Here is a 55,327-nt window from a genome sequence, read left to right on the forward strand (position 1 = left end):
CGGCCTCCGCCCCCACCCCACCGGTCACCGCATCGTTCACTGCGTTGACGCGCCCCAGCTGAGTAAGAATCACCGGCGCCGAAAGTCCCACCACAACCGCGGCGTACGCACCGCTGATCTGCCCGGTCGTACCGAGCAGCACCGCCGCCCCGGCTCCCAGCAGGCTGTGCACACCTGCCGCGACGCAATCCACCGCTGGATCGAAGTACGTCTGGAACCTGGGTGGCTCGCCCTCCAGTCCCGGCGGCAGGCGCCGATGAACCCGGCGTTCCGACTGCCATTCCTGGAACCGGACGTAAGCGTCGAGGACCCCGCGCAGCGCGCCGCCCACCGCTCCCAGCAGGATCAGCGTCGGCACGTCCACGTTTCCCCCGGTGGTACGGACGGCTGGGCCCCTCGTTCCGGAACCCACGCCACGAGCGTAGGGCTCGGTACAGGCTCCGAGGAAGACGCCAAAACCAATCCCGCGATGCCCTGGCCGCCTCTAGACCGGCCTCCGCCTCCGAAGCCAAGGCCACGTGGCGACCCCGATGGCCAGCGCCATCACATGCCCCCAGTTGGTCATCGGATCGGTGTACGCGACGAGGTCCTCCACCAGCATCCCGCCGAACACCACCAGCACCGGCCACCCCAGCCAGGGCCTCAACACCCCCGCCAACGCCCCCACACTCGCCGCGACCCCGAAGCTGATCCCGTAGTCGAGCCGATGCAACGAACTCTCGGGCAGCCACCCCGCCAGCACCGCGAGCCCCACCGGCACCTCGGTCGCGAGAGTGGCCAGCACATGCCCTAGCGCGAACACTCCGGCGGTACGCAGCCCCCCGATCCGCCGCTCCAGCGCGGTGAGGACGAGCAGGAACACGATGGCGTACGGCGATGTCACGCCTCCCACGACCCACAGCGCGCTGGTCACCAGCACTAGCACGGGCGTCCGTACGAGATGGGCGACGTCCGTGCTGGAGCCCTGGTGGAGGGTGTGCACGAGGGTCGGATCGGCGTGCGCGGCGATGGATGCGGTGACGAGGAGGACGGTGGCGTACGTGAAGGTGAACGGGGTTCCGGTGGGGGTGGGGAGGAGGCGCCAAGGGCGGAGGACCCGCCTGCTCGGGGCCGCGCCCCCAGGAGCCCCTGGTCGCACGGACACGGCCTCCACCGGCCCCCGCTGCCTCGGCATCCCGTCCAGCAGCCGCACGCCCTCCGCGACGGGCGCAGCCGGGCGCGCCGACACGTCCGTCACGTCACCCTTCGTATCGGCCCGTTCCACAGTGAGGCGCTCCTTCCGCTTCGCCCCACCCTTCGCCCTCCTGCCCGCCCCTGTCTGTGACCCGCGCCACCCGCCAGCCGATTCACAGCAAGCCGATAGGTCCCGCAAGGACTTGGTCAGCGGAGCGCGAGCACCATGGCGCACAGCTCGGGCGCACCTTCGAAGGGCACCGCCTCGCCGACCGTCTCGTAACCCCAGCTCGTGTACAGGGCACGTACCTTGTGGTGCTCCTTGTGGACGAGGAGCGTCGCCCGGTGTTCGGGCCTGGCCCTCACAAGGGCGTCGTGGATACGGGCGGAGGCGCCCGTGCCTCGCCATGGCCCACGGACCATCAGCTCGGACAGGGCGAACGTACGGCCCTCGGTCTCCACAGTGAAAGCCTCGGGAAGAGCCGGAGTCACCTTCGCCCACCACGTGGCCCCACCCGGTGTGAGAGGCGCTCCGTAGGCATAACCGACCGGCTGCTCCTGGTCGTAGGCGATGACGCACGCGAAGGACTCCTTCGCGGACCAGCCGTCGACGAACCTGGCGAACTCGTCCCGTGGGGCGAGGGGGTCATCGACGCCCTCGTACACCTCGTCGTGGACATCGAGGAGGAGTTCACGGATCGCGGGAGCCTCGGCATGGCCGTAGTGCCGCAGATCGAGTTCGGTGTGCGTGGTCATGGGTGTCCTCCCTGAGACTGTCCGGCCGCGATCACCTGGTCGAGACGGACGACGATGCGGCTGCTCGCGATACCGGCGCTCTGGACACCTGCAGCGGTGTCTGCGGCCCGCTGGGTGTCGCCCTGGGCAAGCTGAAGCTCGGCGAGAAGCGTCGTGTAGTAGGCGCGGTTCCGGGAGAAGCGGTCCGGGAGAAGACCGAGCGTCTGGCCGACCTGCTGCTCGGCACGGCGCAACTGCCCAGCGCTCTGGTGGGCGATGGCCCCGAGTCCGGACAGTTCTGCCGGGTTGAGGAAGGCGAGCCAACTCGGCGCTCCGGCAGGACTGGCGCGGTCGTACTCGCGTTCAGCCGCGGCGAGTTGGCGGCCCATGCCCTGCGGATCACCGGTCTGGGCCAGGCAGTCGGCGAGACGGGCGTGCAGTAACGCTGCGATGAGCGGCTGGCCGCGCAGGTGCCGTTCGGACAACGCGGCACGGTTGATGCGCGCGGCCTCTCCAGGGCGCCCGGCGTGTTCTGCCTGGGCGGCGAGATCGGACCAGGCCCGGGTGACAGCGACGGGGTCACGGGCCAGTAGCGCGGCCTGCAAGGCCTGGTTGCGTAACTGGGCGGCCCTCTCGTACTGGCCGCAGTCGTGAGCGGACCAGCCCGCACACGCAGCGACATCAGCCACCGCTCGGTGCATGGCCCGTTCGATGCGCTCGCCGTACGAGCAGTGGTCCAGGGCGTGATGCAGGCGCCGCAGGTAGTCGGTGGCGACGTCGACGAGCGCGCCGCCGCCGAGGCCGTTGAAGTGGGCGTCGAGCCGGGTGATCGTTGTCCGGACTCTGTCGATGTCGCTGGAACCGAGGCGGCCGTGTTGCGGTGTCTGGTGAGTTCCGAGCGCCGCCACAAGCGCCCCGGCGATGAAGGTACGCCGCTGCACGGGAGTCGACTCCTTGACGGGAGCCGATCGCACCGAAAGCGGTACAGGCCGCGAGGACTTGCGCGGCGTGAACCCCATGGTCTCCGGACTGCGCCCGAAGATCTCCTGGAGCGGCAGAAGGTAGCGCGACCACGGCCATTGCACCTCGCCCGCGATCCACCGGCGCACGTGTCGGTCGGTGCACTGAGTGGGCTCACCCAGCACCTCCGCAGCGACCCGGTTCACCTCGTCGGCGAGTTGCTGATGCGAGTAGCCGTACTCGGCGAGCAAGGCCTCAAGTCTGCCGTTCCGTTGCTTGCCCACGGTGTCCCCCTCGTACGCGCGCCCCTTCGACGGTAGCCCTACCGCCACCGCCTCTCCCGTAAAACTGTCCGGTCGGCTGCCGGTAACTGCCCCGGTTCCGTCCTGATGCCCGACAGGCGACTTCCGGTTCCCTCGGGTCATGAGCGAAAACCGCGCACTCAGGCCTGTCGAGACCGACCCGGAAGTGTTCGTACACACCCGCGCCGACCGGCAGTTGGCAACCGAACACTGGCTGCTCTCCGCGCACCCGACCCCCACCCGGGCGCGCCGGGAGTGGACCGATCACAAAATGGCCCTGCTGCCCCTGGGCATCCTCTTCTCCGCCGTCCGCATCCCCCAGTCCCTCGTCCTCGCCGTCGCCGTCGCCGGCCGGGCACCGCACGCGGAGGTGGACACGTTTCTCGCCGAGGCCCTGAACGACGGCCCGGTCATCTGCGATCCCCGAGGACACCGGTACTACGCACTCGTCCCCGGCAGCATGCCCGCGAAGTGGAGTGCGGCGGCGGAAGAGTGGTTGGGCCTGGGCGTCGGCTGTCTGGGCCGCGGGACATACCTGGGCGTTCCCCGGCTGGACGTGGAGGAGCTGGATCCCGAGGCCTGGATGTCCTACTGGTCGGTCCCCATTCCCTCGGCCGGCGATCTCTGCGCTCCGCTCACCGTCGCCCGCCTGCTGGCCGCCGGCAAGCACTGCCTGGCCGACCGGCCAGACCTCTAGGGGCGGCCGACGATCCGAATCACCCGATCACGACCAACGAGCCAAGGTCACATCGGCACCGGCGGCTGCGTTGTGTGCCCGGCGAGACAGAGCCTCAGGGCGCACCGGTCCTCGGCCTCGACGAACACCTGCTGACCCCAGTGGGCGCTGAGGCGGTGGGCGACGTCGACCAGGCGGCGGCGCTCCTCCGGCGAGTACGCGGGGAACCGGACCCAGCCCCGGTCTGCGATCTCGTTGCCGAGTTCACTGAACAGCACTGCCCGCGCACGCTGCTCCTCCTCGTCGGTCAGCGGCGTGGAACCGCCTTCCGCGGGCCGCCACCGGACGTTGTACAGGTCTCGGATCACTGATCGCTCGCAGGTCGCTCGGGTCTGTTCCCGGAGAGAGTACCGACACATGTCACCTGCGCTGCTTCGACGGCAACTCCTGCCCAGACCTCTCGCCAAACCTCTCCCCAGAGCCTCAACCAGCCGTTATTCACCTGGAGTTCATCCCACCGCCCTGCCAAAATGTCCCCATGCCCCACATGACCACCCTCTACAGCACCCCCGGAACCCCCGACGCCCCCGAAGTCCTGGACCGCCAACAGGGCCCGTACGGCGAAGTGGTCCTGCGGCGCCACGGGGAGTTACTCCAGATCATCGCCAACGGGTGCTTCCTGATGGACACTTCCGACGGTCGTTCCGAGCGTCTGCTCATCGACGTCGCGCTCGACGCCCTCGGCGCCGACACCCACGCCCCCCAAGCCCCCCACGTCCTCATCGGCGGTCTCGGCGTCGGCTTCTCCCTCGCGCATGCTGTCGCCGACGCCCGTTGGGGACGCGTCACCGTCGTCGAGCGGGAACCCGCGGTCATCGGATGGCACCGGGACGGGCCGCTCGCCCCATTTTCCTCCCACGCCCTCGCCGATCCCCGTACCGAGATCGTCGCAGCGGACCTCGTGAGGTACGTCAATGAGACCTGCGCCACATTTGACGCACTGTGTCTCGACATCGACAACGGGCCCGGCTGGACCGTCACGGAGGACAACGGGAGCCTGTACTCGCAGGCCGGACTGGCAAGCTGCGCAAGGGTGTTGAGGCCGGGCGGGGTGCTCGCCGTGTGGTCCGCGCAGCCCTCGCCGGAATTCGAGGGAACTCTACGGAATGCCGGGTTCCAGGGGGTGCGTACCGAAGAGGTACCCGTTGCCCGGGGAGTCCCCGACGTCGTCCACCTCGCCGTCAGACCTGGATAGCCCTCACGCGGTGACTGCCCGTACTCTGCTCCCCTGACGCCGATCACTGATCCGATCAGTGGGCGTCAATCGCAGTCATGCGCGGACAAGCGCAGCCAAGGAATCACCCCACTGATTCCGGAAAGCACACCTCAGGGGCGGGCGATGGAGCAGACACACACCTCCCAGAACGGCGCGACGGCGACTCCTGGCGCCCAGCGCCGGGTTCTCGTGGTCGAGGACGACCCGACGATCGTCGACGCCATCGCGGCCCGCCTGCGCGCCGAGGGATTCCTCGTGCAGACCGCGGGCGACGGGCCGGCCGCCGTCGACACCGCCGAGGCCTGGCAGCCTGACCTGCTGATCCTCGACATCATGCTGCCCGGCTTCGACGGGCTGGAAGTATGCAGGCGGGTGCAGGCCCAGCGGGCCGTTCCCGTACTGATGCTCACCGCGCGCGACGACGAGACCGACATGCTGGTCGGGCTCGGTGTCGGCGCCGACGACTACATGACGAAGCCCTTCTCCATGCGTGAGCTGGCCGCGCGGGTGCATGTGCTGCTGCGACGGGTCGAGCGGGCCGCCATCGCCGCGTCGACGCCGCGCTCCGGCATCCTGCGCCTCGGCGAGCTGGAGATCGACCACGCACAGCGACGGGTTCGGGTGCGCACCGAGGACGTACATCTCACGCCCACCGAGTTCGACCTCCTGGTCTGCCTGGCCAACACCCCGCGGGCCGTCCTCTCGCGCGAGCAGCTGCTCGCCGAGGTGTGGGACTGGGCGGACGCCTCCGGTACCCGGACCGTCGACAGCCACATCAAGGCGCTGCGCCGGAAGATCGGCGCCGAGCGGATCCGTACGGTGCACGGGGTCGGGTACGCGCTGGAGACACCGACGCCATGAACCGGGGGCGGCCGGCCGCACGGAGGAGCCCCGGGGAGTCCTGGGGCGGCGTACGCCCGTTCTCGATCAAGACGAAGCTGGGTGCGCTGGTCGTCGTCTCGGTGCTGATCACCACCGGTCTTTCCATGATCGCGGTGCACACCAAGACCGAGCTCCGCTTCATCACGGTCTTCTCGATGATCGCCACACTGTTGATAACGCAGTTCGTGGCCCATTCGCTCACCGCGCCGCTGGACGACATGAACGCGGTGGCCCGTTCCATATCGCACGGCGACTACACGCGCCGGGTCCGCGAGAACCGCTGGGACGAGCTCGGGGACCTGGCCCAGACGATCAACGTCATGGCCGACGAGCTGGAGGCCCAGGACCGCCAGCGCAAGGAGCTGGTGGCGAACGTCTCGCACGAGCTGCGCACCCCCATCGCGGGCCTGCGCGCCGTGCTGGAGAACGTCGTCGACGGCGTCTCGGCCGCCGACCCGGAGACCATGCGTACGGCGCTCAAGCAGACCGAGCGGCTCGGGCGGCTGGTGGAGACCCTGCTGGATCTCTCCCGGCTCGACAACGGGGTCGTACCGCTGCGCACGCGCCGGTTCGAGGTCTGGCCGTATCTCTCCGGCGTCCTCAAGGAGGCCAACATGCTCGCCGCCACCCGCGCGGGCATCGCGTCGGGCTCCGGCGGTCACACCCGTAACGACGTCCATCTGCACCTCGACGTCAATCCGCCCGAGCTGATCGCGCACGCCGACCCGGAGCGCCTCCATCAGGTCGTCGCCAACCTGATCGACAACGCGGTCAAGCACAGCCCCGCGCACGGCCGGGTCACGGTCAAGGCGCGGCGCGGGCAGCTGGCGGAGTCGCTGGAGCTGGAGATCCTGGACGAGGGTCCCGGCATTCCGCGCTCGGAGTGGCACCGGGTCTTCGAGCGGTTCAACCGCGGCGGCGTCAGCTCGCCGCACGGCCCGGGCAGCGACGGCGGTACGGGACTGGGGCTGGCGATCGCCCGCTGGGCGGTGGATCTGCACGGCGGCCGAATCGGTGTGGCCGAATCCGAGCGGGGTTGCCGGATTTTGGTCACCCTTCCGGGAGAGTCATCCGTCCCAAGTTGACGTAAAGTTCGAAGCGGAGCCACAAGATCCACCTGACGTCCGCGCTGACGGACGCGCGTGGACACGTGTGATTGGTCACAGGCCCGCGCAATTGGTGCGCCCGGTCGACAATCAGCCCATCCCCCGCGTGTCCCTTTCGGACCGGAACCTCGCTTGTTTCCCGCCATTTCACCCCCCGAAACCCGCTTCTTGATGTGACTTACGCGACGATGAACGGACCCGGACTGACCTTTCGGCCACGGGGGCGTAGCCTTAATTCCCGCTGTCCATCACCTTGTGAAGCGGAAGAGGGCGGTTGCCGCCGTGTCGTCACAGTCCCCCAGTAACTCATCGAGCATCTCGACCGACGAAGGCGCAGGGAAGAACCCTGCGGCCGCGTTCGGACCCAATGAGTGGCTCGTCGACGAGATCTATCAGCAGTACCTCCAGGACCCGAACTCCGTAGACCGTGCCTGGTGGGACTTCTTCGCCGACTACAAGCCCGGGGCGCCCGCCGCTCCTACGGCTGCGGCGGGTACTACGGCCGCGGGGGCCGCAGCTACCACCATCACGACGGCTCAGGCGGCGCCCGCCGCCCCGGCTCCGGCTCCGGCCGCTCCCGTGGCTCCGGCGGTTCCCGCGCCGGCCCCGGCGGCGCCCAGGCCCGCCGCGGCGGCCCCGGCTGCCGCTCCGGCTGCGAAGCCCGCACCGGCGCCCGCCGCCGCCAAGCCGCAGCAGGCCGCTCCCGCGCCCCAGGCCGCAGGTGGCCCGGAGTTCGTGACGCTGCGCGGTCCGTCCGCGGCCGTGGTGAAGAACATGAACGCCTCGATCGAGGTGCCCACGGCCACGTCTGTGCGCGCGGTCCCGGTGAAGCTGCTCTTCGACAACCGCATCGTCATCAACAACCACCTGAAGCGTGCCCGGGGCGGGAAGATCTCCTTCACCCACCTCATCGGCTACGCGATGGTGCAGGCCATCAAGGCCATGCCGTCGATGAACTACTCCTACGCGGAGAAGGACGGCAAGCCGACCCTCGTCAAGCCGGCGCACGTCAACTTCGGTCTGGCCATCGACCTGGTGAAGCCCAACGGCGACCGCCAGCTCGTCGTGGCCGGCATCAAGAAGGCCGAGACGCTGAACTTCTTCGAGTTCTGGCAGGCCTACGAGGACATCGTCCGCCGCGCCCGCGACGGCAAGCTGACGATGGACGACTTCACCGGTGTCACGGTCTCCCTGACCAACCCCGGCGGCCTCGGCACCGTCCACTCGGTCCCGCGTCTGATGCCCGGTCAGTCGGTCATCATGGGCGTCGGTTCCATGGACTACCCGGCGGAGTTCCAGGGCACGTCCCAGGACACCCTGAACAAGCTCGGCATCGCCAAGGTCATGACGCTCACGTCGACCTACGACCACCGGGTCATCCAGGGCGCCGCCTCCGGCGAGTTCCTGCGGGTCGTCGCGAACTACCTCCTCGGCGAGAACGGCTTCTACGACGAGATCTTCGAGGCGCTGCGCATCCCCTACGAGCCGGTCCGCTGGCTCAAGGACATCGACGCCTCGCACGACGACGACGTCACGAAGGCCGCCCGCGTCTTCGAGCTGATCCACTCCTACCGGGTCCGCGGCCACGTCATGGCCGACACCGACCCGCTGGAGTACCGCCAGCGCAAGCACCCCGACCTGGACATCACCGAGCACGGGCTCACCCTCTGGGACCTGGAGCGCGAGTTCGCGGTCGGCGGTTTCGCGGGCAAGTCCCTGATGAAGCTGCGCGACATCCTCGGCGTGCTGCGCGACTCGTACTGCCGCACCACCGGCGTCGAGTTCATGCACATCCAGGACCCGAAGCAGCGCAAGTGGATCCAGGACCGCATCGAGCGCGCGCACTCCAAGCCGGAGCGCGAGGAGCAGCTGCGCATCCTGCGCCGGCTGAACGCGGCGGAGGCCTTCGAGACCTTCCTGCAGACGAAGTACGTCGGCCAGAAGCGCTTCTCGCTGGAAGGCGGCGAGTCCGTCATCCCGCTGCTGGACGCGGTCATCGACTCGGCGGCCGAGTCGCGCCTCGACGAGGTCGTCATCGGCATGGCCCACCGTGGCCGGCTGAACGTGCTCGCGAACATCGTCGGCAAGTCGTACGCCCAGATCTTCCGGGAGTTCGAGGGCAACCTCGACCCGAAGTCGATGCACGGCTCCGGCGACGTGAAGTACCACCTGGGCGCCCAGGGCGTGTTCACGGGCCTGGACGGCGAGCAGATCAACGTCTCGCTGGCCGCCAACCCGTCCCACCTGGAGACGGTCGACCCGATCATCGAGGGCATCAGCCGCGCCAAGCAGGACATCATCAACAAGGGCGGCACGGACTTCACGGTCCTGCCGGTCGCCCTGCACGGTGACGCGGCCTTCGCGGGCCAGGGCGTCGTGGCCGAGACGCTCAACATGTCGCAGCTGCGCGGCTACCGCACCGGCGGCACGGTCCACATCGTCATCAACAACCAGGTCGGCTTCACCGCCGCCCCGGAGTCGTCGCGCTCGTCGATGTACGCGACGGACGTGGCGAGGATGATCGAGGCACCGATCTTCCACGTGAACGGCGACGACCCCGAGGCCGTCGTCCGCGTCGCTCGCCTGGCCTTCGAGTTCCGCCAGGCGTTCAACAAGGACGTCGTCATCGACCTCATCTGCTACCGCCGCCGCGGTCACAACGAGTCCGACAACCCGGCGTTCACGCAGCCCCTGATGTACGACCTGATCGACAAGAAGCGCTCGGTGCGCAAGCTCTACACCGAGTCCCTCATCGGTCGCGGCGACATCACTCTTGAGGAGGCCGAGCAGGCGCTCCAGGACTTCCAGGGCCAGCTGGAGAAGGTCTTCACGGAGGTCCGCGAGGCCGTCGCGCAGGCGCCCGAGGCTCATGTCCCGGACGTCCAGGCCGAGTTCCCGGTGGCCGTGCAGACCGCGATCTCCCAGGAGGTCGTCAAGCGCATCGCCGAGTCCCAGGTCAACATCCCCGACCACGTCACCGTCCACCCGCGGCTGCTTCCGCAGCTGCAGCGCCGGGCGGCGATGATCGAGGACGGCACGATCGACTGGGGTATGGGCGAGACCCTCGCCATCGGCTCGCTGCTCCTGGAGGGCACCCCGGTGCGCCTCTCGGGTCAGGACTCGCGACGCGGCACGTTCGGCCAGCGCCACGCGGTGCTGATCGACCGGGTCACGGGCGAGGACTACACCCCGCTCCAGTACCTCTCGGACGACCAGGCGCGCTACAACGTCTACGACTCGCTGCTCTCCGAGTACGCGGTCATGGGCTTCGAGTACGGCTACTCGCTGGCCCGTCCCGAGTCCCTGGTGATGTGGGAGGCGCAGTTCGGCGACTTCGTCAACGGCGCGCAGACGGTCGTGGACGAGTACATCTCGGCGGCGGAACAGAAGTGGGGCCAGACGTCCGGCGTCACCCTGCTCCTCCCTCACGGCTACGAGGGCCAGGGCCCGGACCACTCGTCCGCGCGCATCGAGCGGTTCCTCCAGCTGTGCGCCCAGAACAACATGACGGTCGCGCAGCCGACGCTCCCGTCGAACTACTTCCACCTCCTGCGGTGGCAGGTGCACAACCCGCACCACAAGCCGCTGGTGGTCTTCACCCCGAAGTCGATGCTGCGCCTCAAGGCGGCGGCCTCGAAGGCGGAGGAGTTCACGACGGGTGCCTTCCGCCCGGTCATCGGCGACGAGTCCGTGCAGGCGGCCGACGTCCGCAGGGTCGTCTTCTGCGCCGGCAAGCTGTACTACGACCTTGAGGCCGAGCGGAAGAAGCGCGGCAACACGGACACGGCGATCATCCGCATCGAGCGCCTGTACCCGCTCCCGGGTGCGGAACTCCAGGCGGAGATCGCCAAGTACCCGAACGCCGAGAAGTACCTGTGGGCGCAGGAGGAGCCGGCGAACCAGGGCGCGTGGCCCTTCATCGCCCTCAACCTGATCGACCACCTGGACCTCGCGGTCGGCGCGGACATCCCGCACGGCGAGCGCCTGCGGCGCATCTCCCGTCCGGCGGGCTCCTCCCCGGCGGTCGGTTCGGCGAAGCGTCACCAGGCGGAGCAGGAGCAGCTGGTGCGTGAGGTGTTCGACGCGTAAGCCTCTGGCAGTACGGCAAGGGCCCGGCACCGGAGAGATCCGGCGCCGGGCCCTTCGTCATACCCGGCCGGGTGGGTCGTAGTAGACGCCCAGGTGCCTGACCCAGTCGGTGTTCTTCTCCCGCATCCCGTTGCGGACCCACAACCCCCGTACCCGGGCCAGCAGTTCGCGCACGCTCTCCGACCCGCGCAGCAACTCCCGCTCCACCCGGTTGTAGAACGTGGCGCAGTTCGCGTGATCGGCCTGACGGCTCCACAGGACCAGCGGGTAGCCGAGGGCCCGCGCCTCGTCGAGTACGGCCGTCCCGTCGTCGTCAGCGGCTTCGTGGCGGCACCAGAGGGGTACGGCGTTCAGCGGGGCGTCGTCGAGGGAGGCCGGGAGCCGGAGACCGAGCAGGGGACCGCTCTGTACGGCGTTCCAGCGCTCCACCCGCTCCAGCTCCAGGGCCACCCGGTCGGTGCTCAGGCCGCTGACGAACACATTGGCCTCCGTACGAAGGGCCGCGCCCGGCAGCCAGTTCATCACGTCGAGCTGCCACAGGAGTTCGTCGGGCAACCGGTACTCGACCATCGCCTTCAGCTTGCCGGTGTCGGCCTGCTCCAGGGCGCGCCTCAGTTCGTCGCGCAGGTGCGGAACCGGTCCGTCCAGGCTGACGGGCTTCGACGCCTCGGCCTCGTGCAGCAGACGGTTTCCCTGCGTGGCCCGTAGCCACCAGGTGTGGGCACCGGCGCGCTCGGGTCCGACCTCGACGGTGATGCGGCATCCCCAGGAACCGGGCCAGTCGTCCGCCGTCTCCAGGACCCGCTGGACCTCCTGCCGCTGCTCCTCACCGGCCGCCCGCTGCACCCAGGTGCGCAGCGCGGCGGGCTGCCGGATGCGGCGGTCCGCGAGGTCGGCGAGGATCCGCGCCACGTAGACGACTACGGCGCCGGCGTCTCCGCGCGCGTACAGGTGTGCGGCGCCGTCGCGCCAACTCCGGGGCTCTGTGGTCGGCGAAGACCCGGCGCCCGGCGGGAGCAGGCCCAGCACTGCGCCCGGATTCTGCGGCGGCTCCAACTCGGCGAGCAGTCCGTAGAGTTCGGCCCGGCCGTCGGACGGACCACCCGTGTCCTCCGGCCGCCGCCGCGCATGGTGCAGGTCATGCGTGCGTACGAGGCGGTGCCACAGCTCGGTGCCCTTCTCGCCCTGCGTGCACAGGTCCCGCAGGGCCGCGATCCGGACCGCCCGGCCCCTCCCGCCGTCCTTCGCCGGGGGCTCAAGTACGACGCCGATGACGGAACCGTCCCGGCGGCTGATCACCGGCCCGCCGACGGTCTGTGGACCCGACGGGGCGCTGATGAGCGCCAGTTCGTGGGTGTCCTTCTGTCCTCTGACCCGGGTTGGGGAGGAGTGGACCTCGATTCCCGTGGCGTACTGCGCCGTCACCTTCTGGGGCAGCACGTCCGGCGCGTCCGTGAGCCGCAGGCAGGCGTGGTGACAGGCTGCGCCGGGCGCCTCCAACACGGCCAACTCCCCCACCGCGCGGGCAAACCAGGCGCGATGGCCGCTCCCGTTCGATGCGCGAAAAGTGATCCGGGCACGGTCGTCGTGCGACAGCCCCTCCACCGCACCCACGGAGGTGACGAGCAACTCCGGCGTGAGAAAGAAGCCGCTGCCGAGCGCCTTGCCTCCGGCGTGAAGGCTGACCACGGCACTACCGGGGGCGGCCGTGCCGGTGTCCGGGGACAGCGACACGATGTCCCCGGAGTCGGGCCAGGTGGTGTCCCGGGAGGTGACCAGCACATGTCCGCCTGCCGGAAGGGTGAACTCGGCCTCCGCACCTTCCCAGTCGTCCATGACGATCAGCCACTCGAGGGCTGTCTCTTCCAGCACCCGATACAGATCCCTGAGCCGCTGGTCGACGTCCCCAACCGCCGGCAACCCGAACTCGACCCCCAACTCCGCCAGCCGCTCCCGACGTTGCTGCTCTGTCTTCCGCCTCCCTACCCACCAGATGACGTCGTAGGTAGGGCCGTAGCGGTTCACGTACTCGACGGCGAGATCGGTCTTACCGACCGCATGCGGTCCCACAACAGCGCACACCCTGGGCCAACGACCCTGTTCCAGGCGTCCCCGCACACGCGTCATCACGCTGTCCGGCACGGAGGACGCGCGGGTCGGATCCGGCACCCCGCTCCGGATTCGCAGCGAAGGCCCTGGATAGCGCGGGCCCTGTCCGAAGCCAGGGGCTCCTGTCTGTTCGACACCGAGCCGGGTAAGCAGCCGCCTCGCGGCCACTGCCCCGGTGGTGTCCCACAGGGCGACGTCCGGACCAAGCTCCCGTAGCCACGAGAAGGGCTCCGGCCTGGTCACCGTGACCGGGACCAACCGGTCGCCTTCCAGGTCGAAGACCTCTGCCAATGGACTGGCGAAACTGATTCCGGCGTGCCAGCGGCCGACGAGGAGAAGCACACGCCTGCCACGCTCAGGGTGTCCCGGCGGCCGGTCCCGTGCAAGGTATGACAACTCCGTTGGACTGCCGTGCAGTTGCATCGGTACAGCCGCCTGCCCATGGGACTCCAGCAGGCGGGAAACCCAGTCCGCCCACTCCTCGTCCTCCTCCGCGTACAAGACGTCGAAGGTCTCACGCAGCCGCGATGCTCCCACCCCGAACCGCCGCGCCACCACCCCCGCGACCTCGGCGAACGCCCCCGGAACGAGATCCGCTTCCCCCTCCGCCGAACCGACGGAGTCCCCCCGCATCCGCGCCAGCGCAAGGGCCGGGAAATTACGCGCCCGGCGCCCGAAGTGCCGGTCGACGTACTCGCCGCAGTGCTTCAGCACCAGCATCGCGTCGCCGCGCGGCAGCAACCGCAGCAGCGCCTCCCGCACCCCGGGCCGGAACTCGTACCACCCGTCCTCCGCGCCCCGCTCCAGCAGCCCGCTCAGCAGCACCTCCGCCAGTACGGACGGCCCCGAGCGAGGATGCATCGCCCGTTGGACGAGCTGCATGACCGGCAGGGTGAGCGGTACGGCCGAGACGGACACGGCCAGCCCCACGGCCTGGCGGGACGCCGTACGGCGGAAGGCGCGGACCAGTGACTCCGGGTCCGCGACCGGCCGTTCGGGCCGTGGCGGCGACGCAGGATGGTCGGCGCGCACCCAGGCGGCCGGGGCGGACACGGCCGACCCGGTGTGGCCGGCGAGGAGCCGCGCCCACGCCCCGAGCGCCGTGCGGGTCGGCGACAGGACCGGTACAGGCAGGGCTCCTGTCGGTCGTACGGCACCGTCCGCCGGTGTGAACTCCAGGTGGGCGCCCAGCCCTTCGCGTCGCCGCAGCGTGCCGGGGAGGGCGGGCAGATGCGTGCGCTGCCACATGCGCTGGGGCAGCGGCTGTACGACGGCCACGGGCGCCGCCCGCCCCCAGTGATGGAGGAGCCGCTGCATCGCGCCCGAACGCCACAACGGGCCCGCGCAGTCGCTGAGTACGAGGGTCAGCTGGCGGCCGGTCGGATCGCGCAGCTGCTCCGCCGCCCGCGCCGCCCGGTCGAAGGCACGCGAGGGCGCGGCCACCAGATGCCCGTCCTCGCCCTCGCGGACGTAGTGCGCCGCCACCTCACGGAAGGCGCCGAGCCCGGCACACAGCTGTCGCAACTCCTCAAATGCCGTGTCCCACACACCGGTTGACGTCGAAACGTCCATGAGCAGCCGCAGCCGGGCCTCGCGGCGCGTGGTCGCGCGCAGGACGGGGAGGACGAGGCGGGTCTCCGCCGCCTGTTCCGCCGTGGCCTGTTCGTCGAGGTCCAGGGCGGGGCTGCGGACGGGCGGGCGGTAGTGCTGGAGCGGGCGCAGGGCGCGCTGGAGCGCGAGGGGGTGCGGCAGCGCGGTGGCGGAGGGGACCCGGACCCGTACGAAGTCGCCGTCCGCGTCGCCCTGTTCGCCGTCCGGCGTCCCCTCGGCGCCCGGCCGGTCGGCGTGCAGGCGGGTGCTTTCGGGCTCGGCGGGGCGCGGCCTGAAACCCGGGCGGCGGCCCGGGTGTTCGGTGACGGGCGGCGTACGGCCGGTCGTCGCCGGGGCCGCGGCGGACCCGGGCACCTCGTCCGCCGTCGACAGCCCGCCCGTCGGCTCCTCCTCCGGACGCGGCTCCGCGTGTCCCACGAACCGCGCCAGCCACAGCGCCTCGGCGAGTTCGCGTGCGGACGGCTCGACTCCGCCGAGGGCCCGGAGCCGTTCGGCGAGATCGGCGAGCTGCCCGTCCGAGGGGGACGTGTCCGGCGAGGCCATCAGCGCGGTCCGCCGCCGGGGCCGTGCTCGCCGTGGTCGAGGGGGCGCATCAGCAGCTCGGCGAGCCGCTGCCGGTCCGGCTCACGGTCGCGTACGGCCTCCTGGGTGAGGTAGATGGCGTTGAGCAGCTGGTCGGCGGCGCGCAGGGAACCGGGCGCCGAGTCGAGGAAGGTGCGGATCAACTCACCGTTGCGGACCGCGACTTCAGCACCGTTCTCGCCGAAGTGGGCGGCGACCATCGCGTCGAGCCGGTCCCTGCCCCAGGCGTCGTTGCGGGGCGAGGGGAGGTCGAGGTGCAGACAGCGACGCAACAGCGGGGCGGGGAAGTCGCGTTCGCCGTTGCTCGTCATCACGACGATCGGGAAGGCCTTGCAGCGGACGCGCCCGCCCTTCACCACGGCCCGCTCGTCGTCGTCCGTGAGCACCTCGACGTCCGTCTGCCGCCCCGCGATGCGCTGGAGTTCGGCGATCCTGAACTCGCCCTCCTCCAGGGCGTTCAGCAGGTCGTTGGGGAGGTCGATGTCGCTCTTGTCGAGCTCGTCGACGAGGAGGACGCGCGGACGTTCGTACGGCAGAAGTGCCGTCCCGAGCGGGCCGAGCCGCAGATAGTCGCCGATGTCCTCGGTGGGCGGCGGGAGTTGGACCGGTGGGTGCGCCCCCGTTCGCGCCACGCCGCGCACCTTCGCCATCTGGGTGTCCTGGAGACGGGCGATGGCGTCGTACGTATAGAGGCCGTCGCGCAGGGTCGTACGGCTCACGATGGGCCACTGGAGGACCCGGCCGAGGCCCAGTTCGTGGGCGAGGGCGTGGGCGAGGGTGGATTTCCCGGAGCCGGGGTCGCCGGTCACGAGGAGCGGGCGGCGCAGGTACAACGCCGCGTTGATCAGCTCCAGTTGCTCCGGCCGCCAGGCGATGCCCCGCCCGCTCCGGCCGCCGAGCCGCCGCGTCGACTCGGTGCCGAGCGGCGGGACGACGGTGTCGCCGGGCTCGCCGTCGAAGTCGCGCCAGGGCGGCGGGGCGGGCAACCGGCCGATCCCGTCGTGCGGTTGCCCGGCACCCCGGTAGATGTACCAGTCCGGTTCGGGAGTGTCGGTCGCGGTCGTCAAGGGGACTCCAGCAGGTCGTCGCAGTGCGGGATCGGGCGCCGCGGGTCGTCGTAGAGAAGGGCCAGGTGTTCGGCCCAGTCGGCGTCGGGGTCGGCCTCGCTGACCCGTTCACGCAGGGCGCGCAGCCGTTCCGGCAGGGCGGTGGCGCGGCCCGCCGAGCTGAGCAACTCCGCCGTACGGTCATGCAGTTCGCCGCAGTCGGCGTCGCAGCCGTGCGTGTGCTCGGCCTGGAGGTTCCAGAGGATCACGCCGTATCCGGCGGCGACCGCCTGCGACAGCGGCCCGGTGCTCTCGGCGGGCGGCCGGCACAGCACGGGGACCGCGCCCGGGGGCGCCTCGCCGAGGGCCTGGCCCGCGTAGGCGTCGGAGATCACGGGCAGCGCCTTGGGCTCGCCCTCGGCGACCGCGCGCCACCGCTCACGCCAGACGGACGTGGGCTCTCCGCGCCGCTTCAGACAGCGCACCACGACCTGCCGGTGCACCCCGAAGGGCCGCTCGGCGGGGTGCGGCCGGAGACTGCGGACGACCGGCCCCGGCCGCCACAGATGGGCGTCGACCCCGAAGTGCTCGACGGGCACGGCGAGTTCGAGCCGGGCCCGGCGCCCGCTGTCGAGCCGGCCGAAGGTACGGGCCAGCGGCTCGTTCAGCAGGTACGGCAGGTCGGCGAGCGAGGCGCCCTCGCCGTCGGAGCCCTCGTCCTCGGCCCGCACGGTCTCCGGGCCGCCGGTCCAGGTCCAGATCCGCCAGTGGAAGCGGTCGTGCGGCCTGAACAGGTCGGGCTCCAGCTCGACGGCGACGACGGGCCCGTCCGTGTCGTCCACCGCGTCGATGCCGTCCGCCTGGTCGGTGCAGCGGTTTCTGGGCCAGTCGTCGATCCGCGGGTCGGTCAGCAGGTCGTCCCCCGCTCCGAGGTCCGTGCCGCTGTCCGTGCCGGCGCTGCTCCACGGCGCGGGCGCACCGGCCACCACGCCCATGAGGAGGGCCCGCAGATGGCCGGGCAGTCCCTCGGCGCGCTGCTCGACCCAATGCTCCAGCTCGGCGGCGGCATCCGGCGCCCGTGTCCCGCACACCTGGGCGACGACCCGCAGATAGTGCAGCGCCACGACGTCGGCGCCCTCCGGATGGTCGTACAGCCAGCCGTGTCCGTCCCGCCAGTCGCGCGGGGCGACCTCTTCCTCCCACAGCGGTTCGTCGCCGAGAACGCGCTCGATCAGGGCCTGTAACTCGCCCGGCGAGCGCGGCTCGGGCAGCCCGGCGAGCAGCGCGGAGGCGTCGGCGCTGTCCCGCGGCCCCCAGCTGCGCTCGCCGCCGGTGCCTGCCCCGGCCTGCGCCTTCACCCAGGACGCGGCCCCGGCGGCCTTGCGGTGCCAGGTGTCGTGGGCTCGGATCAGCGCCGCGTAGGGGTCGGTCCCGAGTCCGTTCTCCTCCCCCACGGGCACCGCCCGCCGGAAGCCGCGCAGCGCGGTGGCGGCGACGGCCAGCCCGCCGTCCCGCTGCGCGCGGCGCGCCTTGACGACCCCGGCGACCAGGCCGCGTTCACGGTCGAGCAGCGGCCCGCCGGAGGCGCCGTGCGGGATCTCGACCAGGGGCGCGAGCGTCAGTCCGTAGCCGCCGTCCTTGCCGTTGCACTCGGTCTGTCCGCTCCAGCGCTGGGGAGCGCCGCCCGCGGGGGTGCGCCAGCCGTACGCGGCGACGGAGAGGGGAGGGTCGTAGCGGTCGGTGAGCCGCACGCACGCGTGGACGGCGTTTTCCGTCAACCGGATGAGCAGGAGATCCTGTTCGGGGTCCGTGCCGCCGCCGAGCCAGTAGGCCGGCCGGGCCCGTACGTCGAGCCCGTCGTAGCCCTGGACCCGTAAGGAGCCCACGCCCTCCGGGCCGTCCTTCGGGGGCAGGATGTGCCGGCAGGTCAGTACCCATCCGGGTGCGACGAAGAAGCCGCTGCCCCACAGGGTGCCCGGTTCGTCGTCGGGCCCGATCCGTACGGTGGCTCGCACCACCAGGGCGTCGAGCTTGGCCGCGGTCATGTGGGGTCGCTGTCCCCCCGCCAGGTGAGGGTGATGGACAGCGCCGCCTTGGCCTCCCCGTCGGCGAGCAGGGCGACGGCCTTGCCCGGCTTGACGGCCAGTTCGACCCCGAAGGTGGCGCTGACCTCGTCGGGCCGCACCGCCCGCGCCGCTTCGAGGACGGCACTGCCGACGCCCCGCACCAGCTCGTTCAGCTGGTCGATACGCGCCGCCATGTGGTCGAGGGCGCCGACGTCGTCGTACGAGAACTCGTCCGCGGCGCCCGGCAGTTGCCCCGGCCATTCCCCCGGGTCGAGCACGCTGACCCGCGCGAGCACGGTCGCGCCCCCGGGCAGTTCGATCTCCTGGATTCTGCGATGTTCCACGGCGCCCCCGAACCTGGTGACTACAGGTGATGCCATTGTGCCTGGGCGAGCACGCGCGCGTGGGGAGGATCAGTGAGGTTCCGGCAGGCAGGGCCCCGGATACGTGCGCATAACCTGGAGGGACAACGACAACCGTCCCCCAGGAGAACACCCGTGTACTTCACCGACCGAGGCATCGAAGAGCTGGAGAAGCGGCGCGGCGAGGAGGAGGTCACCTTCGAGTGGCTCGCCGAGCAGCTGCGGACCTTCGTCGACCTCAATCCCGACTTCGAGGTACCGGTGGAGCGCCTGGCGACCTGGCTGGCACGGCTGGACGACGAGGACGACGAGTAGTCGGCAGGGCGAGCAGCCCGGACCGGTTCGTCCACTTCGAGCGGTTGATGATCCCCGGAACGGGTGTCTTGACTTTCCGTGACCGCGATATATCGTGATTAACGGAGACGCGATATGGCGCGTCGCGTCCTGTCCTGTGCCTTCCTGTCCCGCTCCCGTTCCGCTCCTGTTTCGTTCGCCAAGGGGGTCCGCACCATGTCCAGCACGTCGTCCACCGCGTCCGAGTGGTTCGTCAAAGAACCCGGCAAGCTCACCTTCGACGAGCCCGTCACGCGTCTGCACGTACGCATCGTCGACGGCACGGTGAACGTGGTGGGGACCGACGACGGTTCCGCCCGCCTGGAGGTCTCCGAGATCGAGGGCCCACCCCTGGTGGTGACCCAGGAGGACGGCGTCCTGACGGTGGCGTACGAGGACCTTCCCTGGAAGGGCTTCCTCAAGTGGCTGGACCGCAAGGGCTGGCGCCGCAACGTGGTGGTGTCCCTGGCCGTCCCGGCCGACACGCGCGTCGAGGTGGGCGTGGTCGGCGCGGGCGCCGTGGTCTCGGGGGTCGACGGGCCGACGGTGGTCAAGGGCGTCACCGGCGACACGACACTCGTCGGGCTCGCCGGCCCGGTCCGCGCCGACACGGTCTCGGGCAGCCTGGAGGCCCAGGCGGTCACGGGCGACCTGCGCTTCAACTCCGTCTCCGGCGATCTCACCGTCGTCGAGGGCTCCGGCCCCTCCGTGCGCGCGGAGTCGGTGAGCGGCTCCATGATCGTCGACCTCGACCCGGAGGGCCCGACGGACGTGCGGCTGACGAACGTCTCGGGGGAGATCGCCATCCGGCTCCCTCATCCGGCGGACGCCGAGGTGGAGGCGAACACCGCGAGCGGCACGATCTCGAACGCCTTCGACGGCCTCCGCGTCCACGGCCAGTGGGGCGCCCACCGCGTCACGGGCCGCCTGGGCGCGGGCACGGGCAAGCTGCGGGCGACGACGGTTTCCGGCTCGATCGCCCTGCTCCGCCGCCCCCAGCGGGAGGACGAGCCGGCCGACTCCACCGCCTCCACCGGCTCCGGCCCGACGAACAAGAAGGTGCTCTGACATGGCTCCCGTCTTCGCCCACGGCCGCCTTCGCCTCTACCTGCTGAGGCTGCTGGACGAGGCCCCCCGCCACGGCTACGAGGTGATCCGCCTCCTGGAGGAACGCTTCCAGGGGCTGTACGCGCCGTCGGCGGGCACCGTGTACCCCCGCCTCGCCAAACTCGAGACCGAGGGCCTGGTCACCCACACCACCGAGGGCGGCCGCAAGGTGTACGCCATCACGGACGCGGGCCGCGCCGAACTGGCCGACCGCAGCGGTGAACTGGCCGACCTGGAACTGGAGATCCGCGAGTCGGTCGCCGAACTCGCCGCCGAGATCCGGGCCGACGTCCGGGGCGCGGCGGGCGACCTGCGCCGGGAGGTGCGCGCGGCGGCGAGCGAGGCCCGCAGAGGCCCCGGAGCCCCGCAGAACGGCGCTTCCGGGGACCCCGGGGACTTCACGGACATCGGCAACTCGGAAGCATGGCGCGCCGCGAAGGAGGAGATGCGGCGCGTCAAGCAGGAGTGGAAGGAGCAGGCGCGGCGCGCGAAGGACGAGAGCCGCCGGGCCCGCGAGGAGGCCCAGCGGGCCAGGCGCCAGGCCAAGGACGCCCAGGACCACGCCCGCGCCCAGGCCCAGGAGGAGGTGCAGCGCATCGCCAAGCGCGTCCAGGAACAGGTCCAGGACCACTTCACGAGGGGCGACTGGCCGACGGGGGTCCGGGAGGGTCTGACCGAACTGGCCAAGGAGTTCGGCGAGTTCGGAAAGGACTTCGGCAAGGACATCGGCAGGGGCCTGGGCAAGGACTTCGGCTTCACCCGCCCCGGCACCACCACGCCCCCCACCACACCCACACCCACGTCGACGGAACCGGAGTACCCGGAGTACGCGGACACTCCCCCGGACTTCCCGGCCGGCTACGAACCGACCTGGGCCCACGAGGACTCCACCGGCAACCCGGCCCGCGACCTGGACCGCCTCCTCGACCGCTTCCGCGACGACATCCGCGACACGGCCCGCGACCACGGCGTCACGGAGCCCCAACTCCACGAAATCCGCCGCCACTTGTCAGCGGTGGCGGCACAGGTGGGGGCGGCGCTGCGGACACCCGGCAAGTGAACCGGCCGCTACTGCCCCGGGGCGAGGGTCAGCCGGCCTTCGCCTCACCCCCGCCGTACAGGACGCGGCTCAGGCCCTCGTACGTGACTCCCTGATCGGCGAGGACCTCGGACGGTACGCCGGGGCGGGCGGCGAGGGCGAGGAGGATGTGCTCGTCGCCGATACGGCGGTCACCGTGGGCCATCGCGATGCGCAGGCAGCCCTCCAGCACCTTCTTGGGCTCCCGACCAAAGATGGGACGCCCCGACCGCCACCCCCTGTGCCTGCGGTCGCCGGACATCGCGCCGACACCGTGCACCTCCTCGACCCGGGAGACGAGGTCGGACACGTCGATACCGAGCCCGGCGAGGGCGTCGGCCTCGGCCTGGGACAGCCCGGCGCGGCGCCGGGCGTCGCCCAGGGCGGCCCGCACCGACTCCTTGCGGTCGGCGAGGCCGAGCGAGGCCAGCGCGAAGGAGGCCCGGCTCGCCTCCCGGTCGAGCAGCGCGAGCAGCAGGTGCTCGGCGTCGACGGACCGGCTGCCGGCGTGCTCGGCGTGCTCGGCGGCGCCCTTGACCACGGCGCGCGCATCGCTCGTGAACCGTTCGAACATCACTGCCTCCCGTATTTCTTGTGCACGGCCTGCCTGGTGACACCGAGTTCCGCGGCGATCTCCTGCCACGACCAGCCCTGATTGCGCGCACCGCGCACCTGCACGGCCTCCAACTGCTCGACCAGCTTCCGCAGTGCGGAGACGGCCCGCAGTCCGATCCGCGGGTCGCGGTCGCCCGCGCGCTCGGCGAGATCTGTTGCTTCGGTCATGATGTCAACGTAGGTTGACATCACTTCTCTTGTCAACCCCAGTTGACGCCGGAGGGTGCCCCGAACGCGCGAACGGCGGGCCCGGAAACCGGACCCGCCGCAGACACGAACATGTACGCCACAGGCGTCAGGACATGGTGAGGACGATCTTGCCGAACTGGTCGCCGGATTCCAGGCGTTCGAAGCCCTCACGGGCCCGGTCCAGCGGGAGCACCTCGTCGATCACGGGGCGTACGCCGGTGGCGGCGCAGAACGACAGCAGGTCCTCCAGCTCGTCCTTCGTGCCCATCGTCGAGCCGACGACTTTGAGTTCGAGGAAGAAGATGCGGGTCAGTTCGGCGTGCGAGGGGCGGTCTCCGCTGGTGGCGCCCGAGATGACGAGCGTGCCGCCGGGCCGCAGTGACTTGACCGAGTGCGACCATGTGGCCGCCCCGACGGTCTCGATGACGGCGTCCACGCGCTGCGGCAGCCGCGCCCCCGACTCCACCGCCTCCACGGCGCCCAGCTCCAGCGCCCGCTTCCGCTTGGCCTCGTCCCGGCTGGTGGCGAACACCCGCAGGCCCGCCGCCTTGCCGAGCACGATCGCGGCGGTCGCGACACCACCGCCGGCGCCCTGCACGAGCACCGAGTCGCCGGGGCGTACGCCCGCGTTGGTGAAGAGCATGCGGTACGCCGTCAGCCAGGCCGTGGGCAGACAGGCGGCCTCCGCGAAGGAGAGCTCCTTGGGCTTGGGCAGGATGTTCCACACCGGTACGGCGACCTGCTCGGCGAAGGTGCCCTGATAGCGCTCGGTGAGGATGGAACGGGGTTCCTTGGGGCCGACGCCGTGCCCCGTCTGGCCGATGACGGAGTGCAGGACGACCTCGTTACCGTCCGCGTCGACACCGGCGGCGTCACAGCCGAGGATCATCGGCAGCCGGTCCTCGGGGAGCCCGACCCCGCGCAAGGACCACAGGTCGTGGTGGTTGAGGGAAGCGGCCCTGACATCGACCGTCGCCCAGCCCGGGCGGGCCTCGGGGCCGGGGCGATCACCCAACTCCAGCCCGTCGAGCGGATGGTCGGGATCGATACGAGCGGCGTAGGCAGCGAACATGCCCTCGACGATAGGGTCCCCGCCGGTACCGGGGGAACGGTACGACGCTGTGACACGCGCCCTTCTCAAACGCCGGAGGGGCTGATTTTCAGCCCCTCCGGCGTTTGAGGACAAGGCCCGTTCAGGGCCGTAGCGGGGGTCTGGGGGCGCAGCCCCCAGGGATGGGACGGGTAGGGGCGGCGGGGGCGAGGAAACAACAAACCCTCAGCGCCGCGCGACACCCTCCGCACGGGCCGCCGCCGCGACCGCCGCGGTCACCGCCGGAGCGACCCGCGCGTCGAACGGCGACGGAATCACGTAGTCGGCGGCCAGATCCTCACCGACGACAGCCGCGAGCGCGTCCGCCGCCGCGATCTTCATGCCCTCCGTGATCCGGGACGCCCGCACCTGGAGCGCCCCCGCGAAGATCCCCGGGAACGCCAGCACGTTGTTGATCTGGTTCGGGAAGTCCGAGCGCCCCGTCGCCACGACCGCCGCGTACTTGTGCGCCACGTCGGGGTGCACCTCGGGGTCCGGGTTGGCCATGGCGAACACGAACGCGCCCTTGGCCATCGAAGCCACCGCCGCCTCCGGGACCGTACCGCCGGAGACCCCGATGAAGACGTCGGCGCCGGACAGCGCCGCCTCCAGCGACCCCGTCAGCCCCGCCTTGTTCGTCAGCTCGGCCAGCTCGCGCTTGACCGGCGTGAGGTCGTCCCGGTCCGCCGAGACGATGCCCTTGCGGTCGGCGACGGCGACATCGCCGAGCCCCGCCTCCAACAAGAACTTGGCGATGGCGACACCCGCCGCACCCGCTCCCGAGATCACACCGCGCAGATCCCCGAGCTCGCGCCCGGTCAGCCGCGCGGCGTTGCGCAGGGCCGCCAGCGTCACGACCGCCGTGCCGTGCTGGTCGTCGTGGAAGACGGGGATGTCCAGCCGCTCCTGGAGCTGTCGCTCGATCTCGAAGCACCGCGGCGCCGAGATGTCCTCCAGGTTGATCCCACCGAAGGACGGCGCCAGCCGGACGACCGTCTCGACGATCTCGTCCACACCCGTGCAGGCCAGCGCGATCGGCACCGCGTCCACGCCGCCGAACTGCTTGAACAGGATCGCCTTGCCCTCCATCACCGGAAGGGAGGCCTCGGGGCCGATGTCCCCGAGTCCGAGCACCGCCGTACCGTCCGTCACGACCGCCACGACGGACGACTTCCACGTGTAGTCGTTGACGAGTTCGGGCTGCTCGGCGATGGCGGTGCACACCCGGGCCACTCCGGGTGTGTACGCGAGGGACAGGTCGTCCTTGTCGCGGATGGGCACGGTGGCCTGCACGGCCATCTTGCCGCCCCGGTGCAGGGCGAACGCCGGATCGAAGGAGTCGAGGGAGTCGAGAGAACCGAGGGACTCCACCCCTTCACCCTGTCCGGCATCGCCGTCGGTGTCGCTGCGAGGATTGACGATCTCCGCTGCCACTTTGTTGTACCCCTTAAGTCTTCAAGGTTGGAGGGTGACCACTCCTGGTGAGGGGTGGGCGGGCACCGCGCAAGGCCCCGGTGAGTGATGCGCACGGGCACGAGCGCGACGGGCGCGCCGCACACGCGCCCTGAGCCCCGGATGAGGGGTGTAAAGAACCTTCTTACCGGACGGAGGACACCGACGACGACCCCATGGCGCGAAGGTCACACGGCGCTGACACGACTCATCGGCAGACATACCCGCATAGCCGGACATGATCCAACGAGCCGGAGGACGGACTCCTCGTACGGCCGTACGTGGTCGTCATCCATCCGCAATCCGTCCCCACGTGCGGATGCAACAGCCTCTCACCTGGCGAGATACGCCGGAGATCTTCCTGCTTGAACGAATGATTCCCGCAGAAAGTCCGGGAAGTCCGGCTCTGATGCACCGGCCTGACGCTGTCCGGGGGTCACCCGTTATCCGATTTTGACATAGCCGGTCGCATGAATGCCCAAGTCCGAATGGCAAGATGCCCTAATCACACAAGGTCTCGACACTCAAAGACGTGTGCACCCGTAGACCCGCCGGCACTGTCCGCCCCACCTGGGTGGGCGCCGGCCCCCAATGGCACACCATCCATTCGCCGGAGGATTTCATCATGACCGCAAGCTCCACCCTTCGTACGACCGCCGCGCAGAACCGGCTAGCCGCGGTCGGTGCGATCGCGGTCGCGGGCGCACTGCTGCTCACCGGATGCGGTGACCAGACCAAGGACAAGGACAACGGCTCGGCCAGCGCCTCGACGAGCACGGCCCCGCTGGCCGACAAGCTCCCCAAGGAGATCCGGGACAAGGGCGTCATCACGGTCGGCTCGGACATCACGTACGCGCCGATCGAGTTCAAGGACGACTCCGGCAAGACGGTCGGCGTCGACCCGGACCTGGCGGACGCCATGGGCAAGCAGCTCGGGGTGAAGTTCGACTTCCAGAACGGCACCTTCGACACCCTGGTCACGGGTCTGCGCGCCAAGCGGTACGACATCGCCATGTCCGCGATGACCGACACCAAGGACCGCCAGGAGGGCACCGAGAACGGCAAGAAGGTCGGCGAGGGCGTCGACTTCGTCGACTACTTCACCGCCGGTGTCTCGATCTACACCAAGAAGGGCAACGACCAGGGCATCAAGAGCTGGTCCGACCTCTGCGGCAAGAAGATCGCGGTGCAGCGCGCCACGGTCTCCGAGGACCTCGCCAAGGCCGAGTCGGCGAAGTGCACGGGCGGCAAGAAGATCGCCATCGAGCCGTACGACAACGACCAGCAGGCCCAGACCCGGGTGCGCGCGGGCGGCGCGGACGCCGGCTCCTCCGACTTCCCGGTCACGGCGTACGCGGTGAAGACCTCGGGCGGCGGCAACGACTTCGAGGTCGTCGGGGAGCAGGTCGAGGCGGCTCCGTACGGCATCGCGGTCGCCAAGGCGAACACGCAGCTGCGGGACGCCCTGGTGGCCGCGCTCGACGCGATCATCAAGAACGGCGAGTACGGCAAGATCGTCGCCAAGTGGGGCGTCGAGGCCGGCGCCGTGACCTCGGCGACCGTCAACGGCGGAAAGTGACCCAAGGCTCACGGAAGCTACGGGCACTGAAAGGCAACACCCGTGACTGTTGACATCGACAAGACGACAGGACCGGCGGACACTCCCCCGGCCGGACCGGAGGCCATCAAGGCCATCCCGGTCCGGCACTACGGGCGGTACGTCTCGGCCGTCGTCGCGATCGCGCTCTTCGTCGCGATCGTCTCCGCGTTCGCCCAGGGCAACATCAACTGGGGCGCCGTACCGGACTACTTCTTCGACGACCGGATCATGACGGGCGTCGGCAAGACCCTGCTCCTGACGGTCCTCTCGATGCTGATCGGCATCTTCGGCGGCATCCTGCTCGCCGTCATGCGGCTGTCGAAGAACCCGGTGGTCTCGACCATCGCCTGGTTCTACATCTGGTTCTTCCGCGGCACCCCGGTCCTGGTCCAGCTCGTGGTCTGGTTCAACCTGGGCCTGGTCTTCACGTACATCAACCTCGGTCCGATCTACAAGGACTACTGGTCCAGCTTCATGACGCCGCTGCTGACGGCGCTGCTGGGCCTGGGCCTGAACGAGGCCGCCTACATGGCGGAGATCTGCCGCGCCGGCCTCCTGTCGGTCGACGAGGGCCAGACCGAGGCCTCGCACGCCCTGGGCATGAGCCACACCAAGACCCTGCGCCGGATCGTCATCCCGCAGGCGATGCGCGTGATCGTGCCCCCCACGGGCAACGAGGTCATCAACATGCTGAAGACGACCTCACTGGTGTCGGTGGTCCAGTTCGCCGAACTGTTCCGCTACGCCCAGGACATCGGGCAGACGTCCGGCGCCCCGGTGGAGATGTACTTCCTCGCCGCGGCCTGGTATCTGATCCTCACCTCGGTCCTCAGCGTCGGCCAGTACTACGTCGAGCGGTACTACGCGCGCGGTTCCAGCCGTTCGCTCCCGGCCACGCCGTTCCAGAAGATCAAGGCGAACATGCTGTCACTGTCCAACCGCTCGGGGGGAGGGGCCAACGCATGACCCCCAATGTGACCAAGGCGGACTCCGGTACGCCGATGGTGAAGGCCGAGGGCGTCCACAAGTCCTTCGGCCACGTCGAGGTCCTCAAGGGCATCGACCTCGAAGTGAAGCCCCGCGAGGTCTTCTGCCTCATCGGCCCCTCCGGCTCGGGCAAGTCGACGTTCCTCAGGTGCATCAACCACCTGGAGAAGGTCAACGCGGGACGTCTCTACGTCGACGGGGAGCTGGTCGGCTACCGCCAGAAGGGCGACAAGCTGTACGAGCTGAAGGACAGCGAGGTCGCGCTCAAGCGCCGGGACATCGGCATGGTCTTCCAGCGCTTCAACCTGTTCCCGCACATGACGGCGCTGGACAACATCATGGAGGCCCCGGTCCAGGTCAAGGGCGCCGGCAAGGCGCAGGCCCGGGAGCGTGCGGGCCAGCTCCTGGAGCGCGTGGGCCTGGCCGACAAGGCCGGCAGCTACCCCTCGCAGCTCTCCGGCGGCCAGCAGCAGCGCGTCGCGATCGCCCGGGCCCTGGCCATGGATCCGAAGCTGATGCTGTTCGACGAGCCGACCTCGGCCCTGGACCCGGAGCTGGTCGGTGACGTCCTCGACGTCATGCGCGACCTGGCCGAGTCCGGCATGACGATGATCGTCGTCACCCACGAGATGGGCTTCGCCCGCGAGGTGGGCGACAGCCTCGTCTTCATGGACGGCGGCGTGGTCGTCGAGTCCGGCAACCCACGCGACGTCCTGACGAACCCGCAGCACGAACGGACCCAGTCGTTCCTGTCCAAGGTGCTCTGACGACGGCTGGCACACGGAAACGGAAGGGGCGGTACGGGATCCCCGTACCGCCCCTTCCGCGTTGTCCTAACTGCTCCTCGTCTTCAACAGCTCGGGCGTGAGCGCCAGTTCACGCAGTTGGCTCTTGGTCAGCGGCGTCGTTTTGAGCAGTGGCCCCAGTGAGTACCTGCCCGTGAAGCCGGTGGTGTCGTGGACCTCGAGCGTGCCGCCGGCCTTCAGGTAGAGCGTGGCGACGAGATACTCGCCCCAGGTGCGCTTCTTGTCCAGGAAGACGCTGCTGTGATCCCAGCCCTTCCGGAATTCGAGGACGTTGCCGTTCGGCAGCCTCTCGAAGGTGCATTCCTGTCCGTCCTCCTTGCCCGGAATCGAACAGGGATTCCTCCAGCCCGCGGTCGGACCGCTGCTGTAACTATTGATGACCCGGAGGTACCCGACACCGCCGTCCTTGGTGACCGTGTAGGAGCCGTAGTACTTGCCGAAAGGTCCGGCCTCCGCATGCTCCCCCTGCCGGAACAGGACGTAGTCCATGTCCACTTCACGGATCGCACCGACACCGGCGGGCAACAGCTTCGCGAACTCGGACGCCAGGGCGGTGGCCTCGCCGGGAGGCTTGATCGTCGCCGGGCTCGCGGCGCTGCCACCGCCCTCGTCGTACATCAGCCACCCGGGCCCGGCGATCACACCCGCCGTGACCGCGGCCGCCGCGAGGATCGTCATCCCGCCCCGGCGCCGCCACCGCAGCCGCGCGGCCCGCGCGAACACCGCCTCCGTACTGCCCGAACCGCCTCCCGTCGGCGCGGAGACCCCGCCCACGGCCCGCCCGAGGAGCTCGCGCCCCTCCAGCCACGTCTCGACCTCGTCGATCTCTTCGACGCTCATACGTGTTCCTCCTGCACCGCGGCCCGCATCGCCGCGATTCCCCTGGCCGTGTGGCTCTTCACCGTGCTCACCCGCATGCCGAGCAGGTCCGCGGTGTCGTTGACGCTGAGGTCCTCCCAGTAGCGCAGCACCAGCACCGCCCGCTGTTTGGGCGCGAGTCGCGCGAGAGCGGCCCGCACCATCACCCCCGTGTCGCTGTCCACCGACACCCCGGCCGCGTCCGGCACCTCGCCGTACGCGTGCTCGCGCCGCCAGAAGCGCCGGCGCCCCGCGATGAAGGTGTTGATCAGCGTCTGGCGCGCATAGGCCTCGAGGTTGTCCAGCCGCCCGTATCTGCGCGCCCCGAGGACGACCTTCACCAGCGTCGTCTGGACGAGGTCCTCGGCCTCGTCACGGTTGCCGCAGAGCAGATAGGCGCTCCGGAACAGCGCCGTGCGTCTGCCCTCCACGAAGGCGTGCAGAGTCGCGTCCGCGCCCCGCATCATCCTTCCCCCTCTCCCGGTCCACTGTTCGAGGACCGTCTCACCCTCTCCAGTGCGGTGGGGACACGAACAGGACGCAGCACACACGAAAAAGGGCGGTACGGATTTCCCGTACCGCCTGAACCACCTGCTCCGCCGGGCTACTTGAGCGCGAGCAGCAGCGTGTCCGAGGGTGAGCACCACACCGGGCGTGCCTCCGCGAACCCCTTCTCGCGCAGGACGCGCGCGTGCCACTCGGCGGAGGGCATGTCGCCCTCGGCGTGCTCGCCGTAGATCTCGAAGCGGCGGGCCGTCGGCCCGGCGAGGACGGGGTCCTGGGCGGCGAGCTGCCACCAGTCCGCCCAGTCGACGACACCGTCCTGTTTGGCCTGATCCATACGTGCGTGGCGCAGTGCGCGCTCCGCCGCGTTGATCCGGGGCGTGCTGTCGTCGATCATGTGGTCCGCATTCATGAACAGACCGCCGTCGCGGACGACCTCCGCGATCCGGCCGTAGAGGTCCGCGAGGGGTTCGCTGTGCAGCCAGTGCAGGGCGGTGGCGGTCAGAACGGCGTCGTACGAGTCGTACGGCAGCCCGCTCGCCCACTCCGGGTCCTTGAGGTCGGCCGTGACGAAGGTGACGCGGTCGTCGCCCGCGAAGGTGCCCTCGGCGATGGCGAGGAGCGCCGGGTCGAGGTCGACGCCGGTGCTGGTGGCCTGCGGGAACCGGTCGAACAGCCGGGACGTGATACTTCCTGTGCCGCACGCGAGGTCGAGCACGCGCGGGGCGGGGCCGACCAGGGCCTCGACCATGTCGAGCATGATCCGGAAGCGTTCCTCGCGGTCCGGCATATACCACTCCTGCTGCCGGTCCCAGCTCGTTTGCCAGGCATTCCAGTCGGTTCCGGCGTTCGTACTGGTAGTGGTGGTCATTGAAGCCCCTTCCCACGTATGCGTAATACCCTGGAAGCAATATCAGCTGTTACGTCCTCGCATCCACGACCATAGAACGCCCCCGTAAGGACTACAAGTGGAACTGGCCTATTACTCGGACTATGCCGTGCGTCTCGTCAACACCGAGGAACCGGCACGCGGAAAGGACTCGCTGACCTCGACCGACGCCGTCCGCGATCTCTTCGGCGCCAACCAGCAGGCTGCCCGTCGCGCCACCGACGCCGACGTGACCCGGTTCCGCTCCGTACGGGCCCGCCTGCGCGCGGTCTTCGAGGCGGCGGACACCGGCGACGAGACACTCTCGGTGGACCTGCTGAACTCGCTCCTGCTGGAGTTCCCGGTGAGCCCGCAGATCTCCGGGCACGACTTCCGGGACGACGACGGGCGCCCGCTGTGGCACATGCACCTCGCCGACCACCCGTCCAACGCGACCGCGGGCTATGCCGCCATCGCCGCGATGGGCCTGGCCTTCCACCTCACCGAGTACGGCGTGGACCGCCTGGGCCTGTGCGAGGCACCGCCGTGCCGGAACGCCTACCTGGACACCTCGACGAACCGCTCCCGCCGCTACTGTTCCGACCGCTGCGCGACCCGGGCCAACGTGGCCGCCTACCGCGCCCGCAAACGCCTGGAGGCGGACCGGTCCGAGAAGACGGGCCTGGCGGCCGACAGCGCCCAGCGCACCAGCGCCAACGGCGAGCGCTGACCGGGCTTCAGCGGCCGGTACCGGAACCGGACCCTGCCCAGGATCAGATCGTGCGGCACGGTTCCATAGTCGGTGCTGTCCCCACCGGCGAAGGAGTTGTCCCCGAGCACCCACCAGCCGCCCTCACGCCGTTCCGCGGCCCGCTTGACGACCAGCAGGTCCTGCTGGAACGGATGGCGCAGTACGACGATGTCACCGGCCCTGACCCGGCCGCCGAACCGCACCACGAGAAAATCGCCGTGATACAGCGTGGGCACCATCGACGGCCCGGTCACCTCGACCCACCCGAAGGGCTTCGCAGCCCCTCCATGTTCACTCTCCCGCCCGCTCTCGCGTTCGCTCACGTGTTCGCTATCCTGCGACAGCTCCTGCATGCCGGCACCTCCCCGGTTCTCGTCCTCCACCAGTCCCAGTCTGACCCCCTACTTTTGTCCTAAGCCCATGGGGGCACTCGCGAAAACCCCTCTCCCAGGGAGTAATGTCGCACCTGAGAAGACGATCACGAGGAAGGAACGCTCCATGCTTTCCCGCCTGTTTGCCCCCAAGGTCAAGGTCAGCGCTCACTGCGACCTGCCCTGCGGTGTGTACGACCCGGCCCAGGCCCGCATCGAGGCGGAGTCGGTGAAGGCCGTGCAGGACAAGATGGCCGCCAACGACGACCCTCACTTCCAGGCGCGCGCCACCGTCATCAAGGAGCAGCGCGCAGAGCTCGCCAAGCACCACGTCTCGGTGCTGTGGAGCGACTACTTCAAGCCCCCGCACTTCGAGAAGTACCCGGAGCTGCACCAGCTGGTCAACGATGCCCTGAAGGCCCTCTCGGCCGCCAAGGCGTCCACGGACCCGGCGACGGGCCAGAAGGCCCTGGACTACATCGCCCAGATCGACAAGATCTTCTGGGAGACCAAGAAGGCCTGACCCAGGCCTCCAGCGAAAAGGGCCGGTCGATTTCGACCGGCCCTTTTCGCTGCCCGGCCCGTTCAGCGACGGCACACCAGAATCCCCGCCCGGCACCCGACCTCGAACGCCCCCTGCCGGGCGATCTGTTCGGTGACGATCGTGCGGGCCCGCTGCACGGTCGCGTCGAAGGGGACGTCGTACTGGTCCGCCCATGCTCGGTAGGACGCCAGGTACGCGACGATCGGGGCGGGGTCGTGGACGGTGACCGTGCTCGGCAGTTCGAGTGTCTCCACCGTGCCGAACTCCTCCCCCAGGAGGGTCGGCGCGTTCTGCAGGGTGAAGCGGGCGCCGAGCGAGAACCGGGTCGGCTCCTGTCCGGAGCCGAGTACGTCGCTGGCGGCGCGCTGCCACAGGTCGTCGAGTTCGGCCTTGTCGCGGTCGCCGTTGGTGGAAGCGATCACCACCCCGTCACGGGAGACGACGCGCGACAACTCCCTGACCGCCAGGGCGATATCGGGCACGTGGTACAGCATGTGCATCGCCAGGGCCGCGTCGACGCTCCCCGTGGCCAGGGGTAGCCGCGTGACGTCCGCGACGGCGACCGGGCCGGGGACGGTGGCGAGGATGCCGGGCGAGATGTCCAGGCCGAGCACCACCAGGTCGGGGCGGTCCTCACGGAGGCGCTGGACGTACGTGCCGTTGCCGCAGCCGACGTCGACCACACGCCCGCCCCCGCGCACACCGGTCAGCTGCTCGGCGACGATGCCCGGCAGGTCCTGGCGAGGCTTCTGCCACTGGTAGAGCGACTGGCGGGCGGCCAGGTCCCGTTCGCTGCTGTACGCGCTGTTGGCGAGGCGCGTTCGGTCGGTGGCGGCGGAGAGTTCGGTCACGTCAGAGGCCTGCCCGCTGGGGGCGGTTCACACGCCGTCGTCGTCCTCCCCCGCCTCCAGCAGGTTCGCGGCCGCGCCCACGATGCGCGGGTCGGGGCTGCCGACGACCTCCTCGTCCTTGCCCGTGTAGTCGAAGCGGGCCAGCACGCTGCGCATCGCCTCGACCCGCGCCCGCTTCTTGTCGTTGCTCTTCACCACCGTCCAGGGGGCCTGTTCGGTGTCCGTCTCGCGGAACATGGCGACCTTGGCCGCCGTGTAGTCGTCCCAGCGGTCCAGGGAGGCGAGGTCCATGGGGCTCAGTTTCCACTGCCGTACGGGGTCGACCTGGCGGATCGTGAAGCGGGTGCGCTGTTCGCCCTGGGAGACCGAGAACCAGAACTTGATCAGGTCGACGCCGTCGTCGACGAGCATGCGTTCGAACAGCGGGGTCTGGCGGGTGAAGCGGCGGTACTCGTCGTCCGTACAGAAGCCCATGACCCGTTCCACGCCGGCCCGGTTGTACCAGGAGCGGTCGAACAGGACGATCTCGCCGGCAGTCGGGAGGTGTTCGACGTACCGCTGGAAGTACCACTGGCCGCGTTCGCGTTCGGTGGGTTTCTCCAGGGCCACGACGCGGGCGCCGCGTGGGTTGAGATGTTCGGTGAAGCGCTTGATCGTGCCGCCCTTGCCGGCCGCGTCCCGGCCCTCGAAGACGACGACCAGCCGGCGGCCGGTCTGTTTGATCCAGCTCTGGAGCTTCAGCAGTTCGATCTGCTGGAGCCGCTTGTGCCACTCGTACTCCTTGCGCTCCATGCGCTCGGGGTACGGGTAGTTCTCCCGCCAGGTCTCGACCGGCCTGCCGTCGGGCCGGATGAGGACGGGTTCGTCGTGGTCGCTGTAGTCGACCTTCAGTCCGGTCATCAGTGGTGTCATCCTGTGGGCCTCCCCGACATCTGCGTGTCGGCGGTCAGTGGAACTGCGGCACGATCAGATAGATGCCGTACGCGACCACGGCCGCGCACGTCAGGAAGCACAGCCCCGCCTGGGCGAGGCCGAGTGTGTGGGTGTCGCCGTCATTCTCGCGCGCGCCCTCGACCCGGGCGAGTCCAAGGACGCCGACGGCGAAGACGACGACCACGGCGACGGTGACCCCGAGGCTCACAGCGGCGACCCGGCCCAGTGCGGTCCAGTCCGCCACCAGGAACGTGATGTGTGGTCCATGGCCCCGATGGAAGCAAGCGCAGGCGTCCTCGCGACGAACGGCGGGCAAAGGCTGTTCCTGGAAAGCGTGCAGGTGACACGGACAGTTCGCGGACCGGACGCGGACAGCCGGTGACGTCCGAGTGGGGCCAGTGGGGGCCGGTGTGTTCCCCATGCGCTGTCCAGGGGGTCGACGGAGTCCACTCGCCGAAACCCAGGTGGCTCGAAAGAACCGCCGACCTACGATCGCCCCATGAGCATCGGTATCCGCTGGACCTACGCCTTCATCGACCGACCCGCCGCCCTCCTCGGCCCCACCCGGGCGTTCTGGACCGCCGTCACGGACACCCGGTTGTCCGAAACCCGGGGCGAGCAGGGCGAGTTCGTGACCCTGCTGCCGGGCACGGGCGATCCTTGCGTCAAGGTGCAGGGCGTCGACTCCGGGGACGGCGGTGCCCATCTCGACTTCGCCGTGGAGGACGTGGACGCGTTCGTCGGGTCCGCATCGGCGCTCGGGGCGGCGACAGTCGGTGCACATGCGGGGTGGGCCGTACTGCGGTCGCCCGCCGGGCAGTTGTTCTGTGCCGTGCCCTGGCACGGGGAGGCGGTACGGCCCGCCGTGGTGGACGGCAGCCGCCTCGACCAGGTGGCCATCGACATCCCGCCCGCCGCCTACGAGGCCGAAGTCGCCTTCTGGGAACGGCTCACCGGGTGGGACTCCCTCACCGGCTCACTCCCGGAGTTCCGCGTCCTCAGGCCCCCGGCCGGCCTCCCCGTCCGTATCCTTCTCCAGCGCCTCGGCACCGAGCGGCCCGCCGCCTCCGCCCACCTGGACCTGGCCTGCGCCGACATGGAGACGACCCGCGCCCGCCACGAAAAGCTGGGCGCGTCCCTGGTCGCCCACGGCACCCACTGGACGGTCATGCGCGACCCGGCGGGCGGCACGTACTGCCTCACCGGCCGCGACCCGGAGACGGGCGGGCTGCCGAAGGCGACGCCGTCAGCCGACCCCGCCTAGCGAGGGGTCTCGTCCATACACACCACGATCGGACCGTCCGCGTCCGGTGTCGGGGAAGCTCCCGGCTTCTCCCGGCACAGGTCCTCCACGTCCTGCCGCAGCAGCGGCGCCGGATCGCTGTCGCCCGTCCCGTACCGGCCGTAGGTCCCCGCGGCTCCGCCGAGTCCTGCAGCCACACCGTGAGCCCGCCCCCGACGGCCACCGCGACCGCCCACACCAGCACGGCCCACCGCCACGCCCCACGGGTCACCGCCACACCTCGACGTCCACCACAGCGGCCACCGGGATCGGCCCGTACACGTGCGGGAACTCCTCGGCGCCTGGCTTCGGGGCCTCGTATTTCAGGGGTACGTCAAGCAGGGCAGGGTCCACGACCAGCACCACCAGCTCGTCGGGGCCGTCGTAGGAGCCGTACAGGAAGGCTGCGACGCGCGGGAGTTGGGCACGGGTCGAGCAGTGGATGAAACCCTCCTCCTGGAGGGTGCGGCCACGCGTCGACATCTCGTACGCGCCTCGCTCCCGGGCCGCGTCCCAGAGGGCGCGTTCGGTGATGTGGAGGATGCGCGGCAGCGGTTTGGGGGCGAGTTCTGACATGGACCCAACCTACGGGCGCAGCCGCGCCGCCCGCGCCCGCAGGTAACGCTGTTCGGGCAGGCTGAGCGTCCCGGCCGCCGCCGACTCGTAGGCGGCCCTGGCCCCGGCCGGGTCGCCGGCGCGCTCCAGCAGATGCCCCCGGACCGCGTCCAGCCGGTAGTTACCGGGTCCCGACTCGCCTGCCAGCAGCTCCAGTTCGGCCAGCCCCGCGCGCGGGCCGTCGGCCATCGCGACGGCGACGGCCCGGTTGAGGCGCTCGACGGGACCGGGCACCAGCGCCACGAGTACGTCGTACAGCCCGCGGATCTCGTGCCAGTCCGTCGTCTCGGCCGAGGTCGCCTCGTCGTGGACGGCGGCGATCGCGGCGCGCAGCTGGTACGGGCCCGGCCGGCCCCGGGACAGGGCCCTCGTGACCAGTTCCACGCCTTCCTCGATCGCCGCCTTGTCCCAGCGGGCGCGGTCCTGTTCGTCGAGGGGGATCAGCTCACCATGCGGGCCGCTGCGGGCGTCCCGGCGGGCGTCGGTGAGCAGCATCAGGGCGAGCAGGCCCGCCACCTCGGCGTCGTCGGAGAGGAGGCGGTGGACGGTCCGGGTCAGGCGGATCGCCTCGGCGGCCAGGTCGCGGCGCTGGAGACTCGCTCCGGAGGTCGCCGTATAGCCCTCGTTGAAGATCAGGTAGAGGGTCTGGAGGACCGCGGGGAGGCGTTGCCCCCAGTTGTCCGGCCGGGCGAAGCGCACGCCTCGCACCTTCTGCTTGGCGCGGCTGATGCGCTGCGCCATCGTCGCCTCGGGGACCAGGTGCGCGCGGGCGATCTCCGCCGTCGTCAGGCCGCCGACCGCCCGCAGGGTGAGCGCGATCTGCGCGGGCGGGGTCAGGTCCGGGTGGCAGGACAGGAAGAGGAGCGTGAGGGTGTCGTCCTCGCGGGGCGCGCGGTCCGCCCCGGGCGGCGGGGCGGTGAACGTGTCGCGCGGCGCGAGCGCCGCCGCCTTCTCCTCCCGCGCCCGCCGCGCCTCCTCGGCGCGCAGCGCGTCGGTCAGCCGCCGGGCGGCGACCCTGATCAGCCAGCCGCGCGGATTGTCCGGCACCCCGTCCGCCGGCCACTGCCGTACGGCCGCGATCAGCGCCTCCTGTACGGCGTCCTCCGCCGCGTCGAAGTGCCCGTACCGCCGGACCAGCGCGCCGAGGACCTGCGGCGCGTGCATGCGCAGCAGGTCCTCGATGCCGGTCGGGGTACGAGGGCTCACAGGTCCCCGGCGTCGAACACGGGCACGGGCCGGATCTCCACGGGGTAGTTCGGTACGCCCTCGGGGATCGGGCAGCGCGTGACGCGGGCGGCGATCTCGGTGACCCGCTCCAGGCTCGCGCACTCCAGGAGCCAGTAGCCGGCCATCAGCTCCTTGGTCTCGCCGTACGGACCGTCGGTGATCACCGTGGAGCCGTCCTTGCCGAGCGAGACGTGCCGGATCTGCTTGGGCTCGGCCAGGCCGTTCGCGTCGAGGAACTCGCCGGTCTCGGCGAGGTCGTCGTTGATCGCGCCCATGTACGCGTACATGGTCTGGAGGTCCTTCTCGGTCCAGACCGGGCTGTCCGCGGACCCCTTGCCGTTCTGCACGTCGTAGTCCGCCTGCGTGCCCCGCACCATCACCAGGTACTTCATGACCGCTCCTTCGGCTCGGGCCACCCGGATCGGGCGGCTCTCACGGGTACGTCGGAGCCGGACGGGGATTCTCTACGTCTTCTCGCTGCTTTTCGCCGCCTTTTTCGGCTCGGCCTCGGCGCCCGGCTCGACGTACGCATCGCACTCGGGGCTCCGGCACGGCCCGGCGACCCACTTCGGTACCCATGCGCCCAGGGTCTTGTGCCGCCGTACGACCGTGGCCACAGGCTGTCCGCAGACGGGACAGGCGTGCTCTCCTCTGTCCATTCCCTCAGGGTATTGCGGGAGTGTCCGGGGCGCTCCCCGCCGGTTCGACACTTTCTGCCGCGTCAGCGCTTTCTGCTGTACGTCCGCACGAGCGCGCCGTTCTTGAACGGGCGCACCTCGTCGAGGGTGAACTCCGTGATGTCGAAGCCGGAGCCGAACATCGGCATGCCGGTGCCGAGGACGACCGGGTAGGTCTTGATGACGAGGTCGTCGATCTCGTCGAGCAGCTCGCCCGCGAGCTGCGAGCCGCCGCACAGGTAGATGCCCTGCTCGCGGTCCTCCGCCTTGAGTTCGCGGGCCCTGGCGACCAGGTCGGCGGCGATGATCTCCACGTGGGGGTCGGGCGACTCCCCCAGGGTGCGCGAGGCGACGTACTCGCGCAGGTGGGCGTACGGGCTGGTGATGCCCTCCTTCAGGGCCACCTCGTAGCTGGCCCGGCCCTGGACGACCGTGTCGAAACGGCGGTTGGGCAGGTCGCCGATGTCGCCGAGGGCTCGGCGGGCTCCGGTCGAGATGGTCTCGGGGTACTCGGTCTTCAGGAACTCCAGGAACTGCTCGTCGACGAACGGGTACATGAAGGAGGCGTCGCCTGCCTCGTCCCCGATGAAGCCGTCGATCGTGCAGGCGATGAAGTAGGTGAGCTTTCGCAAGCCGTTCTCCTGTCGATGGGGGTCGTATGGCGCTTGAACCACTTCAGTTATAGTGCTTCATCTGTAGTGGTTACCAGCGGTTTTCGGGGAGCCGTTTTCGGAGAGTTCGGGAAGGAGGTTCCGGGTGGTCAGGAATCCGGGGCGCAGGGCGGGCCTCGTCGATGCCGGGGTCGAGGTGCTGGCGCGCGAAGGGGCGCGCGGGCTGACGTTCCGGGCGGTGGACGCGGAGGCAGGCGTGCCCACGGGCACCGTCTCGAACTACTTCACCGGGCGCGACGACCTGCTGCGGCAGATCGACGCCCGGCTGCACGAACGGCTCGCGCCCGACCCCGAGGTGCTGGCCGGGCTGCTGGAACTGCCCAGGGACCGCTCACTCGTCGCGGCTTTCATGCACGACCTGATGGGCCGGGCGACCCGCGACCGCACGGGGTACCTGGCCCTCCTGGAGATGCGCCTCGAAGCCACCCGGCGCCCCGAACTGCGCGCCTCGTACACCAAGTCGGTGCGCGGGGACCTGGAGGAGGGCATGCGGTTCCATCGCGCGGCCGGGCTGCCCGGCGGCGACGAGACCGTCACGGTGCTCTACCTCGCGATGCTCGGGCTGATCCTGGAGCACCTGACGCTGCCGGACGTGCTGGACGGCGTACTACCGGGAGTCACCGTCCCGGAGGGGCTGGTGGAACGGATCGTTGCGACGGTCGTACCGGACGGGCAGGACCCGCGGGACGGGCGGGACACAGCTCAGGCCTGAGGCTCGCGCCACATCGGCCACATCTGAGGGCCGTCCGGGAGGTCGAGGGGGCGGTCCAGGAGATCGAAGCCGAGCCGCTCGTACAGTTTGCGGCTGCGGGCGCTGCTCGCCTCCAGATAGGCGGCCAGGCCCTCGCGGTCGCAGCGGTCGAGGACGTGCTGGAGGAGGGTCGTACCCAGTCCCCGGCCCTGGTTGTCCGGTGCTACGGCGATCATCCACAGGTATTCGTGGGCGCGCCCGGCGGGGTGGATGCCGGCCGTCAGCCGCCCGATCAGTTCGACCCGCTCGTTGTCGGGATCGACGGCCTCGCGCAACTGGGCGGCATCGTCGTCGCCCTGCTCTGCGTCCCCGGCGTCTCCTGCGTCCTCCGGGTGAGCGTCCGCGGGGACGGACAGCCAGAGGGCGCATGCCGTGCCGTCCTCGGCGAGGTCGACCCGGCCCTCGGCGAGCACGATGTCGAGGAAGGCGGCCATCAGCCTGGGATGCGTCGCACGGCGGTGCGCCGCGTCCGGGAAGACCCAGCCGCTCACCGGATCGTCCTGGAAAGCCCCGTCCAGCAGCCGGACGACCAGCTCTCTGTCGCCCTCGTCCGCCGTCCGTATCGCCACGCCCATGTCCCGCCCCTTTTGTCCCAACCGCCGGTGATCGTACGGCGGTTGAGCCTAACGGGTGCTTACGTGTGTGCGGGATGAGGCGGGGCCCGCACACCGTGGGGATGTGCGGGACCCGCCGGCCGGAGCGCCACCCCGGGGCGTACGGAGTCAGGGCCGTACGCCCCGCCATGGGTGGCTCCGGGGCCCTCAGGTGGTCCGGCGGGTCACGAACTCGGCCAGGGACAGCAGGCCGCCCGCAGCCTCCGGATCGGGGACCGCACGGGACAGTTCGTGTATCGCGCGGGCCATCCGGTCGGCCGCCTGGAGCTGCGCCCAGTCCCGGCCGCCCGCCCGCTCAACGGCCAGCACCGTCCGCTCCAGTGCCCCTTCCTGCTCCTTCTCGTACGGAACCGAGTACAACTCGGCCAGTTCGGCGGCCGCCGGTGTGCCGGAGGCCAGTGCGGCGACCACGGGCAGGGACTTCTTGCGGGCGACCAGATCCGCCCCGGCCGGCTTGCCGGTGCGACTCGGGTCCCCCCATATCCCGATCACGTCGTCGATGAGCTGAAAGGCGAGCCCGGCCTCACGGCCGAACGCGTCCATCGCCTCGACGTCCGCGGCGGCCCCGCCCGCGTACAGCGCCCCGAGGGCACAGGCGCAGCCGAGCAGCGCGCCCGTCTTCGCCTCGGCCATGACGAGGCACTCGTCGAGGGTGACCTCGCCGGGGCCGCACTTCTCCATGGCCGTGTCCGCGTGCTGCCCCTCGCACAGTTCCACGACGCAGGTCGCGAGCCGGGCGGATGCGATGGCGGACGCCGGGTGCGGGTCCTCGGCGAGCAGCCGCAGCGCCAGTGCCTGCAGGGCGTCCCCGGCGAGGATCGCGTCGGCGTCGCCGAACACGGTCCACGCGGTGGGCCGGTGTCTGCGGGTGGTGTCCCGGTCCATGACGTCGTCGTGCAGCAGGGTGAAGTTGTGGATCAACTCCACCGCGGCGGCGGCCCGTACGGCTGTCTCCTGCCGTCCGCCGAGTGCCGCGGCCGCGGTCAGCACGAGCGCGGGGCGGATCGCCTTGCCCGCGTTGCCCGCCGCCGGGGTGCCGTCCGCGTGCTCCCACCCGAAGTGGTAGAGCGCGACCCGGCGCATGGCCCCGGGCAGCGACTCGACCGCCCCGCGCAACACGGGATCGACCATGGCCCGGGCCTGCTCCATGATGAGGGCGGCATCCTGCCCGTCCGCACCTCCGGGTCCACCGACCTCCCCGGACTGCTTCCCGGCCTCCCCCTGGTCCTGCGTTCCGGGTGAATCCGTCATCCTTGCGCCCACGGCCGGCCGTTCCCGTGTCCCCGACCCCTCCGAAGGCGTCTGGGCCGGACTACCGATGGGGCTCCGCCTTCCCAGGGTCTGGATGGTCTCGGCCGGGCCGTGGGGCGGGGTCACCGCCAGCGGCCGATCTCGACGTTCTCCAGCACGCCGAGTGCGTCCGGCACCAGGACGGCCGCCGAGTAGTAGGCCGTCACCAGGTAGTTGATGACCGCCTGCTCGTTGATGCCCATGAAGCGCACGGACAGGCTGGGCTCGATCTCGTCCGGGATACCGGCCTGCTGGAGCCCGATGACACCCTGCTCGGCCTCGCCGGTACGCATGGCGATGATCGAGGTCGTACGGGCCTCGGTGACCGGGATCTTGTTGCACGGGAAGATCGGCACACCGCGCCAGGTGGGGATGCGGTTGCCGCTCATGTCGATCGTCTCGGGGACGAGTCCGCGCCTGTTCAGCTCACGGCCGATCGCGGAGATCGCGCGCGGGTGGGCGAGCAGGAACTTGGTCCCGCGCCGCCTGCTGAGCAGTTCGTCCAGGTCGTCGGGGCTGGGTACGCCGTCGTGCGGCTGGAGCCGCTGGTCGTACTCGCAGTTGCTGAGCAGCCCGAACTCCCTGTTGTTGATGAGTTCGTGCTCCTGACGCTCCTTCAGCGCCTCGACGGTGAGCCGGAGTTGCTGCTCGGTCTGGTTCATCGGCTGGTTGTAGAGGTCGGCCACGCGGGAGTGGATGCGCAGCACGGTCTGGGCGATGCTCAGTTCGTACTCACGGGGCCTGGCCTCGTAGTCGACGAACGTGCGCGGGATGTCCGGTTCGCCGCTGTGACCGGCCGCGAGGTCGATCTCCTTCTCGCCGTACCTGTTGGCGTGCTGCTCCGGGATCGCGCTCAGCGCCTGGAGGTGCCCGCGCAGCGAGTCGGCACGCTCGGCGACCTGCTCGAAGTGCTGACGGGAGAGGGTCAGCACGGTGCACGCGGTGACCGCGCGGGCCGTGTACTCCCACAGGGCGTCGGGGTCGAGCAGCGCCTGGTCCCCGAAGTACGCGCCGTCGGCCAGCATGCCGAGTTCGGCGTCGTCCCCGTACGGGCCCGTGCCGATCTTCTCGACCTTGCCGTGGGCCAGCAGGAACACCTCGTCGTTCGGGCTGCCGAAGGAGGCGATCTCCGAGCCGGCCGTGAACTCCCGTTGCTGGCAGCGCCGGGCGAGTTCGGCGAACACCTCCCCGTCCGCGTCCTCGTAGGTCCGCAGCGCCGGCAACTCGGAAAGCTCCGCGGGGACCACTTCCACGCGCTCACCGGTCTTGACGAACGTCAGACGGCCGTCTCCCACGGAGTAGGTGAGCCGGCGGTTCACACGGTATGTACCACCCTGCACGTTCACCCAGGGGAGCATCCGCAGCAGCCAGCGCGAGCTGATCTCCTGCATCTGGGGTACGGACTTGGTGGTCGTGGCCAGGTTCCGCGCGGCCGATGTGCCGAGACTCTGCTGCGGCTTGTCCTGCTCCGTGCGGACCTCTTCGCCTACCGACATAAAGAACTGCCCTCCCATTAACGCTTAATGCGCCGATGCGTTGATCCCCATCGGACGCCTGCGCGCACCACCCTTCCGCACAGAACGTGCCAGTGCTATTACACGAATGAGCGGGAATGGATCACCCTCGAAGTGGGCACAAAGCAGTTCTTCGTCAACCTGTTCGGCCCGGCGAACGAGAAATGCGTCTTCCGCCGCCTCGGCGGGAACTTCAAGATCGGGTCAAGCGTTTGAACCATCGACGGACAACGACTGGAGAGATCGATGGCAGGCTTCCTGGACCGCGCCAAAGAACAGGCACAGCGCGGCCTGACGCAGGGCAAGCAGAAGCTCGACGAGGTACAGACCCAGCGGGCCGGCAGCGACCTGCTCAAGAAACTGGGCGCGGCGTACTACGCGGAGCGGCGCGGCAGCGGTTCCCCCGACGCGACCCAGCGGGCCATGCAGGCTCTGGAGAGCCACATCGCGGTCAACGGGGACGCGGTCCTGCGCCAGTGACGGCCCGTCGGCGGCGCGGCTGACACCACCGGTCGGCAGCACTGACCGGATCGGCTCGCTCGCCGTACGAACAATTCGCCCGTGACCGTCGGATTCCGGTACAAGCTGCGGTACGAGGCGGTCACGACCGGTGGCCGTCGCGCAGCACGAAGGAGACGGTCATGGCCCCTCCCATGTCCGCTGCCGGATTCCGGGACCAACTCAGGGCGGAAGGCGTCACCGTCGTCGAAGTCGGCGACTGGACCCACCACAACCGCAATCACAAAGGCCCTTGGGGCCCGGTCCACGGCGTGATGATCCATCACACGGTGACCAAGGGCAGCGAGTACACGGTGGAACTCTGCCGCGAGGGCTACGCCAAGCTTCCCGGTCCCCTGTGTCACGGCGTCATCACCAAGGACGGCTGCGTTCACCTGGTCGGCTATGGCCGGGCCAATCACGCGGGTTCGGGTGACGACGACGTCCTGCGCGCGGTGATCGCGGAGAAGGCCCTTCCGCCGGACAACGAGGCCAACACGGACGGCAACCGCCACTTCTACGGCTTCGAGTGCGAGAACCTCGGCGACGGGGAGGATCCCTGGCCGCAGGTTCAGCTCGACGCCATCGAGAAGGTCGCCGCGGCGCTGTGCCGGCACCATGGATGGACGGAGCGCTCGGTGATCGGCCACCTCGAATGGCAGCCCGGCAAGATCGATCCCCGGGGCTTCAGCATGGGGTGGCTACGGGAACGGGTGCGGGACCGTCTGAAGTGACCCGGGTTCTTCTCGCCCCCGCCGCCCTTACCCGTCCCATCCCTTCCTGGGGGCTGCGCCCCCAGACCCCCGCTACGGCCCTGAACGGGCCTTGTCCTCGAACACCGGACGGGCTGAGATGCCTGGGCTGGGCTGAAGAAGCGGCGAGGGCGGGTGGGCGGGAAAGAAGCTGGGGCCGGACGGCCTTGTCCTCGAACGCCAGACGGGCTGAAGGTGCGGGCCGACGGCGAGAAGTTCCGAGGTCGTCTGGCAATCGAGGCGAGGCGGGTGGGCGGGTGGGAAACACGGCCTTGGCGGCACTGACCCAGCCTCTCAGGCACCGGACACGCCGGCCCGGGCCTGGGCTGAAGAAGCGGCGGGGGCGGGTGGGTGGGAAAGCGGCGTACGACAATGGCATCGTGCGTCTCTCCGGTCCGCTTCCCGCCCCTCTCCAGGAACTCGCTGACGTCCGCTTCGGGCGGCGCGGGCTCCGGCTGGTTCTCAAGCGGGACGACCTCATCCATCCGGATCTGGTCGGCAACAAGTGGCGCAAGCTGGTGCCCAACCTGGAAGCCGCCGCCGGTCGGCCGGTTCTTACCTTCGGTGGCGCCTACTCCAACCACCTGCGGGCCACAGCCACCGCCGGGCGCCTCCTCGGGCTGCCCACCATCGGGGTCGTCCGGGGTCAGGAACTCGCCGACCGCCCCCTCAACCCCTCCCTCGCCCACTGCACGGCGAACGGCATGCGTCTGCACTTCGTCGACAGATCGACGTACCGGCAGAAATCAGAGCCCGAAGTGCTTGGTGCTATCCGCCGCGCGGCCGGCGCCGAGGACGCGTACGTCGTGCCGGAAGGCGGCAGCAACTCCCTCGCCGTGCGCGGTTGCCGCGACCTCGGCGAGGAGTTGCGCGGAAACGCCGACGTCGTCGCGGTCGCCTGCGGCACCGGCGGTACCCTCGCCGGCCTGGCGGCGGGCCTCGCCCCCGAGCAGCGTGCCCTCGGCATCCCCGTCCTCAAGGGCGGCTTCCTGGACGCGGAGATACGCACCCTCCAGGACCTCGCCTTCGGCGGACCCCGGGGCTCCTGGAGCCTCGACCACCGTTTCCACTTCGGCGGCTACGCCCGCACCACCCCCGAACTGCACGCCTTCGCCGACGACTTCGAGGCCCGTCACGACGTACCCGTGGAACGTCTCTATGTCGCCAAGATGCTCTACGGACTTGTCGCCCTCGCGGAAGACGGCGCGTTCGCAAACGGAACGACCGTCGCGGCGGTCATCACCGGCCGCCCGTTCCCGTAGACGACGCAAAACGCCTCACCCCTATTCCGTCTCCCGGAACGCCGCCGCCTCCTCCAGGTCCAGCCGGCGCAGCAACGTCCGGAGCATCTCGTCCTCGATGTACCGCGCGTCCCGCAGCCGCACGAACACCTCGCGTTCGGCGCTGATCATCTCCCGCGAAAGCCGCCGGTACGTGTCGTCCGCCGTCTCGCCGGTGACCGGGTTGACCGCGCCCAGCCGCTCCCAGACGGCGTTCTGGCGGCGTTCCAGCACCGTCCGCAGCCGGTCCGCCAGGGGTGGGGGCAGCGCGTTGCGCTCGTCCTCCAGCAGCTCTTCGAGGCGCCCTTCCGCCGCTCTGGAGGCCTGCGCCTGAGCGTTCGCCTCCGCGAGCGTCTCGGCCTGCGCGTCGCGGCCGGGCAGCTTCAGCAGGCGGATCAGCGGGGGCAGCGTCAGGCCCTGGACGACCAGCGTGCCGATGACCGTCGTGAAGGTCAGGAAGAGGATCAGATTCCGTTCCGGGAACGCTTCCCCGCCCTCCATGGTGAGCGGGATCGAGAAGGCGATGGCCAGCGACACGACCCCGCGCATCCCGGCCCAGGAGATGACGAACGCGCCCTTCCAGGTGGGGTTCGGCTCGCGTTCCCTGATCCGCGCCGACAGGAGCCGGGGCACGAACGTTCCCGGGTACACCCAGGCGAACCGGGTGACGACGACCACGAGGAAGACGGCGATCGCGTACCAGGCGGCGTCGACACCCTCGTACTCCCCGAGGCCCTTCATGACGACCGGGAGTTGCAGCCCGATCAGGGCGAAGACGGCCGATTCGAGAACGAAGGCAACCATTTTCCAGACCGCCTCCTCCTGGAGGCGGGTCGCGAAATCGACCTGCCACGCGCGATGTCCCAGGTAGAGCGCCACGACAACCACCGCGAGGACCCCGGAGGCGTGCACCTCTTCGGCGACCGCGTACGCCGCGAAGGGGATCAGCAGGGAGAGCGTGTTCTGCAGCAGCGCTTCCTTCAGGTGCGTACGCAGCCAGTGGATCGGCACCATCAGGATCAGCCCGATGCCGATGCCGCCGACCGCCGCGAGCAGGAACTCGCCGATCCCGCCCGCCCAGGTCGCACCCTCACCGACGGCCGCCGCGAGGGCGACGCGGTACGCGGTGATCGCGGTGGCGTCGTTCACCAGGGACTCGCCCTGGAGGATGGTGGTGACCCGCGACGGCAGCCCGATCCGGCGCGCGATCGCCGTGGCCGCGACGGCGTCCGGCGGTGCCACCACCGCACCGAGGACCAGCGCGGCGGTCAGCGGCATCCCGGGCACGATCACATAGGCGGCCCAGCCGACGACGAGGGTCGCGAAGAGCACGTACCCCACCGACAGCAGTGCCACCGGCCGCAGTTGCGCGCGCAGATCGAGGTACGAGCTGTCCACGGCCGCCGTGTACAGCAGCGGGGGCAGCATCAGCGGCAGGACGACATGCGGGTCGAGGCCGTAGTCGGGCACCCCGGGGACGTACGCGAACACCAGGCCGGCCGCGACGAGCAGCAGCGGGGGCGGGATCGGGGTGCGGCGGGCGGCGGCGGCGATCGCCCCGCTGCCCGCGACCAGCAGGAGCAGTGGCATCACATGCATCGGTCCAGGCCCACTCTCGTTCCGCCCACCCTGGGTATTCCGCGCGGCTTTCCGCGCACCCGTCGTAATCTGGCAATCATGAAACAGTGCACGCATGCCGACGCGCTGCCGCTCCCGGAACCCGAGCCCAAGACCGAGACCTGTCCGGAGTGCCTCGCGACCGGTACCCATCCGGTACAGCTGCGCCTGTGCCTGGAATGCGGCCACGTCGGCTGCTGCGACTCCTCACCGATGCGGCACGCGACAGCACATCACAAGGACACCGGGCACCCGGTCATGCGTACCTTCGAACCCGGCGAGAGCTGGCGCTGGTGCTTCGTCGACCACGTCCTCGTCTGACCACGCCCTCGCCTGACCAGGGGCATTGGTGACCGGGGGCGTACTCGTGTGACTCTGGATCCGGACGGTTCGACCGTCTGACGTCTGGGTACGTCAACCCGGCGCACGCTCTTCCCAATTGGGCCCGCAGACCCCTAGCCACTGTGCGTATCCATAGGTTTACTATGAGTGACAGCAAGGGGCTGGGGTCCCGGGACAGGAAAGTCGAGAGCGCGGTAGCGTCACCGCTGCACCACGTATCGCGTTACCCCGGGGGGCGACCCTCGGCCCCCGAAAGAGCTTGTACCACCTTGGAGGTGAGGGTGTCCCAGTTCGCAGGCGAGCCCGCGACCCAGGACTTCGTCGAAGTCCGGCTGCCGGCCGCGGGCGCCTATCTGTCGGTGCTGCGTACGGCCACGGCCGGACTCGCGGCCCGTTTGGACTTCACCCTCGACGAGATCGAGGACCTGCGCATCGCAGTGGACGAGGCCTGCGCGATCCTGCTTCAGCAGGCCGTGCCCGGCTCCGTACTCAGTTGTGTGTTCCGGCTGATCGACGACTCCTTGGAGGTCACGGTCTCCGCTCCGACCACGGACGGTCACGCCCCCGCGCGCGACACCTTCGCCTGGACCGTCCTGTCGGCCCTGGCCGGCCAGGTCGACTCCACTGTCGCCGAGGACAAGACCGTGTCGATCAGTCTCTACAAGAAGCGCGGCGCGGGACCCGGGCCGGCGTGAGGAACGGGGACGGACCGGTGCGGGACGAAGAACGCGGCACACGGGAGCTGCCCGCGGAGGGCAGCGGCGGCCCGGACGGGCCGCGGGGCACGGCGGACGCCATCTCCGGCGTCGCCGGTATCTCCGGCATCCCCGAGCAGGCCCGGCCGCACCCGGAGGACGACCCCTCGGGGATCGGCTTCAAGGACGACGGGCAGCTGGATCGGGAAGGTGCCGTGCAGAGTGCGCCCCTGGAAGGGCCAAGTGAGGTCTCCCCTGTTCGCGCTGAGGCGCCGACTCGGGGAAGGTCGACGGGCGGGACGATGAGCGAGCACGAACGAGACGACGCGCAGGGCGCACAGACGGCGGAGGCGGCTCCGGCCGCGGAAGCCGCTCCTGCGGCTCCGGCGGTACACGCCACGCAGCACCACGCCTCCGCGACGGACCGCAGCGGGGCGCGGGCGCTGTTCTTCGAGCTGCGCGAGCTGGACGCCGGCAGTGCCGAGTACGCGGAGCTGCGCAACCGGCTGGTCCGTATGCACCTCCCGCTCGTCGAGCACCTCGCGCGCCGCTTCCGCAACCGCGGTGAGCCGCTGGACGACCTGACCCAGGTCGCGACCATCGGCCTGATCAAGTCGGTCGACCGCTTCGACCCGGACCGCGGCGTCGAGTTCTCGACGTACGCGACCCCGACGGTCGTCGGCGAGATCAAGCGGCACTTCCGGGACAAGGGCTGGGCGGTCCGCGTCCCGCGCAGGCTCCAGGAGCTGCGCCTCGCGCTGACCACGGCGACGGCGGAGCTCTCGCAGCGGCACGGCCGCTCCCCCACGGTCCACGAGCTGGCCGAGAAGCTGGGCATCTCGGAGGAAGAGGTCCTGGAGGGCCTGGAGTCGGCCAACGCGTACTCCACACTGTCCCTGGACGTCCCCGACACGGACGACGAGTCCCCGGCGGTAGCGGACACCCTGGGCTCGTACGACGAGGCGCTGGAGGGCGTCGAGTACCGCGAGTCGCTCAAGCCGCTTCTCGAGGATCTGCCGCCGCGCGAGAAGCGGATCCTGCTGCTGCGTTTCTTCGGCAACATGACGCAGTCTCAGATCGCGCAGGAGGTCGGCATCTCCCAGATGCACGTCTCCCGGCTGCTGGCCCGCACCCTGGCCCAGCTGCGGGAGAAGCTGCTGGTCGAGGAGTAACCCCTCGGGGCTACTCCGACGCGTTGCCGGGCCCCCGGATCCCGAGGGCCCGGGTCGTCTCCTGGTTCACCAGCAGCACCAGCGCGGTGACCGCGACCACCCCCAGCACGATCCCGCCCGGAATGGCCATGCTGTCGGCCTGGAGCAGGTTGTAGGCGACGGGCAGCGCCATGATCTGCGTGATGACGGCCGGCCCCCGGCTCCAGCCGCGCCGCCCCAGCAGCCCGCGCGCGGCGAGCAGTGGCAGCAGCGCGAGCACGATCAGGGTGATTCCACCGGTGACGGCCTGCTGCCGGTCGTCCGGATCGCCTGTCACCCCCAGTACGAGGATGTAGGCCCCGCCGACCAGCAGGGCGAGCCCCTCCAGGCCGGCGAGCACGGCCGCCGCCGTCAACCTCAGGGGCCGCGGCCCCGTCGGTTCGAGGGTTTTCGGGGTGAAATTCTGCTCAGCGCTCACTCCCGAAGGGTAGCCCTGGGGCACTGGGGCGCCCGGCCCGCCCTGTACGCCCGGGGCTGCTTCCGCACCACGGGGGCGTGCGCCCGGGTGGCCGGGCTCACTCCCGCTTCTCTTACTTGATCCCCACCTGCCCTGGGCCGAGTACCACCCAGTAGGTACCCTGCATCGCATGCGTGCACTTCTCGTGGTCAATCCGGCGGCAACCACCACAAGCGCACGTACGCGCGATGTGCTGACACACGCTCTCGCGAGCGAGATGAAACTCGAGGCGGTCACCACCGAGTACCGGGGCCACGCGCGTGACCTCGGCCGGCAGGCGGCGGAGAGCAAGGACATCGAACTGGTCGTCGCCCTCGGCGGCGACGGAACGGTCAACGAGGTAGTGAACGGGCTGCTGCACAACGGGCCCGACCCGGACCGGCTGCCCGGCCTCGCCGTGGTCCCCGGCGGCTCCACGAACGTCTTCGCCCGCGCCCTCGGCCTGCCCAACGACGCCGTCGAAGCCACCGGCGTTCTCCTGGACGCCCTGCGCGAGAACCGGGAGCGCACGGTGGGCCTGGGTGTCGCGAGAGGGACGCCGGGCACCGAGGACGAGTCCGTGCCGGAGCGCTGGTTCACGTTCTGTGCCGGTCTGGGGTTCGACGCCGGAGTGATCGGGCGGGTGGAGCAGCAGCGGGAGCGCGGCCGGAAATCCACACACTCCCTTTACCTGCGCCAGGTCGTGCGCCAGTTCCTGGGAGAAGCCAACCGCCGGCACGGCACGATCACCCTGGAACAGCCGGGCGTCGACCCGGTGACCGATCTGGTGCTGTCCATAGTCTGCAATACGTCCCCGTGGACGTATCTGGGTAATCGTCCGGTGTACGCGTCGCCTAAGGCCTCGTTCGATAGCGGGCTCGACGTACTCGGTCTCAGTCGCATGTCGACGTCCGCTGTCGCCCGGTATGGCATGCAGTTGCTTACTTCGTCCCCCGAGCGGGGACCCCATGGCCGGCATGCCACCTCCCTGCACGACCTGACGGACTTCACCTTGCATTCGAAGGTGCCCCTGCCCCTCCAGATGGACGGCGACCACCTCGGACTGCGAACGAGCGTGACGTTCACAGGCGTACGCCGTGCACTGCGTGTGATTGTGTGAGCGGAACGGGCTAAAGTCCTTCCACTCGAACGTTTAGACCAGGGTCCACCCCATGGAAGTACGGCTGTGACCGAGCCGACACCGAGGAATCAAAAAAAACTTTCCGGTAGGGGTTGTATCCGCCGCTGAGGTTTGCGAGTCTCTACGTGGCGCTCGGGACGGCCCGCAACACCGGCCCCCACAGAGAGCCAGAACCCCTCCTCACTTCCTGGACCACGTCAGTCCGTCTGACGATCGGCCCTTCACTTGTTGAGGGATTCGTGAAAGCGTTCACATTCACAAGCACCGCGCAAAAGCAACGTGCATGTAATACCAAGGAGAGGTAGCAGCCATGGACTGGCGTCACAACGCCGTTTGCCGCGAGGAAGACCCCGAGCTCTTCTTCCCCATCGGCAACACCGGTCCTGCGCTGCTGCAGATCGAGGAAGCCAAGGCCGTTTGCCGTCGCTGCCCCGTCATGGAGCAGTGTCTGCAGTGGGCGCTCGAGTCCGGCCAGGACTCCGGCGTCTGGGGTGGTCTCAGCGAGGACGAGCGCCGTGCCATGAAGCGCCGCGCCGCCCGCAACCGGGCTCGTCAGGCCACCGCCTGACAACCCACCCCGTAACAGCCTGAGCTTGGCGGCGCGTACAGCGAGTACGCATCTCCCGCCCCCGAGCCGCAGCGCGCAGTGCCCCCGATGCGCATAGCAACGAGCAACTGAGCCCCGGACCATCGCCTTTGGTCCGGGGCTCATTGCTGTGTGCGCACAGCCGCCGCGCTGTCTCCGCGCTGCCTCCGTACGGGCTGTTCGGCTCGTACGGGCCATTGGCTGTAGGTGCGGGCTACTTGTTGGTGCGTACCGGGATGTCGAGGATCACCTGTGTACCCCGCTCGGGCGCCGGCACCATGTCGAACGTTCCGCCCAACTCGCCCTCCACCAGCGTCCGTACGATCTGGAGGCCGAGGTTGCCCGAGCGGTGCGGGTCGAAGCCCTCGGGGAGGCCCACGCCGTCGTCCTGGACGGTGACGAGGAGGCGGGTCTCCTTGCTGGTACCGCCGCGGACCGCCGAGACCTCGACCGTGCCGGTGTCGCCCGGACCGAAGCCGTGTTCCAGGGCGTTCTGGAGGATCTCGGTCAGCACCATCGAGAGCGGGGTGGCGACCTCCGCGTCCAGGATGCCGAAGCGCCCGCTGCGCCGGGCTCTGACCGCGCCCGGCGAGATCTCCGCGACCATCGCGAGGACGCGGTCGGCGATCTCGTCGAACTCCACGCGCTCGTCCAGGGTCTGGGAGAGCGTCTCGTGCACGATCGCGATGGACCCGACCCGCCGGACGGCCTCTTCTAGGGCTTCACGGCCGCTCTCGGAGTCGATGCGCCGGGCCTGGAGGCGCAGCAGGGCGGCCACCGTCTGGAGGTTGTTCTTGACCCGGTGGTGGATCTCCCGGATCGTCGCGTCCTTGGTGATCAACTCGCGCTCACGGCGGCGCAGTTCGGTGACGTCCCGCAGCAGGACGAGCGAACCGATGCGGATGCCCTTGGGCTTGAGGGGGATCGCCCGGAACTGGATGACCCCGTCGGGGGACTCGATCTCGAACTCGCGCGGCGCCCAGCCGCTGGCGACCTTGGAGAGCGCCTCGTCCACCGGCCCCCGGGACGGGGCGAGTTCGGAGGTGGTCACGCCCAGGTGGTGGCCGACGAGGTCGGAGGCAAGGCCGAGGCGGTGGTACGCGGACAGCGCGTTCGGCGAGGCGTACTGGACGATGCCGTCGGCGTCGAGCCGGATCAGTCCGTCGCCGACGCGCGGCGAGGCGTCCATGTCGACGACCTGGTTCGAGGAGGGGAACGACCCGGCGGCGATCATCTGGGCCAGGTCGGAGGCGCTCTGGAGGTAGGTCAGCTCCAGGCGGCTCGGGGTTCGGACGGTGAGGAGGTTGGTGTTGCGGGCGATGACCCCGAGGACGCGCCCTTCCCTGCGTACGGGGATCGACTCGACGCGGACAGGGACCTCTTCGCGCCATTCCGGGTCGCCCTCGCGCACGATCCGGCCCTCGTCCAGGGCCGCGTCCAGCAGGGGGCGGCGGCCGCGGGGGACGAGGTGGCCGACCATGTCGTCCTGGTACGAGGTCGGGCCCGTGTTGGGCCGCATCTGGGCGACCGATACATAGCGGGTGCCGTCGCGCGTGGGGACCCACAGGACGAGGTCCGCGAAGGAGAGATCGGAGAGCAGTTGCCACTCCGACACCAGCAGATGCAACCACTCCAGGTCGGAGTCGCTGAGCGCGGTGTGCTGGCGTACGAGTTCGTTCATGGAGGGCACGAGTGCGAGCGTACCCGGCGGTTCGGACATGGCCGGAAACCGTGGCTGGCGGGGAGGCGGGGAACGGGTACGAAAGAGGCCCGGAAACACCCGCGGGCCGCGGCGCCTGAGAGGGACCCTCAGCCCTCCCGGCACCGCAGCCCGGAGCAGCAACGGCCGTGGGGTGTGCGGTCCCGGTCGGCCGATGGATGAGGAGCCGGCGCAGTCAGGGCAGAGAGCCCCGGTTCCTCGATCCGTCTTCCTGTGCGGGGAAGACGGAAGCTCTGGTCGTACGTCTCTCTACGCATTGTGGACTAGACCACAAGCCGTGTCCATGCGCAGTGAGGTTGAAGAGTGTGCGTTGCTGTGCCTTCACGAGCGGTTCGGATGCCTCAAAACCGTCCGTCCGAACTAGTCGGACGTCCCTGCATCCACCATGCAGCCTAGCCCTGTTGGTTCCTGTGCGGGGCCGGAACGCCAAGGCAATTTCCGTGGATGCCTGTTAGATTGGTCTAAACCACATTGCACTCTCGTAGCCCAGATCGGCAGGCCCAGCGTGGAAGTTGTCATCGTTCCGGATGCCAAGGCGGGTGGCGAGCTCATCGCCGGGGCCATGGCGCAGCTGCTCCGGCGCAAGCCGACCGCCCTGCTCGGCGTGGCCACCGGCTCGACCCCGCTGCCCGTCTACCAGGCACTCGCGGCCCAGGTGGGTTCCGGTGCGGTCGAGGTGTCCCGGGCGCGCATAGCCCAGCTCGACGAGTACGTGGGGCTGCCTGCCGAGCATCCGGAGTCGTACCGGTCCGTGCTGCGGCGCGAGGTGCTGGAGCCGCTCGGGATCGGGATGGACGCGTTCCTGGGGCCCGACGGGACCGCCGAGGACGTGCGGGGTGCGTGTGAGGCGTACGACAGGGCGCTGGCCGAGGCCGGCGGGGTCGACCTCCAGTTGCTGGGGATCGGGACCGACGGGCACATCGGGTTCAACGAGCCGTGTTCGTCGCTTGCCTCGCGGACGCGGATCAAGACGCTGACCGAGCGGACCCGGATCGACAACGCGCGGTTCTTCGGCGGTGAGATCGGGCAGGTTCCGCATCACGTGATCACGCAGGGGATCGGGACGATTCTGGAAGCGCGGCATCTGGTGCTGCTCGCGACCGGCGAGGGCAAGGCGGATGCGGTGGCGGCGACTGTCGAGGGGCCGGTTGCCGCGGTGTGTCCGGCGTCGGCGCTTCAGTTGCATCCGCATGCGACGGTTGTTGTTGATGAGGGTGCTGCGTCCAAGTTGAAGCTTGCGGATTACTTCCGGCACACCTTTGTCAACAAGCCTGAGTGGCAAGGGATCTGAGGGATCTGAGGGGTCTAACGGCTCTACGCGTCTGCCGGGTTCTGTTGTCTGGCGGGTGCGGGGCCGCTGTGGCTGGTCGCGCAGTTCCCCGCGCCCTTTAGGGAAAGAAGCGCGCCGGTCCCCTTTCACGGGGGCCGGCGCTTTTGTGGTCGTGTGGGTTACTCGGCCGTGATGATCTCTGCCGCTGCTCTGCCGCAGACCCTTGCCGCGCCGTGGGTTGCCAGGTGGAGGGTGCCTCGGCGGGGGGACTGGGGGACGCCCATCTCTACGACGATCGTGTCGGGGCGGGCGGCCAGCAGGGTGTCCAGGGCGGTGGACATCCAGGGGTGGCGGTGTTCGTCGCGGACCACGGCGACGATGCGGCTCGGGCCCGCTGCGGTCAGGGCCGCCGGGCCCGCCCCGTCGCCGGTGAAGGTGCCGGTGCGGGTGCCGGGGAGGAGGCGTACCAGTTCGGCCGCCACACCCCAGGGGGTCTCGTCGCCCACAGCGAAGTTGGCCACCGGGGTGAAGGCGGCCACGTACGGGGGTTGCCGTAGGGGTTCGGAGGGGCCGGAGCGTGTCACCTCCACCGCGCGTCGGGCGGCCAGGAGACCGATGTCCGCCGTGGGCGTCGTGGCGGAGGGCTCCGGTGCCGATGACGTCCAGCGGGACAGGGAGCGGACGCGTTCCGCCGCGTCCGCCAGGCGGTCCTCCGGGAGTTCGCCGGTACGGACGGCCCTGATCAGGGCGTCGCGCAGGCGGCGTACCGTCTCGTCGTCCGCGAGGCCGCCGCCCACGCAGATGGCGTCGGCGCCGGCGGCGATGGCCAGGACGCTGCCGCGTTCGATGCCGTAGGTGCCCGCGATGGCCTGCATCTCCATGCCGTCGGTGACGATCAGGCCGGTGTAGCCGAGTTCGCCGCGCAGCAGGTCGGTGAGGACCGGGTGGGAGAGGGTGGCCGGGCGGTCCGGGTCCAGGGACGGGATCAGGATGTGGGCGCTCATGATCGCCCTGGTGCCGGCGGCGATCGCGGCGCGGAACGGGGACAGCTCACGGTCGAGTACGACCGAGCGGGCAGCGTCGATGCGTGGAAGGGCGTGGTGGGAGTCGACCGCCGTGTCTCCGTGGCCCGGGAAGTGTTTCGTGCAGGCGGCGACGCCCGCCGTCTGGAGGCCGGTGACGTAGGCCGCGGTGTGACGGGCGACCAGGCCGGGGTCGGCGCCGAA

Annotated in this window: 57 protein-coding genes (2 of these 57 only partly in view); 24 read left to right on the forward strand and 33 right to left on the reverse strand. The window is 70.1% G+C overall.

What is annotated here, in order from left to right; all coding sequences use genetic code 11:
* From ACH4TV_RS08915 to ACH4TV_RS08930, 4 genes are all read right to left on the reverse strand, one after another.
* Window positions 1-358, reverse strand: the start of a protein-coding gene (locus ACH4TV_RS08915) for a hypothetical protein (RefSeq protein ID WP_398395775.1). Its footprint begins 368 nt before the window's first position; 358 of the gene's 726 nt are visible here — the first part of the coding sequence; it begins with the start codon at window positions 356-358; the stop codon falls past the left edge of the window.
* A 126-nt stretch (window positions 359-484) separates the two neighbouring features.
* Window positions 485-1,264, reverse strand: a complete 780-nt coding sequence (locus tag ACH4TV_RS08920; RefSeq protein ID WP_398395777.1) for a rhomboid-like protein — start codon at window positions 1,262-1,264, stop codon at window positions 485-487.
* A gap of 116 nt (window positions 1,265-1,380) precedes the next feature.
* The gene (locus ACH4TV_RS08925) at window positions 1,381-1,929 is read right to left on the reverse strand and encodes a GNAT family N-acetyltransferase (protein ID WP_398395779.1); all 549 of its coding nucleotides are present in this window, start codon (window positions 1,927-1,929) and stop codon (window positions 1,381-1,383) included.
* Window positions 1,926-3,152, reverse strand: coding sequence for a transcriptional regulator (locus ACH4TV_RS08930; protein ID WP_398395781.1), 1,227 nt, complete (start codon window positions 3,150-3,152; stop codon window positions 1,926-1,928). Before ACH4TV_RS08930 ends, ACH4TV_RS08925 begins: the two co-directional genes overlap by 4 nt.
* A gap of 139 nt (window positions 3,153-3,291) precedes the next feature.
* On the opposite strand from ACH4TV_RS08930, the gene ACH4TV_RS08935 reads away from it, so the two are divergent.
* The gene (locus ACH4TV_RS08935) at window positions 3,292-3,867 is read left to right on the forward strand and encodes a hypothetical protein (protein ID WP_398395783.1); all 576 of its coding nucleotides are present in this window, start codon (window positions 3,292-3,294) and stop codon (window positions 3,865-3,867) included.
* A gap of 47 nt (window positions 3,868-3,914) precedes the next feature.
* Here ACH4TV_RS08935 and ACH4TV_RS08940 read toward each other — a convergent pair whose 3' ends face one another.
* On the reverse strand, window positions 3,915-4,214 hold the full coding sequence (locus ACH4TV_RS08940; RefSeq protein WP_398395785.1) for a hypothetical protein: 300 nt from the start codon (window positions 4,212-4,214) through the stop codon (window positions 3,915-3,917).
* A 179-nt stretch (window positions 4,215-4,393) separates the two neighbouring features.
* Between ACH4TV_RS08940 and ACH4TV_RS08945 the strand changes: the two genes are divergently transcribed.
* From ACH4TV_RS08945 to ACH4TV_RS08960, 4 genes are all read left to right on the forward strand, one after another.
* Window positions 4,394-5,101 carry a spermidine synthase gene (locus tag ACH4TV_RS08945; RefSeq protein ID WP_398396555.1) on the forward strand — a complete coding sequence of 236 codons (708 nt, stop codon included), beginning with the start codon at window positions 4,394-4,396 and terminating at the stop codon, window positions 5,099-5,101.
* 144 nt (window positions 5,102-5,245) lie between these two features.
* Window positions 5,246-5,983, forward strand: coding sequence for a response regulator transcription factor (locus ACH4TV_RS08950; RefSeq protein ID WP_398395786.1), 738 nt, complete (start codon window positions 5,246-5,248; stop codon window positions 5,981-5,983).
* On the forward strand, window positions 5,980-7,089 hold the full coding sequence (locus tag ACH4TV_RS08955) for an ATP-binding protein (protein ID WP_398395788.1): 1,110 nt from the start codon (window positions 5,980-5,982) through the stop codon (window positions 7,087-7,089). The genes ACH4TV_RS08950 and ACH4TV_RS08955 overlap by 4 nt, the downstream gene beginning before the upstream one ends.
* Before the next feature lie 303 nt (window positions 7,090-7,392).
* The gene (locus tag ACH4TV_RS08960) at window positions 7,393-11,199 is read left to right on the forward strand and encodes a multifunctional oxoglutarate decarboxylase/oxoglutarate dehydrogenase thiamine pyrophosphate-binding subunit/dihydrolipoyllysine-residue succinyltransferase subunit (RefSeq protein WP_398395790.1); all 3,807 of its coding nucleotides are present in this window, start codon (window positions 7,393-7,395) and stop codon (window positions 11,197-11,199) included.
* A 57-nt stretch (window positions 11,200-11,256) separates the two neighbouring features.
* On the opposite strand, the gene ACH4TV_RS08965 is transcribed toward ACH4TV_RS08960, so the two are convergent.
* The 4 genes from ACH4TV_RS08965 to ACH4TV_RS08980 are packed head-to-tail and all read right to left on the reverse strand — an operon-like array spanning window position 11,257 to window position 18,957.
* Window positions 11,257-15,462, reverse strand: a complete 4,206-nt coding sequence (locus tag ACH4TV_RS08965; RefSeq protein WP_398395792.1) for an SAV_2336 N-terminal domain-related protein — start codon at window positions 15,460-15,462, stop codon at window positions 11,257-11,259.
* Entirely contained in the window at window positions 15,462-16,568 is a 1,107-nt protein-coding gene (locus ACH4TV_RS08970) for an AAA family ATPase (protein ID WP_398395794.1), read from the reverse strand. The genes ACH4TV_RS08965 and ACH4TV_RS08970 overlap by 1 nt, the downstream gene beginning before the upstream one ends.
* On the reverse strand, window positions 16,565-18,592 hold the full coding sequence (locus ACH4TV_RS08975) for a trypsin-like peptidase domain-containing protein (RefSeq protein ID WP_398395796.1): 2,028 nt from the start codon (window positions 18,590-18,592) through the stop codon (window positions 16,565-16,567). Before ACH4TV_RS08975 ends, ACH4TV_RS08970 begins: the two co-directional genes overlap by 4 nt.
* Window positions 18,589-18,957, reverse strand: coding sequence for a CU044_2847 family protein (locus tag ACH4TV_RS08980; RefSeq protein WP_398395798.1), 369 nt, complete (start codon window positions 18,955-18,957; stop codon window positions 18,589-18,591). Before ACH4TV_RS08980 ends, ACH4TV_RS08975 begins: the two co-directional genes overlap by 4 nt.
* Window positions 18,958-19,110: 153 nt before the next feature.
* Here ACH4TV_RS08980 and ACH4TV_RS08985 point away from each other — a divergent pair, with 153 nt between their 5' ends.
* From ACH4TV_RS08985 to ACH4TV_RS08995, 3 genes are all read left to right on the forward strand, one after another.
* A complete protein-coding gene (locus ACH4TV_RS08985) occupies window positions 19,111-19,290 on the forward strand; it encodes a DUF6104 family protein (RefSeq protein WP_003992906.1) in 180 nt (59 codons plus the stop codon).
* Between the two features lie 195 nt (window positions 19,291-19,485).
* Window positions 19,486-20,376, forward strand: a complete 891-nt coding sequence (locus ACH4TV_RS08990) for a DUF4097 family beta strand repeat-containing protein (RefSeq protein ID WP_398395800.1) — start codon at window positions 19,486-19,488, stop codon at window positions 20,374-20,376.
* A 1-nt stretch (window position 20,377) separates the two neighbouring features.
* On the forward strand, window positions 20,378-21,475 hold the full coding sequence (locus ACH4TV_RS08995) for a helix-turn-helix transcriptional regulator (protein ID WP_398395802.1): 1,098 nt from the start codon (window positions 20,378-20,380) through the stop codon (window positions 21,473-21,475).
* A gap of 28 nt (window positions 21,476-21,503) precedes the next feature.
* Here ACH4TV_RS08995 and ACH4TV_RS09000 read toward each other — a convergent pair whose 3' ends face one another.
* From ACH4TV_RS09000 to ACH4TV_RS09015, 4 genes are all read right to left on the reverse strand, one after another.
* Window positions 21,504-22,067 carry a Clp protease N-terminal domain-containing protein gene (locus ACH4TV_RS09000; protein WP_398395804.1) on the reverse strand — a complete coding sequence of 188 codons (564 nt, stop codon included), beginning with the start codon at window positions 22,065-22,067 and terminating at the stop codon, window positions 21,504-21,506.
* A complete protein-coding gene (locus ACH4TV_RS09005; RefSeq protein ID WP_398395806.1) occupies window positions 22,067-22,276 on the reverse strand; it encodes a helix-turn-helix domain-containing protein in 210 nt (69 codons plus the stop codon). Before ACH4TV_RS09005 ends, ACH4TV_RS09000 begins: the two co-directional genes overlap by 1 nt.
* A gap of 127 nt (window positions 22,277-22,403) precedes the next feature.
* A complete protein-coding gene (locus ACH4TV_RS09010) occupies window positions 22,404-23,369 on the reverse strand; it encodes a zinc-binding dehydrogenase (protein WP_398395807.1) in 966 nt (321 codons plus the stop codon).
* Between the two features lie 204 nt (window positions 23,370-23,573).
* Entirely contained in the window at window positions 23,574-24,821 is a 1,248-nt protein-coding gene (locus ACH4TV_RS09015; RefSeq protein ID WP_398395809.1) for an NADP-dependent malic enzyme, read from the reverse strand.
* Window positions 24,822-25,464: 643 nt separating this feature from the next.
* Between ACH4TV_RS09015 and ACH4TV_RS09020 the strand changes: the two genes are divergently transcribed.
* Genes ACH4TV_RS09020 through ACH4TV_RS09030 form a run of 3 tightly spaced genes read left to right on the forward strand, consistent with a single transcriptional unit; the run spans window position 25,465 to window position 28,193 of the window.
* Window positions 25,465-26,418 (forward strand): ABC transporter substrate-binding protein, encoded by a 954-nt coding sequence (locus ACH4TV_RS09020; RefSeq protein ID WP_398395811.1) that lies wholly within the window; start codon window positions 25,465-25,467, stop codon window positions 26,416-26,418.
* Between the two features lie 42 nt (window positions 26,419-26,460).
* A complete protein-coding gene (locus ACH4TV_RS09025) occupies window positions 26,461-27,405 on the forward strand; it encodes an amino acid ABC transporter permease (protein ID WP_398395813.1) in 945 nt (314 codons plus the stop codon).
* Between the two features lie 35 nt (window positions 27,406-27,440).
* Window positions 27,441-28,193, forward strand: a complete 753-nt coding sequence (locus tag ACH4TV_RS09030) for an amino acid ABC transporter ATP-binding protein (protein WP_398396557.1) — start codon at window positions 27,441-27,443, stop codon at window positions 28,191-28,193.
* 66 nt (window positions 28,194-28,259) lie between these two features.
* Here ACH4TV_RS09030 and ACH4TV_RS09035 read toward each other — a convergent pair whose 3' ends face one another.
* The 3 genes from ACH4TV_RS09035 to ACH4TV_RS09045 form a co-directional block, all read right to left on the reverse strand.
* On the reverse strand, window positions 28,260-29,072 hold the full coding sequence (locus tag ACH4TV_RS09035) for a hypothetical protein (RefSeq protein ID WP_398395815.1): 813 nt from the start codon (window positions 29,070-29,072) through the stop codon (window positions 28,260-28,262).
* On the reverse strand, window positions 29,069-29,557 hold the full coding sequence (locus ACH4TV_RS09040; protein WP_398395817.1) for a SigE family RNA polymerase sigma factor: 489 nt from the start codon (window positions 29,555-29,557) through the stop codon (window positions 29,069-29,071). Before ACH4TV_RS09040 ends, ACH4TV_RS09035 begins: the two co-directional genes overlap by 4 nt.
* 137 nt (window positions 29,558-29,694) lie before the next feature.
* Entirely contained in the window at window positions 29,695-30,465 is a 771-nt protein-coding gene (locus ACH4TV_RS09045) for a class I SAM-dependent methyltransferase (protein ID WP_398395819.1), read from the reverse strand.
* A gap of 97 nt (window positions 30,466-30,562) precedes the next feature.
* Between ACH4TV_RS09045 and ACH4TV_RS09050 the strand changes: the two genes are divergently transcribed.
* Window positions 30,563-31,192: a CGNR zinc finger domain-containing protein gene (locus tag ACH4TV_RS09050; RefSeq protein ID WP_398395821.1), complete on the forward strand. Its 630-nt coding sequence runs from the start codon at window positions 30,563-30,565 to the stop codon at window positions 31,190-31,192.
* Here ACH4TV_RS09050 and sodX read toward each other — a convergent pair.
* Window positions 31,096-31,566, reverse strand: coding sequence for a nickel-type superoxide dismutase maturation protease (sodX, locus tag ACH4TV_RS09055; RefSeq protein WP_398396559.1), 471 nt, complete (start codon window positions 31,564-31,566; stop codon window positions 31,096-31,098). The two genes, ACH4TV_RS09050 and sodX, sit on opposite strands and share 97 nt — an antisense overlap.
* 145 nt (window positions 31,567-31,711) lie before the next feature.
* On the opposite strand from sodX, the gene sodN reads away from it, so the two are divergent.
* Window positions 31,712-32,107, forward strand: coding sequence for a superoxide dismutase, Ni (sodN, locus tag ACH4TV_RS09060; protein ID WP_005480378.1), 396 nt, complete (start codon window positions 31,712-31,714; stop codon window positions 32,105-32,107).
* 62 nt (window positions 32,108-32,169) lie between these two features.
* Here the strand turns inward: sodN and ACH4TV_RS09065 are convergent, their stop codons facing one another.
* The 3 genes from ACH4TV_RS09065 to ACH4TV_RS09075 are packed head-to-tail and all read right to left on the reverse strand — an operon-like array spanning window position 32,170 to window position 34,159.
* Window positions 32,170-32,979, reverse strand: coding sequence for a class I SAM-dependent methyltransferase (locus ACH4TV_RS09065; protein WP_398395823.1), 810 nt, complete (start codon window positions 32,977-32,979; stop codon window positions 32,170-32,172).
* A 27-nt stretch (window positions 32,980-33,006) separates the two neighbouring features.
* A complete protein-coding gene (ppk2, locus tag ACH4TV_RS09070) occupies window positions 33,007-33,891 on the reverse strand; it encodes a polyphosphate kinase 2 (RefSeq protein WP_398395825.1) in 885 nt (294 codons plus the stop codon).
* 34 nt (window positions 33,892-33,925) lie between these two features.
* Window positions 33,926-34,159 carry a hypothetical protein gene (locus tag ACH4TV_RS09075; protein WP_398396561.1) on the reverse strand — a complete coding sequence of 78 codons (234 nt, stop codon included), beginning with the start codon at window positions 34,157-34,159 and terminating at the stop codon, window positions 33,926-33,928.
* A 258-nt stretch (window positions 34,160-34,417) separates the two neighbouring features.
* On the opposite strand from ACH4TV_RS09075, the gene ACH4TV_RS09080 reads away from it, so the two are divergent.
* Complete coding sequence (locus ACH4TV_RS09080) at window positions 34,418-35,176, forward strand: VOC family protein (RefSeq protein ID WP_398396563.1); 759 nt, start codon at window positions 34,418-34,420, stop codon at window positions 35,174-35,176.
* Here ACH4TV_RS09080 and ACH4TV_RS09085 read toward each other — a convergent pair.
* From ACH4TV_RS09085 to ACH4TV_RS09110, 6 genes are all read right to left on the reverse strand, one after another.
* The gene (locus ACH4TV_RS09085; protein WP_398395827.1) at window positions 35,173-35,352 is read right to left on the reverse strand and encodes a hypothetical protein; all 180 of its coding nucleotides are present in this window, start codon (window positions 35,350-35,352) and stop codon (window positions 35,173-35,175) included. The genes ACH4TV_RS09080 and ACH4TV_RS09085 overlap by 4 nt on opposite strands.
* A 70-nt stretch (window positions 35,353-35,422) precedes the next feature.
* Window positions 35,423-35,770, reverse strand: a complete 348-nt coding sequence (locus ACH4TV_RS09090; protein ID WP_398395829.1) for a DUF952 domain-containing protein — start codon at window positions 35,768-35,770, stop codon at window positions 35,423-35,425.
* A gap of 9 nt (window positions 35,771-35,779) precedes the next feature.
* Window positions 35,780-37,015: an RNA polymerase sigma factor gene (locus ACH4TV_RS09095; RefSeq protein ID WP_398395831.1), complete on the reverse strand. Its 1,236-nt coding sequence runs from the start codon at window positions 37,013-37,015 to the stop codon at window positions 35,780-35,782.
* Window positions 37,012-37,428: a YciI family protein gene (locus ACH4TV_RS09100; RefSeq protein WP_398395833.1), complete on the reverse strand. Its 417-nt coding sequence runs from the start codon at window positions 37,426-37,428 to the stop codon at window positions 37,012-37,014. Before ACH4TV_RS09100 ends, ACH4TV_RS09095 begins: the two co-directional genes overlap by 4 nt.
* 72 nt (window positions 37,429-37,500) lie before the next feature.
* Window positions 37,501-37,695, reverse strand: coding sequence for a hypothetical protein (locus ACH4TV_RS09105; RefSeq protein ID WP_398395835.1), 195 nt, complete (start codon window positions 37,693-37,695; stop codon window positions 37,501-37,503).
* 62 nt (window positions 37,696-37,757) lie between these two features.
* Window positions 37,758-38,345 (reverse strand): dihydrofolate reductase family protein, encoded by a 588-nt coding sequence (locus tag ACH4TV_RS09110; protein ID WP_398395837.1) that lies wholly within the window; start codon window positions 38,343-38,345, stop codon window positions 37,758-37,760.
* 124 nt (window positions 38,346-38,469) lie between these two features.
* On the opposite strand from ACH4TV_RS09110, the gene ACH4TV_RS09115 reads away from it, so the two are divergent.
* On the forward strand, window positions 38,470-39,096 hold the full coding sequence (locus ACH4TV_RS09115; RefSeq protein WP_398395839.1) for a TetR/AcrR family transcriptional regulator: 627 nt from the start codon (window positions 38,470-38,472) through the stop codon (window positions 39,094-39,096).
* Here the strand turns inward: ACH4TV_RS09115 and ACH4TV_RS09120 are convergent.
* The 3 genes from ACH4TV_RS09120 to ACH4TV_RS09130 all read right to left on the reverse strand — a co-directional run bounded on the left by ACH4TV_RS09120 (window position 39,087) and on the right by ACH4TV_RS09130 (window position 42,535).
* Window positions 39,087-39,710 carry a GNAT family N-acetyltransferase gene (locus ACH4TV_RS09120; RefSeq protein ID WP_398395841.1) on the reverse strand — a complete coding sequence of 208 codons (624 nt, stop codon included), beginning with the start codon at window positions 39,708-39,710 and terminating at the stop codon, window positions 39,087-39,089. The genes ACH4TV_RS09115 and ACH4TV_RS09120 overlap by 10 nt on opposite strands.
* A 186-nt stretch (window positions 39,711-39,896) precedes the next feature.
* Complete coding sequence (locus tag ACH4TV_RS09125; protein WP_398395843.1) at window positions 39,897-41,000, reverse strand: family 2 encapsulin nanocompartment cargo protein polyprenyl transferase; 1,104 nt, start codon at window positions 40,998-41,000, stop codon at window positions 39,897-39,899.
* 122 nt (window positions 41,001-41,122) lie between these two features.
* Window positions 41,123-42,535 (reverse strand): family 2B encapsulin nanocompartment shell protein, encoded by a 1,413-nt coding sequence (locus ACH4TV_RS09130; RefSeq protein WP_398395845.1) that lies wholly within the window; start codon window positions 42,533-42,535, stop codon window positions 41,123-41,125.
* A gap of 264 nt (window positions 42,536-42,799) precedes the next feature.
* On the opposite strand from ACH4TV_RS09130, the gene ACH4TV_RS09135 reads away from it, so the two are divergent.
* From ACH4TV_RS09135 to ACH4TV_RS09145, 3 genes are all read left to right on the forward strand, one after another.
* Window positions 42,800-43,033: a hypothetical protein gene (locus ACH4TV_RS09135; protein WP_398395847.1), complete on the forward strand. Its 234-nt coding sequence runs from the start codon at window positions 42,800-42,802 to the stop codon at window positions 43,031-43,033.
* A 161-nt stretch (window positions 43,034-43,194) separates the two neighbouring features.
* Window positions 43,195-43,785 carry an N-acetylmuramoyl-L-alanine amidase gene (locus ACH4TV_RS09140; protein ID WP_398395849.1) on the forward strand — a complete coding sequence of 197 codons (591 nt, stop codon included), beginning with the start codon at window positions 43,195-43,197 and terminating at the stop codon, window positions 43,783-43,785.
* 398 nt (window positions 43,786-44,183) lie between these two features.
* Window positions 44,184-45,065 carry a 1-aminocyclopropane-1-carboxylate deaminase/D-cysteine desulfhydrase gene (locus tag ACH4TV_RS09145; protein WP_398395851.1) on the forward strand — a complete coding sequence of 294 codons (882 nt, stop codon included), beginning with the start codon at window positions 44,184-44,186 and terminating at the stop codon, window positions 45,063-45,065.
* 21 nt (window positions 45,066-45,086) lie between these two features.
* On the opposite strand, the gene ACH4TV_RS09150 is transcribed toward ACH4TV_RS09145, so the two are convergent.
* Window positions 45,087-46,682, reverse strand: a complete 1,596-nt coding sequence (locus ACH4TV_RS09150; protein WP_398395853.1) for a Na+/H+ antiporter — start codon at window positions 46,680-46,682, stop codon at window positions 45,087-45,089.
* Window positions 46,683-46,760: 78 nt separating this feature from the next.
* Between ACH4TV_RS09150 and ACH4TV_RS09155 the strand changes: the two genes are divergently transcribed.
* From ACH4TV_RS09155 to ACH4TV_RS09165, 3 genes are all read left to right on the forward strand, one after another.
* A complete protein-coding gene (locus ACH4TV_RS09155) occupies window positions 46,761-47,021 on the forward strand; it encodes a UBP-type zinc finger domain-containing protein (protein ID WP_398395855.1) in 261 nt (86 codons plus the stop codon).
* Window positions 47,022-47,323: 302 nt separating this feature from the next.
* Window positions 47,324-47,737, forward strand: coding sequence for an anti-sigma regulatory factor (locus ACH4TV_RS09160; protein WP_053744517.1), 414 nt, complete (start codon window positions 47,324-47,326; stop codon window positions 47,735-47,737).
* On the forward strand, window positions 47,734-48,909 hold the full coding sequence (locus ACH4TV_RS09165; protein WP_398395857.1) for an RNA polymerase sigma factor SigF: 1,176 nt from the start codon (window positions 47,734-47,736) through the stop codon (window positions 48,907-48,909). The genes ACH4TV_RS09160 and ACH4TV_RS09165 overlap by 4 nt, the downstream gene beginning before the upstream one ends.
* A 10-nt stretch (window positions 48,910-48,919) precedes the next feature.
* On the opposite strand, the gene ACH4TV_RS09170 is transcribed toward ACH4TV_RS09165, so the two are convergent.
* Window positions 48,920-49,366: a hypothetical protein gene (locus ACH4TV_RS09170; RefSeq protein WP_398395859.1), complete on the reverse strand. Its 447-nt coding sequence runs from the start codon at window positions 49,364-49,366 to the stop codon at window positions 48,920-48,922.
* Between the two features lie 169 nt (window positions 49,367-49,535).
* On the opposite strand from ACH4TV_RS09170, the gene ACH4TV_RS09175 reads away from it, so the two are divergent.
* Window positions 49,536-50,504, forward strand: a complete 969-nt coding sequence (locus ACH4TV_RS09175; RefSeq protein WP_398395861.1) for a diacylglycerol/lipid kinase family protein — start codon at window positions 49,536-49,538, stop codon at window positions 50,502-50,504.
* Window positions 50,505-50,835: 331 nt separating this feature from the next.
* Window positions 50,836-51,093 carry a WhiB family transcriptional regulator gene (locus ACH4TV_RS09180; protein ID WP_006380970.1) on the forward strand — a complete coding sequence of 86 codons (258 nt, stop codon included), beginning with the start codon at window positions 50,836-50,838 and terminating at the stop codon, window positions 51,091-51,093.
* A gap of 232 nt (window positions 51,094-51,325) precedes the next feature.
* Here ACH4TV_RS09180 and ACH4TV_RS09185 read toward each other — a convergent pair whose 3' ends face one another.
* The gene (locus tag ACH4TV_RS09185; protein ID WP_398396565.1) at window positions 51,326-52,792 is read right to left on the reverse strand and encodes a sensor histidine kinase; all 1,467 of its coding nucleotides are present in this window, start codon (window positions 52,790-52,792) and stop codon (window positions 51,326-51,328) included.
* 544 nt (window positions 52,793-53,336) lie between these two features.
* On the opposite strand from ACH4TV_RS09185, the gene nagB reads away from it, so the two are divergent.
* Window positions 53,337-54,122 carry a glucosamine-6-phosphate deaminase gene (gene nagB, locus ACH4TV_RS09190; protein ID WP_398395863.1) on the forward strand — a complete coding sequence of 262 codons (786 nt, stop codon included), beginning with the start codon at window positions 53,337-53,339 and terminating at the stop codon, window positions 54,120-54,122.
* Window positions 54,123-54,280: 158 nt separating this feature from the next.
* On the opposite strand, the gene ACH4TV_RS09195 is transcribed toward nagB, so the two are convergent.
* Window positions 54,281-55,327: the 3' portion of a glycoside hydrolase family 3 protein gene (locus tag ACH4TV_RS09195; protein ID WP_398395865.1), read on the reverse strand. 438 nt of this gene lie beyond the right edge of the window; 1,047 of the gene's 1,485 nt are visible here — the last part of the coding sequence; its start codon lies beyond the right edge, outside the window — the gene reads right to left on this strand; the stop codon is at window positions 54,281-54,283.

It is taken from the genome of Streptomyces sp. NPDC020898, assembly GCF_044333925.1.
GTDB lineage: Bacteria > Actinomycetota > Actinomycetes > Streptomycetales > Streptomycetaceae > Streptomyces.

Bases quoted from the DNA above. Each gene is read 5' to 3' on its own strand.
- ACH4TV_RS08925 (WP_398395779.1), bottom strand. From the start codon at position 1,929: ATGACCACGCACACCGAACTCGATCTGCGGCACTACGGCCATGCCGAG.
- ACH4TV_RS08935 (WP_398395783.1), top strand. From the start codon at position 3,292: ATGAGCGAAAACCGCGCACTCAGGCCTGTCGAGACCGACCCGGAAGTG.
- ACH4TV_RS08945 (WP_398396555.1), top strand. From the start codon at position 4,394: ATGACCACCCTCTACAGCACCCCCGGAACCCCCGACGCCCCCGAAGTC.
- ACH4TV_RS08950 (WP_398395786.1), top strand. From the start codon at position 5,246: ATGGAGCAGACACACACCTCCCAGAACGGCGCGACGGCGACTCCTGGC.
- ACH4TV_RS08955 (WP_398395788.1), top strand. From the start codon at position 5,980: ATGAACCGGGGGCGGCCGGCCGCACGGAGGAGCCCCGGGGAGTCCTGG.
- ACH4TV_RS08965 (WP_398395792.1), bottom strand. From the start codon at position 15,462: ATGGCCTCGCCGGACACGTCCCCCTCGGACGGGCAGCTCGCCGATCTC.
- ACH4TV_RS08975 (WP_398395796.1), bottom strand. From the start codon at position 18,592: ATGACCGCGGCCAAGCTCGACGCCCTGGTGGTGCGAGCCACCGTACGG.
- ACH4TV_RS08990 (WP_398395800.1), top strand. From the start codon at position 19,486: ATGTCCAGCACGTCGTCCACCGCGTCCGAGTGGTTCGTCAAAGAACCC.
- ACH4TV_RS08995 (WP_398395802.1), top strand. From the start codon at position 20,378: ATGGCTCCCGTCTTCGCCCACGGCCGCCTTCGCCTCTACCTGCTGAGG.
- ACH4TV_RS09000 (WP_398395804.1), bottom strand. From the start codon at position 22,067: ATGTTCGAACGGTTCACGAGCGATGCGCGCGCCGTGGTCAAGGGCGCC.
- ACH4TV_RS09005 (WP_398395806.1), bottom strand. From the start codon at position 22,276: ATGACCGAAGCAACAGATCTCGCCGAGCGCGCGGGCGACCGCGACCCG.
- ACH4TV_RS09010 (WP_398395807.1), bottom strand. From the start codon at position 23,369: ATGTTCGCTGCCTACGCCGCTCGTATCGATCCCGACCATCCGCTCGAC.
- ACH4TV_RS09020 (WP_398395811.1), top strand. From the start codon at position 25,465: ATGACCGCAAGCTCCACCCTTCGTACGACCGCCGCGCAGAACCGGCTA.
- ACH4TV_RS09030 (WP_398396557.1), top strand. From the start codon at position 27,441: ATGGTGAAGGCCGAGGGCGTCCACAAGTCCTTCGGCCACGTCGAGGTC.
- ACH4TV_RS09035 (WP_398395815.1), bottom strand. From the start codon at position 29,072: ATGAGCGTCGAAGAGATCGACGAGGTCGAGACGTGGCTGGAGGGGCGC.
- ACH4TV_RS09040 (WP_398395817.1), bottom strand. From the start codon at position 29,557: ATGATGCGGGGCGCGGACGCGACTCTGCACGCCTTCGTGGAGGGCAGA.
- ACH4TV_RS09045 (WP_398395819.1), bottom strand. From the start codon at position 30,465: ATGACCACCACTACCAGTACGAACGCCGGAACCGACTGGAATGCCTGG.
- sodX (WP_398396559.1), bottom strand. From the start codon at position 31,566: ATGCAGGAGCTGTCGCAGGATAGCGAACACGTGAGCGAACGCGAGAGC.
- sodN (WP_005480378.1), top strand. From the start codon at position 31,712: ATGCTTTCCCGCCTGTTTGCCCCCAAGGTCAAGGTCAGCGCTCACTGC.
- ppk2 (WP_398395825.1), bottom strand. From the start codon at position 33,891: ATGACACCACTGATGACCGGACTGAAGGTCGACTACAGCGACCACGAC.
- ACH4TV_RS09090 (WP_398395829.1), bottom strand. From the start codon at position 35,770: ATGTCAGAACTCGCCCCCAAACCGCTGCCGCGCATCCTCCACATCACC.
- ACH4TV_RS09100 (WP_398395833.1), bottom strand. From the start codon at position 37,428: ATGAAGTACCTGGTGATGGTGCGGGGCACGCAGGCGGACTACGACGTG.
- ACH4TV_RS09105 (WP_398395835.1), bottom strand. From the start codon at position 37,695: ATGGACAGAGGAGAGCACGCCTGTCCCGTCTGCGGACAGCCTGTGGCC.
- ACH4TV_RS09120 (WP_398395841.1), bottom strand. From the start codon at position 39,710: ATGGGCGTGGCGATACGGACGGCGGACGAGGGCGACAGAGAGCTGGTC.
- ACH4TV_RS09125 (WP_398395843.1), bottom strand. From the start codon at position 41,000: ATGACGGATTCACCCGGAACGCAGGACCAGGGGGAGGCCGGGAAGCAG.
- ACH4TV_RS09130 (WP_398395845.1), bottom strand. From the start codon at position 42,535: ATGTCGGTAGGCGAAGAGGTCCGCACGGAGCAGGACAAGCCGCAGCAG.
- ACH4TV_RS09135 (WP_398395847.1), top strand. From the start codon at position 42,800: ATGGCAGGCTTCCTGGACCGCGCCAAAGAACAGGCACAGCGCGGCCTG.
- ACH4TV_RS09140 (WP_398395849.1), top strand. From the start codon at position 43,195: ATGGCCCCTCCCATGTCCGCTGCCGGATTCCGGGACCAACTCAGGGCG.
- ACH4TV_RS09150 (WP_398395853.1), bottom strand. From the start codon at position 46,682: ATGCATGTGATGCCACTGCTCCTGCTGGTCGCGGGCAGCGGGGCGATC.
- ACH4TV_RS09155 (WP_398395855.1), top strand. From the start codon at position 46,761: ATGAAACAGTGCACGCATGCCGACGCGCTGCCGCTCCCGGAACCCGAG.
- ACH4TV_RS09175 (WP_398395861.1), top strand. From the start codon at position 49,536: ATGCGTGCACTTCTCGTGGTCAATCCGGCGGCAACCACCACAAGCGCA.
- ACH4TV_RS09180 (WP_006380970.1), top strand. From the start codon at position 50,836: ATGGACTGGCGTCACAACGCCGTTTGCCGCGAGGAAGACCCCGAGCTC.
- ACH4TV_RS09185 (WP_398396565.1), bottom strand. From the start codon at position 52,792: ATGAACGAACTCGTACGCCAGCACACCGCGCTCAGCGACTCCGACCTG.